A 56,700-nucleotide genomic window follows, 5' to 3' on the forward strand; every position below is an offset into this window, starting at 1 on the left:
AGCGCGCTGTTGAACAACTTCGTGATCGAAGCCGCAGGCTTTACCGGGGTCGAGATCGGCTGGCTGCACACGGTTCGCGAAATTCCGGGTTTTCTGGCGATCGGAGTGATCGCGCTGCTGCTGTTCATCCGAGAACAGGTCTTGGGGCTGGTTTCGCTGGCCATGCTGGGGGCGGCAACGGCCGTAACGGCGTGGTTCCCCTCGTTCAGCGGGATTTTGATTGTGACCATGATCAGCTCGATCGGGTTCCACTATTACGAGACGGTCAACCAGTCGCTTCAGCTTCAGTGGATCAAGAAGGAAAAGGCACCGCAGGTGCTTGGCTGGATCGTTGCGATCGGGTCTGGGGCCTCGCTGGCCTCTTACGGTTTGCTGGTGGTAAGCTGGAAGACCTTCGACCTGTCTTATAACTTCGTCTATCTCACGGCTGGTGGGGTTGCGTTGGCGATCACCCTGTTCTGTTTCTTTGCCTACCCGCAGTTTGAGGCTCCCCATCCACAGGTTAAAAAGATGGTGCTGCGCCGCCGCTATTGGCTTTACTACGCGCTGCAGTTCATGTCCGGCGCGCGCCGCCAGATCTTTGTGGTTTTTGCGGCCTTCATGATGGTCGAAAAGTTCGGTTTCGAAGTGCACGAAGTCACGGCGCTTTTGCTGATCAACTTCGTTGCCAACATGCTTTTTGCCCCGCTTATGGGCAAAGCCGTTGCGAAATGGGGAGAGCGCAATGCGCTGGTCTTCGAATACATCGGGCTGATTTGCGTCTTTCTTGCCTACGGGGGCGTCTATTACTTTGGCTGGGGCGTTATGGTCGCCGCGACGCTTTATGTTCTGGACCACCTGTTCTTTGCACTGGCCTTCGCGCTGAAAACCTATTTTCAGAAGATTGCCGATCCGGGTGACTTTGCCCCGACAGCCGCCGTGGCCTTTACCATCAACCATATCGCAGCGGTCTTCCTGCCGGCGCTTCTTGGCTACCTTTGGGTGCAGTCGCCTGGCGCCGTGTTCCTGTTGGCGGCGGGCATGGCCTCGACCTCGCTTCTGCTGGCGCTTTTGATCCCACGTCATCCAGAGCCCGGTCGCGAAACCAATTGGTCCCGGATCACAAGGCCGCAACTGGGCTAGTCGCCGCGTCAGAACCCCCTATATTGAGGCCATTGGAAAAGGGAGAGTCCGATGTTCTTTGTGCCGCGTAAAAAGCTTGAAATGGTCACTGCCGACGATGCTTTGCCTGGGCGGGAACATGCGATACCCACTGCGTCACAGCACTACGTGCTCAACCGTCCGCTGAAAGGCCCCTTCCCAGAGGGAATGGAGCTTGCCACCTTTGGGATGGGCTGTTTCTGGGGCGTTGAACGCAAATTCTGGACCATTGATGGAGTTTGGGTGACGGCAGTTGGATACGGTGCCGGGTACACTCCGAACCCGACTTATGAAGAGGTCTGCACGGGTCAGACTGGCCACAATGAAATCGTTCAGGTGGTCTATGACCCGAAGCTGGTGTCCTATGAAAGCCTGTTGCAGGCGTTCTGGGAAGGGCATGACCCGACGCAGGGGATGCGGCAGGGTAATGATCGTGGGACCCAGTACAGATCCGGTATCTACACCCATTCAGAGGCGCAGACACAGGCGGCTGAGGCCAGCAAGGCCCTTTTCCAGCACAGGCTTCGCCGCAAGGGCTATGGCATTATCACGACCGAGATCCTGCCCGCCGGACCCTTCTATTACGCCGAGGATTACCATCAGCAATACCTTGCTAAAAATCCCGGCGGTTACTGTGGTATCGGCGGAACGGGCGTGACCTGCCCGATCGGCACCGACGCTTGACGCCACGGCCCCTTCGGACTAGGCGCGTCAGGAAACCCTAGCCCCGAGAGAGCCGATGCCTACATTCACCGCCCTGACCACCCTGACTGGCAAAGATCCTGCAGAGGCCCTGGGCCTTGCGATGGAAAACTTGGTTCCCGAACCCACAGGCGTTGGCGTGTTCGAGGTCGAAGATGGCTCTGGCATCTGGGAAGTGGGCGGCTATTTCACCGAAGAGCCCGATCTGGCGGGGTTGGCACTGCTGGCCGCGCTGCATGGCGCCAAGGACTTCGTCGTCTCTGAGCTGCCAGAGGTGGACTGGGTCGCCAAGGTCAAGCGAGAGCTTGCACCGGTCGAGGCAGGGCGCTTCTTTGTCTATGGCAGTCACGATGCAGACAAGCTGCCCGAAGGCTCAATCGGGCTTCTGATCGAGGCCGCTATGGCATTTGGTACCGGCCACCACGGCACGACACTGGGTTGCCTGAAAGCCTTGGACCTGCTGATCTCGGAAGGGTTTGAGGCGCAGAAAGTGGCCGACATCGGTTGTGGGACGGCCGTGTTGGCCATGGCCGCGGCCAAGGTCTGGCCAGAGCCGGTCTGGGCCAGTGATATCGACGAAGTAGCGGTCGATGTAGCTCTGGCGAATGCAAGGTCCAATGGGCTTGAGGGAAAGGTTAACTGTATCGAGGCAACCGGCTTTGATCACGCTGAACTTGCTACGGCAGCTCCGTTTGATCTGGTATTTGCCAACATCCTCAAGGGGCCGTTGATTGGCCTGTCGCCTGATATGGCGACCCATATTCGCCCGGGCGGATATGCAATTTTGTCCGGCATCCTCAACCATCAGGCGGATGACGTGGTGACTGTTTATGAAGCGAACGGTTTCACTGTGCATAACCGTGCCGAAATAGGGGAATGGACAACTCTCTGTTTGCAAAGGTAGGTCTAAAGTGGCAAAATTGCGGCAGTATTAAGACATATATTTGATTCTGCCCAATTTACTGGAGTCCGCTGATGAACGATCCTCAGCACGATATATTTGTGAAACGCCTAAAGCGTGTGGAGCGCCTGAACCGTCGCGGTGCTGGCTTTGAGGCGGCCGGGACTTTAGGTCGCTCTTACTATAGCAAACGTGCTCGCAAACGGTCCCTTTGGGGGCCAGTTATAGTTGCTGCAGTTGCGTTCGTGGTCCTGAAAGCGATCATGGTTCAGCAGATGGGTGCCTTCGACTATCAAGCCCGTATCGAGAGCCTGCGTACTGGTTCAACGGTCGAGCAGGTCGGGGCCTTTGTCCTGCAGGCCGATCCCGCAACGCTTTGGTTGTCTGAGCAAATCAACAATCTCGCCCTCGCCTCTGTCGCTGACGAATAGAGGCGTCGTCGTAAGTTTTTGAAACACCCGCGTTCCTACGGGATCGCGGGTGTTTGCGTTTTTTGACCTCCGTAGTGCAAAACCTTTGATGCCCCAGGGCGGTTTGGTGCTTGGCGAATGTTCTCTTTTTGTGCTAGTTCTGGAAAAGAGCAAAAAAGACAGGGGCAGGCAATGCGCGTTCTGGGAATTGATCCGGGGCTGCGGAATATGGGCTGGGGCGTCATCGATGTCCGAGACAGCAAGATTTCGCATGTGGCCAATGGTGTATGTCAAACCGGAACCGGGCCTTTGGCTGAACGCCTTCTTAGCCTGCATAAACAATTGACCAATGTTCTGGCCGAATGGGCACCGACGACGGCAGCAGTTGAACAAACTTTCGTGAACAAGGATGGCGTAGGCACCCTGAAACTGGGGCAGGCGCGGGCAATCGCTTTGCTGGTTCCGGCGCAAGCCGGGCTGGAGGTGGGCGAATATGCGCCCAATGCCGTGAAGAAAACGGTTGTTGGGGTCGGCCATGCCGAGAAACAGCAGGTCGATCACATGGTGCGGCTGCAACTGCCCGGCGTGAAGATCGCAAATGCTGACGCGGCGGATGCTCTGGCCATTGCGCTGTGTCACGCGCATCACGCCAGGTCTTCCGGTCGGTTGGCGGCTGCGTTGCAGAGGGCCGCGTCATGATCGGTAAGTTGTCAGGTCGCCTAAGCTATAAGGGTCTGGATCACGTGATGCTGGATGTTGGCGGCGTAGGCTATGTCGTCTATGTCTCTGAAAGAACGCTGGCCTCTTTACCGCCTGTCGGAGAGGCCGCGTCCCTGTTCACCGAACTTCTGGTGCGTGAAGACCTGCTTCAGCTTTTCGGTTTCCCAACGATGCTGGAGAAGGAATGGCACCGGTTGCTGACCTCTGTTCAAGGGATCGGGGCGAAGGCGTCGATGTCCATTCTGGGAACATTGGGTGCCGAAGGCGTCGGCCGTGCGATTGCTTTGGGTGATGCCGCTGCGGTGAAGGCCGCGCCGGGTGTCGGGCCAAAGATCGCGCAGCGCGTTGTGAATGAATTGAAGGACAAGGCGCCCGCCGTCATGGCATTGGGGGCGGCATCGGAGGATGCGACACCAGTGGTTGAACCCGTGACTTCGGCTCCGACTGCCGCTGAAAAGCCCGTTGTGAAAGCTCCGTCAGCCTCGGCTCAGGCAGAGGCGCTGTCAGCCTTGTCAAACCTTGGCTATGGCCCGTCCGAGGCCGCAAGCGCCGTAGCGCAGGCGGCAGGCGAAACACCCGAAGCCGACACAGCCGGGCTGATCCGTGCGGCCCTTAAACTGCTTGCGCCGAAAGGGTAAAAGATGTCCGAACCCGACCCGACATTACGCCCAGACCGCCAGCCCGAAGACACTGACCGCGCCCTGCGCCCGCAGGGGCTGGACGAGTTCATTGGTCAGGCGGATGCGCGCGCGAACCTGCGTGTCTTCATTGAAAGCGCAAAGCAACGCGGCGAAGCGATGGATCACGCCTTGTTCCACGGGCCTCCGGGCCTTGGGAAAACGACCTTGGCGCAAATCATGGCGCGCGAACTTGGGGTGAACTTCCGGATGACCTCTGGCCCGGTGTTGGCCAAGGCCGGGGATCTGGCGGCGATCCTGACAAATCTTGAGGCACGGGATGTCCTGTTCATCGACGAAATTCACCGGCTCAACCCCGTGGTCGAGGAGGTACTTTACCCCGCGATGGAGGATTTCGAGCTTGATCTTGTGATCGGCGAAGGCCCCGCGGCAAGGACGGTTCGGATTGAGCTACAGCCCTTTACGCTGGTCGGTGCCACGACGCGGCTTGGGTTGTTGACGACACCGTTGCGCGATCGTTTCGGTATTCCGACGCGGTTGCAGTTTTACACGGTCGACGAGTTGCACCACATCGTCAGCCGGGGCGCGCGCTTGATGGGGATCCCAGCAGACGATGAAGGCGCGCGCGAGATTGCAAAACGGGCGCGGGGAACGCCCCGGATTGCCGGGCGCCTTTTGCGCCGCGTGGTGGATTTTGCCGTGGTCGAGGGCGACGGCCGGATCACGCAAGCAATCGCTGATAACGCCCTGACGCGACTTGGGGTGGATCACCTTGGGCTAGATGGCGCAGACCGGCGGTACCTTATGATGATCGCCGAGAACTATGCGGGTGGCCCCGTGGGGATCGAAACCATGGCGGCGGCTCTTTCGGAAAGCAGGGATGCTTTGGAAGAGGTGATCGAGCCATACCTGCTGCAACAAGGCCTGATCCAACGGACACCGCGCGGCCGAATGCTGGCGCAGAGGGCCTGGGATCATCTGGGGCTGTCGGCGCCCAAAGCCCCGGGGCAGACTGACCTGTTTGGAAAATAGGTCGATCCTTGGGGCTGGACCTTCTGGCTGAGTTTCGACAAGAACAGGCGCAACAAAGTGGAGCCTGACAATGACGCCCAAAGAGGTTGAAGCCCTGTTTACCCGTAGCGACGGGACCTACCTGTTTTCTCGGTGGGGGCGACCGATTGCACCCGTCGTATTCGGGGTGGAAGACGCCACCTTGCAGGTGGTCAAGGGCGCCTGCGAGGCCGTTGTGGCGCTGGCCGGGCACAAGATGGCGGAAACCGACCCCGAACTGGGGTCCAATCTGATGGTCTTCTTCCTGCGCGACTGGCAAGAGCTTCTGGACACGCCGAACATGGACCAACTGGTGCCTGAGCTGGGTCCGCTGGTTGGGCGGCTTAAGGACAGTGGTGCAAACCAGTATCGCTTCTTTCGCTTCGACGAGGATGGGGCAATCAAGGCGGCCTTTGTGTTTATCCGCATGGATGCGCAGCTGGCCCAAATGGCCGCTGAAGATCTGGCTCTTGGGCAGATGGTGCAAACCATTCTTCTATGGTCGGACGTGGCCTTTGATGCTCAAAGCCCCTTGGCCAAGACGCCTGCAGGGCCACTGGTACTGCGCCCAGAGATCGCCGCGGTGATCCGGGCTGGCTATGACCCTGTGATGCCCGCCGTGGCGCAAGACACCAGCCACGCGCTACGCCTGTTTGCGCGACTGGGGGATTTGGCATGACACATCAGTTTCCTGTTCGCGTTTACTATGAAGACACCGATCTGGCGGGGATCGTTTATTACGCCAATTACCTGAAGTTCATTGAACGCGGGCGCAGCGAATGGGTTCGGTCGATCGGCATCAATCAGGATCGGATGAAGCAAGATGAGGGTCTGATCTTCGTCGTCCGCCGGGTCGAGGCGGACTATTTGATCCCTGCGCGCTATGACGACGAACTGATCGTCGAGACCGAGGTGATCCAGCTTGGCAGCACATTTGTAGAGCTGAACCAGAAGGTTCTTCGTGGATCTGACACTTGTTTTACCGCTGTTGTGAAGATCGTTCTTATCAATAATTCTGGCCGTCCGGCGCGTATTCCGGCGGAACTTCGCCCAAAATTATCTGCCGGTTAGGCATATTTGCCTTCACGTTCGGTTGTATTGGCAATTGAACTTAAAACCCGATACTCTGCGTCGTAATTAAGGCCGTAACAAGCGGCGCAGAAACGAGCAGATTATGGAAACGGAAACCCTTGCGATGGCGCAGGAGATTGATTTCTCCATGCTGGCGCTATTCATGCGTGCCACCCTGACGGTGAAGATCGTGATGCTGATGTTGATCGCGGCATCCTTCTGGAGTTGGGCAATCATCATTCAAAAACACAAAACCTATCGCCGGGCGCGGCGCGAGGCGGATGTGTTTGATCATGCCTTCTGGTCGGGGGAACCGCTGGACGAGTTGTTCGATAAGATCGGGCCAGAACCCAAGGGCGCTTCGCAGCGGATCTTCGCGGCAGGAATGATCGAATGGAAGCGTAGCCATCGACAGGATGGCGGTATGATTGCCGGGGCCGCGACGCGGATCGACAGGAACATGGATGTCGCCATTTCGAAAGAAGGAGAGGCTTTGACCAGCGGTCTGCCGTTCCTTGCGACGGTTGGGTCTACGGCCCCGTTTGTCGGGCTTTTCGGCACGGTCTGGGGCATCATGAATGCCTTCATCGAAATTGCTCAACAACAAAGCACCAATCTGGCCGTTGTAGCGCCCGGGATTGCCGAGGCGCTGTTTGCGACCGCGCTTGGGCTTCTCGCGGCAATTCCGGCCGTTGTTGCCTATAACAAGCTGTCTTCCGACAGTGACCGCATCATCGGCGGCTACGAAGCTTTTGCCGACGAGTTTTCGACCATCATCTCGCGCCAGTTGGACGCCTGAGCGATGGGTGCGGGTGTCATCAAGGGCAAGCAGGGCGGGCGCAGGCGTCGCGGACGGCATCAGACGCAGGCCATGTCCGAGATCAACGTCACTCCTTTTGTCGATGTGATGCTGGTCCTGCTGATCATTTTCATGGTCGCGGCACCGCTGTCTGTGGTGGGTATCCCCATTGAATCGCCTGAAACCGCGGCCACTGCTTTGCCAAGCGAAGAGGAAGAGCCGCTGACGATTACGGTGACCGAAACCGGCGAAGTGGCGATCCAGACCACGCCGACCCCGCTTGATGAACTGATCCCGCGCCTGCAGGCCGTGGCGTCGGAACGATCCAGCCGCAAGGTTTTCCTGCGTGCAGATGGTCGTGTTCCTTACTCGCAAGTAGCCCAGATCATGGGCGCGCTGAACGCAGCAGGCTTCCGCGATATCGGGTTGGTGACCGAAAGCGGGGGTCCGACGCTGGACGGGGCCAACTAGGGGGCGCGCGTGAACACGGGCGTGATCATTTCAGGTCTGGGTCACGGATTGCTGATCCTGTGGCTGCTTTTCGGCGGGTGGTTCTCTCGGCCGGAAGAGGCTGAATTTACGACGACGGAGGTTTCTATCCTGTCCGAGACAGAGTTTCTGGCCCTGACCGCACCTGCGCGCGCACCGTCGATCGTGAACGAGGCGCCGGACGTGCCTGCACCCAACACGGAACTGGCGGCTTTGCCACCGGTCCCGTCCGATGCGCGACCAACGCCAGCGCCGCAACCGGATCAACCGACGCCTCCGAACCCGGAGGACGAGCCGGATGTCTCTCGGTTAACGCCAGCGCCCCCGAAAGAGGTCGCGGATGATCTGCCAGACCTGCCGATCCCGCCCGCGCCCGAAGAAAGCGCGAACCTGATCCCTGATATCGGTGCCCCGCGCCCGGTTGCCCGTGTCGCGCCAACCCCGTCTCCGGCGCCGACACCAGAGCTTGACCGTGCGCCCGAGGTCTCGAAAGCGCCGAAACCGTCAGAAGACGCAGCAGAACAGTTGCCGGAAGACAAAGATGCTGCCCCGGAAGAAGCCGCGCCCGAGATCGTGACCGAGGCCGAGGTGACCCAAAAGCAAGGCACGGCCCCGGCCAGTTCGATCCGGCCGACCGCGCGGCCCGCCCGAGTAGCAGCGCGACCCGAACCAAAACCCGAGCAAAAGCCTGCTCCGGCACCAGAACCCGTATCTCCGCCGCGCGACGCGCTGGCTGATGCATTGGCAGAGGCTCTGTCTGGCAGCGGCGATGCGCCCACCGGCCCACCTTTGACCTTTGGCGAACGGGATGCGTTGCGGGTCGCGGTCAGTCGTTGCTGGAACGTCGGCAGTGCTTCGACCGAGGCGTTGCAGACAACGGTGGTTGTGGGGGTCGAGATGACACCGGACGGCAAGCCTGTGCAGGGGTCGCTGCGGTTGATCTCGCACAGTGGTGGCAGCGAAGCTTCTGCTCGCCAAATGTTCGAATTTGCCCGCCGCGCGATCCTGCGTTGTGGGGCTTCTGGCTTTGATTTGCCGAAAGAGAAATATGGTCGCTGGCGCGACATCGAAATGACATTTAACCCGGAGAAAATGAGGATCAGATGATGCTACGGACAGTTCTCCTTGCACTGGCGCTGGCCAGTCCGTTCACCGTCCCGACTGCGTTTGCGCAGGATGGCCCACTGCGGATCGAAATCGACGAGGGTGTGATCGAACCGCTGCCCTTCGCAGCCCCGACCTTCATCGCGGAAACGCCGCGCGCGGCGGCTTTGGCGGAAGAGATCACGCGGATCGTGGCCGCAGACCTGGCTGGAACAGGTCTGTTCCGCGAAATCCCAATGGCGGCACATATCGGGCGGATCACCAGTTTTGACAGCCCGGTTCAATATGCCGACTGGCGCGCGATCAACGCACAGGCGCTTGTGACGGGTGCGGTGAACACTGATGGCACCAATATCACCGTCAAATTCCGCCTGTTCGATGTGTTTTCCAATGCGCCCTTGGGCGATGGCCTACAGTTTGGCGGCACCACTGCCAGCCTCCGCCGCGTGGCCCATAAGGTGGCAGATCAGGTCTACAGCCGGATCACGGGCGAGGGCGGTTATTTCGACAGCCGCGTGGTCTATGTTGCGGAAAGCGGGCCGAAGAATGCGCGGCAGAAACGCCTTGCGGTCATGGATTACGATGGGGCGAACACCAGCTATCTGACGGATGCAGCCAGCATCGTGTTGGCGCCGCGGTTCTCTCCGGCAGGGGACCGGGTGCTTTATACCAGCTATGAAACCGGCTTCCCCCGAATCTATGCACTGAACCTTAACCAGATGACCCGTCGCGCGTTGGATGACCAGCCCGGCACCATGACCTTTGCACCGCGCTTCGCGCCAGATGGGAACACGGTTGTCTTCTCGCTGTCCCAAGGTGGCAACACTGATATCTATTCGCTGAACCTTGCAAATGGATCGCGTCAGCGCCTGACTTCTGGTGCGTCGATTGATACCGCGCCCAGCTTTTCACCTGACGGTCGGTTTATCGTCTACGAAAGCGACCAATCGGGTAGCCAGCAGCTGTACATCATGCCAGCGGGTGGCGGCGAAGGTCGCCGGATCAGCTTTGGCAAGGGCCGCTATGGCACCCCGGTCTGGTCGCCGCGTGGGGATCAGATCGCATTTACCAAACAGTATCAGGGCCGCTTCCATATTGGCGTGATGCGCACGGATGGATCGGAAGAACGCCTGCTGACGGCCTCGTTCCTGGATGAGGGGCCGACGTGGTCTCCTAACGGACGTGTGATCATGTTCACCCGGGAAACCGCTGGTGCGGGCGGGGCGCCTGCGCTCTACTCTGTCGATATTACCGGGCGCAACCTGCGTCGGGTGTCTACTGTTGGGGCTGGGTCCGATCCCGCCTGGTCGCCGCTATTGCCGTAGGGGCAGAATTTCACAATCGGCGCGGCAATGCTATGATCGCGCCATCGAGCCAAGAATGAGAACAAGGATGTTCCAAATGAAACTTTTCACAAAAAGCCTTTTGCTGGTTGGCGCGCTTGCCGTGTCTGCCTGTACCGACCCGGGCCGCTTTGGCGGTGGTGCCGGTGGTTTTGGCGACGGGGCAGGCGGGCTGAACGGCTCTGTCAACGACCCGCGCTCGCCTGCGTATTTCCAACAGACGGTTGGGGACCGGGTGCTGTTTGCCGTGGACCAACATGCGCTTTCGCCCGAGGCGATGGCCGTTCTGGATGGGCAGGCGCAATGGCTTATGTCCAACCCTGAATACACCGCAATCATCGAAGGTCACGCAGACGAACAAGGCACCCGCGAATACAACGTGGCCCTTGGCGCGCGTCGTGCGAACTCTGTCTTCGAATACCTCGAGTCGCGTGGGGTGGCCTCGAACCGCCTGCGCACCGTTAGCTATGGTAAAGAGCGCCCGATCGAGATCTGCTCGACCGAGGTTTGCTATGCCAAGAACCGCCGTTCGGTCACCGTCGTGACTGCCGGTCTGTCCAGCTAATAGGAGGCCGCCATGCGGGCACTGTCGCTGATCCTTGGTCTGACCTTTTGCGCACCAGCCTTCGCGCAAAGCAACGAACAGACCTTGGCCGATATCCGTCAGGAAATGTCGGTTCTGTATGTCGAGTTGCAGCGCCTCAACCGGGAGCTTTCGACGACCGGTGGGGCGAGCGGCGTGGCGACTCCTGGCTCTGTCCTTCAGCGCGTGACCGCGCTGGAGGAACAATTGAACCGGCTGACGGCGAAGACCGAACAGCTGGATTTTCGTATTAATCAAGTGGTTGCCGATGGCACCAATCGCCTTGGCGACCTGCAATTCCGTGTTTGCGAACTGGATCCCGGCTGTGACATCGCCAACCTGCCTGAAACACCTGTTTTGGGTGGCGGTGACCTGCCGCAGGCGATCCGTCCTGCGATCACAGAGTCGCCGGTGAAAGCCCCCGAACTCGCCGTCAGTGAACGGGCCGATTTCGAGGCAGCCTCGCAAGCGCTGGCCGATGGGGCCAACCGCGCCGCGGCGGAACAGTTCGCGCTATTCGTCGAGAATTATCCCGGCGGCCCGCTGACAAGCGAGGCGCATTTCATGCGCGGGGAGGCGCTGCGCAACATGGGCGACATCACCCCGGCAGCCCGCGCTTACCTGCAAAGCTTTTCAGGTGCGCCCAACGGTCCGATGGCCCCCGAGGCGCTGTATAAGCTGGGTCTTAGCCTTGCCGATCTCGGCCAGATGCAGGAAGCCTGTGTCACTTTGGGTGAGGTCAGCATCCGCTTCCCTTCGGCCCCGGTGGCGGGCAGTGCATCGCAACAACAGACCCAACTTGGCTGCCAGTGACGGCTGAAGACGACCTGCTTCTACACCTCTTCGGGTCGGCGATGATGTTCGACAAGTCGGACCCGTTGGGTCTGGCTGTGTCCGGCGGCGGCGATTCCATGGCCATGCTGCATTTGGCCGCCCTATGGGCCAAAGAGGCAGGCATTGGGCTGCGTGCGGTGACAGTCGACCACGGTTTGCGCTCCGAAGCCGCCGAAGAAGCAAAATTCGTTGCGAAGATTTGCCAAGACCTTGGGGTGCAGCACGACACTTTGACATGGGACCACGAAACTCTTGCAGGCAATCTTCAGGATCAAGCGCGCCGTGCGCGGTACCGGTTGATGTCCGATTGGGCAAAGGAACACGGGATCACTTCGATCGCGCTTGCCCATACTGAAGACGATCAAGCCGAAACCTTCCTGATGCGATTGGCGCGTGAGGCCGGAGTGGATGGCCTGTCCGGCATGCAACAGCGTCGGAAAGCGGATGGCATTACATGGCTGCGCCCGCTGTTAGTGGCATCTGGGGAGGATCTACGATCGTTCCTGACCCGCCGTGGACACTCTTGGCGCGAGGACCCGTCGAACCAAGATACGCGTTTTGAACGCGTTAAAGCTCGGCAAGTCCTGACGGAGTTAGAACCACTCGGCATCACGGCAGGCAAGCTTGCGGGGGTGGCATCGCAATTGTCGATGGCGCGTCAGGCCTTGGATGTGCAAACCCTTAGGGCGGCTACAGATTTCGTCACGGTCGACCGGGGGGATCTGCTGATTTCACGGAAAGGGTTGCTTTTGCTGCCCCCTGAAATCCAGCGGCGCTTGTTGCAAGCCGCCCTTAGGTGGGTTTCTAACGCAGAGTATCCTGTGCGAAGCCAGAAACTGACAGATTTCGAGGTAAAGCTAATCGAAGGTGAACAGGCGACCTTGCGTGGTTGTATTGCCTTCCCAGAAGCAGAGGCCGTGCGGATCACGCGCGAATTAAAAGCCGTTTCCAAGACGGTTTGCGCGTCAGACCAGTTGTGGGATGGGCGCTGGCGCGTGGAGGGTGCCCCCGTGGGCACAGAGCTGCGCGTTTTGGGTGAAGCTGGTCTGCCGCAATGTCCCGATTGGCGTGAAGCTGGCCTGCCAAGACGGTCTTTATTGGCCAGTCCGGCAGTCTGGCAGGGTGACGAATTGGTTGCTGCGCCACTCGCAGGTCTGGAAAATGGATGCAGCGCCAAATTGGCGCGGGGGGATGATAGCTTCTATTCTTTGATTATATCGCATTGAACCTCGGGCAGGTTCCTCTATTTTAATAGGAGGCCCCGTCGACGGGGCCGGAGCTAATTCTTAAGGAGTGTACAGTGGGCAACGCGCGAAATATCGCATTCTGGGTCGTATTGTTCGTATTGATCCTCGCACTGTTCAACATTTTCAGTGGCGATCCGCAGACCAATTCTGGACGCGAGATCACGTATTCTGAACTGGTAGAGCGCGTAGAGGCAGGCGAAGTGTCCGCCGTAACGCTTGATGGCGAAAACGCGATGGTCGTCGGATCCGACGGCTCTGTCGCCACAGCAATCATTCCGCGCCAAGTTGATCTGACCGACCTGCTTCTTGAAAAAGGTGTGCAGGTCAAAGCAGAGCCGCAGGAACAAAGCGGGCTGTTGGCCTATCTGGGCACGCTGCTTCCCTTCATCATCCTGATCGGTATCTGGATCTTCCTGATGAACCGCATGCAGGGCGGTGGCCGTGGCGGTGCGATGGGCTTTGGCAAGTCGCGCGCAAAGCTGCTGACTGAAAAGCATGGCCGTGTGACTTTTGACGATGTCGCGGGCATCGACGAAGCCAAGGAAGAGCTGGAAGAGATCGTCGAATTCCTGCGTAACCCGCAGAAATTTAGCCGTCTGGGCGGTAAGATCCCCAAAGGCGCGCTTCTGGTGGGCCCTCCGGGTACTGGTAAAACGCTTCTGGCCCGCGCCATTGCGGGTGAGGCTGGTGTGCCGTTCTTCACCATCTCGGGTTCCGACTTTGTCGAAATGTTCGTGGGCGTGGGCGCAAGCCGTGTCCGTGACATGTTCGAACAGGCCAAGAAGAACGCGCCTTGTATCGTCTTCATCGACGAGATCGACGCGGTTGGCCGCTCGCGTGGTGCCGGCTATGGCGGTGGTAACGACGAACGCGAACAGACCCTGAACCAGTTGCTGGTCGAGATGGACGGTTTCGAAGCCAACGAAGGCATCATCATCGTCGCCGCGACCAACCGTCCCGACGTTCTTGACCCTGCGCTGCTGCGTCCCGGTCGTTTCGACCGTCAGGTTCAGGTGCCGAACCCCGATATCAAAGGCCGCGAAAAGATTCTGGGCGTTCATGCCCGCAAGGTGCCTTTGGGCCCCGATGTTGACCTGCGCATCATCGCACGCGGCACGCCGGGCTTCTCGGGCGCTGATCTTGCGAACCTTGTGAACGAATCTGCGTTGATGGCCGCACGCGTCGGCCGCCGTTTCGTCACGATGGAAGATTTCGAAAACGCCAAGGACAAGGTCATGATGGGCAGCGAACGCCGCTCTATGGTCATGACCGAGGATGAGAAGAAGCTGACCGCCTACCACGAGGCAGGCCACGCCGTTGTCGGTCTGAATGTCCCGCAGCATGATCCGATCCACAAGGCGACGATCATTCCGCGCGGCCGTGCGCTTGGTCTGGTACTTTCTCTGCCGGAGCGTGACGAACTGTCGGTCAGCTACACCAAGTACAAGTCCAAGATCGCCATGGCGATGGGCGGACGCGTCGCGGAAGAACTGATCTTTGGCCCTGAAAACGTGACCTCTGGTGCAGCATCGGACATCCAACAGGTGACCCGGATCGCACGCGCGATGGTAACGCGCTTCGGCTTTGACCCTGATCTGGGCTATGTCGATTACGCGAATGAGCAGCAGTCTTATCTGGGCAACTACCAGAGCGGGTCAAACCATTCTGGCATCACCCAGAAGACCATCGACGACAAGGTGCGTGAGCTGGTGGACGAAGGCTATGCCACAGCCAAGCGCATCCTGACCGAGAAGGCGGATGATCTGGAGCGTCTGGCCCAAGGCCTGCTGGAGTATGAGACCCTGACCGGCAACGAAATCACCAAAGTTATGGCAGGCGAGCCGCTGAACAAAGGTGACGACGAGGATGACAACCCGCAAGACGGCAACGCGCCTTCGGTCACGGCAATTCCCAAAACCAAGCCGCGGTCCAAACCCGATGGTGGGATGGAGCCAGAGCCGACCGCTTAATAGGTCCAGAAATTGATTTAAAACCCGGAACCAGAAATGGTTTCGGGTTTTTCATTTCCAAAACCCCGTTGTTTCATTTGGTTTTGCTTAGGCCCAAAGGTTCCATTTGGCGGTCTACGGTCTGGTTGATTTCTTTAGGTTCTTTCGGATTTTGGATTGCACGTTGCTTCGGTTCGAAACAGTGTTGTCTGGCTGGGGCATTTGGGGCCCATAAGCGGGGAGGACATAATGGGTTTCAAAACCGACATCGAAATTGCACGCGAAGCAAACAAGAAACCGATCCAGGAGATTGGTGCAAAGCTTGGCATTCCGACAGAGCATCTACTGCCCTACGGCCATGACAAGGCCAAGGTTAGCGCTGACTTCATCAAGTCATTGGATGGCAAGGACGACGGCAAGCTCATACTTGTCACGGCCATCAACCCGACCCCGGCAGGCGAAGGCAAGACCACGACCACTGTTGGTCTTGGCGATGGTTTGAACCGCATTGGAAAGAAAGCTGCGATTTGTATCCGCGAGGCTTCTTTGGGCCCGAATTTCGGGATGAAGGGCGGGGCTGCCGGGGGGGGCTACGCGCAGGTGGTCCCTATGGAAGATATGAACCTGCATTTCACAGGCGATTTCCATGCGATTACCAGTGCGCACAACCTTCTGGCCGCGATGATCGACAACCACATCTACTGGGGCAATGAGCTGGAGATCGACGAACGCCGGGTGACATGGCGGCGCGTTCTCGACATGAATGATCGCGCCCTGCGTGACACTGTGACCTCGCTTGGTGGTGTAGCCAATGGGTTCCCGCGCCAGACTGGGTTCGACATTACCGTTGCGTCCGAGGTTATGGCGATCCTTTGCCTTGCGAAGGACCTGAAAGATCTCGAGACACGCTTGGGGGATATGATTGTCGCCTATCGCCGTGATCGCAGTCCGGTTTATTGCCGCGACCTGAAGGCGGACGGCGCGATGACCGTTTTGCTGAAAGACGCGATGCAGCCCAATCTGGTTCAAACGCTAGAGAACAACCCAGCTTTCGTTCACGGCGGCCCCTTCGCCAATATTGCCCACGGCTGTAACTCGGTCGCGGCAACAACCACGGCTTTGAAACTGGCGGATTACGTGGTGACCGAAGCGGGTTTTGGTGCCGATCTGGGTGCCGAAAAGTTTCTGAACATCAAGTGTCGTAAAGCGGGTCTTTCGCCCTCTGCCGTCGTGGTGGTCGCCACGGTGCGAGCGATGAAGATGAACGGCGGCGTCGCACGTGCCGACCTGAATGAAGAGAACGTTGAGGCAGTTCAGGCCGGATGCCCGAACCTTGGCCGCCATATCGAGAACGTCAAATCCTTTGGGGTTCCCGTAGTCGTTGCGATCAACCACTTTGTCTCTGATACAGATGCCGAAGTCGAAGCAGTTCGTGAATACGTGGCCTCGATGGGGGCAGAGGCCATCCTGTGCCAGCACTGGGCCAAGGGATCGGAAGGGACGGTCGAACTGGCGACCCGCGTGGCCGAGATCGCCGATGCGGATGTTGCGAACTTCGCGCCGCTTTATCCCGACAAGATGCGCCTGTTCGACAAGATTGATACCATCGCGAAACGGATTTACCGCGCGGATGAGGTCTTGGCCGACAAGAAGATCCGGGACCAACTGCGCGACTGGGAAGAGGCCGGTTATGGCAATTTGCCGATCTGTATGGCCAAAACGCAGTATAGTTTTTCGACCGATCCCAACTTGCGCGGGGCACCCGTAGGGCATTCTGTCCCGATACGAGAGGTACGCCTGTCGGCGGGGGCAGGGTTTGTCGTGGTGATCTGCGGGCAAATCATGACGATGCCGGGCCTGCCCAGAAGACCGGCCTCTGAAACCATCAGATTGTCCGACGATGGCCTGACAGAGGGACTGTTCTAAGGCGTCTTCACGAAGCATGCTGGGTTGAATGTTGTCGCGGCGCTTTCTAAGCAAGCCGCGACACGTCATCGTGGATATCGGGTCGTGCCGAAGAAGTTGCTTCAAATGCGCGCAACAACGCAGAAGTTGCAGGGTTTGATCCAGATTTGACCGAACAAATCTGGCGCATTCTGATCGAGTGGTCTATCGCTGGCGGAAAGCGGATTCTTGGGCCTTCTGACGAGAGGAATTGATCATGAGCGCAACCATCATTGACGGAAAAGCCTTTGCAGCCTCGGTCCGCGAGAAAGTCGCCACCCACGTGGCGCGCTTGAAAGAGGTGAATGATATCACCCCCGGCCTTGCTGTTGTTCTGGTCGGTGAAGATCCCGCCAGTCAGGTCTATGTCCGCTCCAAGGGCAAGCAGACCGTCGAGGTCGGCATGAACAGCTATGAACACAAACTGGACGACGACACTTCGGAAGAAGATCTGCTGGCGCTGATCGACAAGTTGAACAACGATCCGGCCGTTCATGGCATTCTGGTGCAATTGCCGCTGCCCGATCACCTGAACGAGGACCTTGTGATCAATGCGATCGATCCCGCGAAGGATGTCGACGGGTTTCATATCTCGAACGTGGGTCTTCTGGGGACAGGGCAGAAATCGATGGTGCCCTGCACTCCGCTTGGATGCCTGATGATGCTGCGCGATCATCATGGCTCGCTTTCTGGCCTGAACGCGGTTGTCGTGGGCCGTTCGAATATCGTGGGAAAACCGATGGCCAACCTGCTGCTGCGCGACAGCTGCACCGTAACCATCGCGCATTCACGCACCAAGGATATCGAGGCTGTGTGCCGTCAGGCTGACATTCTTGTCGCTGCCGTAGGGCGTCCACAGATGGTTACCGGTGACTGGGTCAAGCCCGGTGCGACTGTGATTGATGTGGGCATCAACCGTATTCCGGCCCCCGAAAAGGGCGAGGGAAAGACCCGGCTTGTGGGCGATTGTGATTTCGACAGCTGTGCCGAAGTGGCAGGCGCCATCACGCCTGTTCCGGGCGGTGTGGGTCCGATGACCATCGCTTGCCTGCTGGCCAACACCCTGACAGCCTGTTGCCGCGCCAATGCCCTGCCAGAGCCGGAAGGCCTGACCGCCTGAGATTAGGTTTGAACCTGCGCGTGGTTTTCTGCGCGTTCGGCTCTTGCCGCTTCATACAAACCCGCGACGACGCTTTGGACGTGGTCTGCAAGATCGCGTGCTTCGGTTTCAGGGATACCTGCGGTCTGGATCGGTTCGCCAAACCTAATTGACAATTGCCCCGGCCGAGCGCGAAGGCTGGCCAGTGGCATCACGTGGTGCCCGCCAAAAAAGGCGACCGGTACGATGGGGGCCTCGGCGCGCATTGCAATCAATCCGGCCCCGACCTTAAAGCGCCGTACCCCGTCCTGACCTGAAAGGCGGCCCTCTCCGCCCCAGGCGACCCGTTCGCCACTGCGCACGAGGTCAACCATTCCTTCCATGGTTCGATTTGTCGCGTCGCGATTGCCGCGGGCAACAAAGTCAATTGGCAGCCTGCGGAAGGCGGACCGGGCGAAGGGAAACCAGGTGTAAAGATCCGCGGCAGCAGCTCGGTCAATGTGGTCCCACATCTCTTTGCAGAAGGCCATCAGATCGATAAAAGAGCTTTCGTTGTAGCAAACCACGCAGCCTTGTCCGGCTTTGGGCGTTGGCCCCGACAAATCAACGCCGACCCGGCAGGTTTCCAGAAAGCGTGACGAATAGTCGATCAAGATTTTTCGTGCGTGCGCCTGATCCGTGGCCCGCGCCATGCGCAGGTTCATCAAGGGCGCGCCGGCCAACCAGCGGATTGACGCATAACTGCCGCGCCATGTCTGAACGAGTTTCTGCATTTGATCTCCTTCTGCAGACCTAGTTCAAATCGAAGGCGTGAGCAAATGGACTAACGCGGCATTGGAATGGGGTGGACGGTTTTGCCGGTGACAAACGCCAGTGCCTCGGGGCCCATCAACGACGACAGTGCCGGATGTGTGGATCGGAGACCCCCGGTGTAGGTGCCATAAGCTGGCAGGATCAGGCGTGTGTCATCGACCAGAAACACCGGCTGCGATCGGTTCGCCAGCCGGGCTTTGGGGTGATAGTGGCCAGAGACCTCTCCGACGGCGGCATCCTCGGCGATGTGGCGAAACGTTAGGGGGCCGACCTGTAATTCAGACCGGTGCGTTCCGGCCAGTTCAATCGGGCCCGGGTCGTGGTTGCCCTCGATCCAGATCCAATTGCGCCCTGCCATCAGCCGCGTTAGCCACAGCTTTTCATCATCCGGCAGGCGTTCGGCGGCTTCAAGATCGTCCCAGCTGTCGCCAAGGCAAATCACCTGCCGCGCATTCATGGTTTGAATGTCTTCTTCCAATCGCGTCAGGGTCTCTCGCACTTCGTAAGGTGGCAGCAAACCGCGGCTTTTGCGGGCATAGCGGTCGGCTTTACCGAAATGCAGGTCAGAGACGCAAAGAAGCTGTTGATCGGGCCACCAAAGCGCGCCCGAAGGGCAGGCAAAAAGCTGGGCGCCAGAGAAAGTAAAACGATGGCCGGTCATAGTTATTTGGTGCGGTGTTGTCGGCCCGAAATCAAGCCTTTATCGCAATCCAGCCTCGGCCATCAGCGCCTCTGCTTCTTCCTTCATCAAACGCTCTGTTCCGGCACCCTGAACGGGCACGCGCCCGACCTCTAGCAGAAGGGGGGCGGCAAGCGGAGAGACTTGGTTCAGGGCGCGATGATCAATGCGGTCTTCAACGCGGGCCAGCAGCTCTTCGATTCTGCCGAAATCGACCAGCCCTTTCAGCGCCTCTTCGCGCGTGACCTGCATCATCAGGTGATCAGGATCGTATTTCAGCAGGGTGTCATACAGGATATCAGAGGAAAACGTCGCCTGCCGTCCCGACTTGCGTTTGCCCGGAGAGTTTCGGTCGATCAGCCCCGCGATCAGGGCAGAGGTACGGAAGGTGCGTTTCATCACTGCGTTGCCGTTCAGCCATGTCTCGAACCCGTCGCGCAGGTCGTGCCCGCGCAGCAACATGGTTGGGTCGGTCACAGGGTCCAACCCCCAGATCAGGGTGGCGTAATCGGTCGCCACAAAGCCAAGCGGGTGCAGACCCTCGCGCTCCATCCGGGCGGTCAGAAGCAGCCCAAGGGTCTGCTGTGCGTTCTTGCCCGCAAAGCCGTAGACGCAGGTATAGTGGCGGTCTTGCAGAGGGAAGGTCTCGACCAGCAGGCGGTCGCCTCGCGGCATCTGAGAGATCTCTCGTTGCAAGAGCAGCCAATCTGCCGTGTGGCCGGGCAGGGTGGGCCAGTCGGGTTGGTTCAGCATCTCAAGAATGCGCGCGCTTAGCTGGGTCGAGGTCGCGAACTTGGTGCCCGAAAAGACGGCGACACGCGGTTCCCGGTCTGCGCGGCGGGTGACCTCAACGGTCATTTCGCGCAGGCCCTCATAGCGGACGATCTGCCCGCCGATCAGGAAGGTATCCCCCGGTGTCAGCGAGGCAGCGAAAGCCTCTTCCACCTCGCCCAGAGGTTGGCCACCGCGGCTGTGTTTCAGTCGTACCTTCAGCTTGTCGGTGTCAACAATGGTTCCAAGGTTCATTCGGATTTGCGCAGCTGCTCGCGGATCTCGCAACTGCCATTGCCCGTCGCGTTGGACCAGTCGTTGGTAGCGGTCATAGGCGCGCAGGGCGTATCCACCGGTTGCTGCGAAGTCGAGGCAGGCGTCGAAGTCCGGGCGCGACAGCGCCGCATAGGCACCCGAAGATGTGACCTGAGAGTAAAGCGTATCGGCGTCAAAGGGCCCGGCTGCGGCTGTCCCCAGAATGTGTTGGCACAGGACATCGCGTGGACCGGGTGACCGGGGATCACCGTCCAGCGCGCGTGCCTGAACGGCTTGCAGGGCGGCTTGGCATTCGATGACCTCAAACCGGTTGGCAGGAACTAGAATCGCCTTGGACGGCGCGTTGTAGCGGTGGTTGGCGCGCCCGATCCGCTGAACCAACCGTTTGACGTTCTTGGGTGCGCCCACTTGGATCACTAGGTCTACGTCGCCCCAGTCGATCCCCAGATCTAGTGAACCCGTACAGACAATGCCGCGCAACTGTCCGGCGGCCATCGCGGCTTCGACCTTCAGGCGCTGTTCTTTCGCCAAGGACCCGTGATGGATGCCAATCGGCAAACCCTCTTCGTTGGCCAGCCACAGGTGGTGGAAGAAGATCTCTGCCTGCGCACGGGTGTTGTGGAAGATCAGCGTGGTCTTGTGCTTACGGACAAGGTCAAGAACGTCGGGGATCGCATAGCGACCGCCACCGCCCGCCCAAGGGGGTGGGGTCTGGGTTTCCAGCATCCTGATGTCCGGGTCCGGTCCGGGATCGGCATTCAGGATTTCACATGGGTCCGGTTGGCGGGCAAGATACCCGGCAATGGCCTGTGGGTCTTCAACTGTCGCAGACAGGCCAACACGGCGCAGGCCCGGGCAGAGTGCTTGCAGACGTGACAGCGACAGCATCAACTGATCGCCGCGTTTGCTTTCCGCGAGGGCATGGATTTCGTCCACGATAACGCGCTGCAGCCCGTCGAAAATGCGTGGGGCGTCGGGGTAGGACAGAAGCAGGGCCAGACTTTCAGGTGTCGTCAAAAGAATGTGCGGCGGGTCTGCGCGCTGACGCTTGCGTTGCGTGTAGGGGGTGTCACCCGTCCTGTCTTCGATCCGAATGGGAAGGCCGATCTCTTCGACGGGGGTGCGCAGGTTGCGCCTGATATCAGCAGCCAACGCCTTTAGCGGCGAGATATAGATCGTGTGCAGCCCATCGCTTGGGGCGTCTGCCAGCTCAACCAAAGTTGGGAGGAACCCAGCCAGCGTTTTGCCGCCCCCGGTCGGAGCAATCAGCAACTGGCACGGGCTAAGAGACCGTTCAAGCATGTCTGACTGGTGTGGATGGATGGACCATCCACGCTGGTCAAACCAGTCTTGAAACTTGGGGGGCAGGGCGCTCATGCGTCTAGTCTTAGGCGCAAAAGGCGGCGGGGCAAATGCCCCGCGACGCTTAGTGGGCGATCGCCTCGTCCTTGACGAACATGTTTTCCCAGGCCCGGTCGATCAGGTCGGGGTTCATCTGATATGGGATGCCTTCGAACTCGCAGATGGAAATCATCTGATCGACCAGGAAGATCGGCTGATAGTTCGAATAAACATTGTCGATCGTCGGATACTTCTCACGCAGAAGATAGATCAGCGTGTCTTCGTCCAGCGGCATGCCACGAGCACGCGACACCAGCGCGAAAATCTTCAGATAGTCTTCCTGATTTGGGCCGTCGATCTTGATCTTGAAGAAGATACGACGCAGGGCCGCGTTATCGAAGATCTGGTTCGGGTGGAAGTTGGTCGAGAAGATGACCAGCGTGTCAAACGGCACCTCGAATTTCTCACCCGATTGCAGGGCCAAGATATCGCGGTTTTCTTCCAGCGGAACAATCCAGCGGTTGACCAGCGCCTGCGGCGGTTCTGTTTGGCGACCAAGGTCGTCCACGATGAAAACGCCGCCGGTGGCCTTCAATTGCAGCGGAGCCTGATAGGTCCGCGCGGTCGGGTTATAAACAAGGTCCAGCATCGACAGGGACAATTCACCACCGGTGATCACTGTCGGGCGCTCACACAGCACATAGCGCGAGTCGAACCGGTTCGACGTCCGGCGCAGCGAGGTCGGGTCGTCGACCATCTCTTCGGCTTTGTTGTGAATGATCGGGTCATAAACCGTGATCACCTGACCGGCATATTCAATGGCGCGTGGAACATAGATCTTGTCGCCAAGCGCGTCGCGGATACCGTTCGAGATCGAGGATTTACCGTTACCCGGAGGGCCGTACATCAGGATCGAGCGGCCCGCGGAAACCGCCGGGCCGAGATGCGACAGAAGTTCGTCCGGAAGAACCAGATGGCTCATGGCACCGGTCAGCTGTTCGCGTGTGACATGGATGTTTCGGATCGACTGGCGTTTAACCTGCTCGCGGTAGGTTTCCAAAGGCACGGGCATGGCGCCGTAGTATTCGGACTGAGACAAGGCATCGAGTGCACGCGCGCGGCCGCTGTCAGTAAGCTGATATCCCATCTCGCCGCCAGAGTTGGCGTGCAGGGTACCGGTTGCCTCGACCAATTTTTGGGAGCGCGCCAGATCAACCAGTTCCTGTGCAACAGGGATCGGCAGGCAAATTGCGCGGGCAATGTCGGAGACCTGATCAAGGTTTTTCCGGAAGATGGTCTTCAAAAGGATGTCGCGCATCATAACGATCGGAAGTTGCATTTCTTCCAATCGCTTAGGTGCTGGCGGGGCAACGACGTTCGGTGTTTCAACGTTCATAGAAAGCCTCACAAACTGGGATTTGGCTTAAACTAGCCTTACCCTATGTCGATAATGCGGCACAAAACAGCCTCAAAATCTATTTTGTTGCGGTATTCACGAGGTGAATCAAAAGAGTACTCATCAAGGCGATACCCATAGGAAACTTCTTGCTGAACAAGGATTCCCAGTTTGGTAGCGCGGTCCGGACCGCTTGCATACGGCGGATAAGTCGGTGCGCCACGAAGGTAACGATCAGGCAGGCGCAAAACACACCGAAGGCCCCGATAACATTAGACCAGGCAAAGAACGGGGCCATGGCTGCCGCGAATTTAGCGTCACCCGCGCCCATCGCGTCAATCTGGTTCAAAAGGAACCCTACGACCAGAATCGCGCCCGCAAGAGCCCACCGCCAGCCATAGTCTTCAAGCGGCATCACAAATGGACCGACAACGGCGAAAACGGCCAAAAGCGCCAGAACCGCTTTGTTCGGGATTTTCATGTACTTCAGGTCGCTATAGGCAACCCACAGACAAATCGGGAAAACCAGTGGTAGGAACCACAGTGCAGCTTCAGCAGGGGTCATCATTACAGCGTCACATCTTTCTCAAGGGATTCCAACGCGCGAACGGCAGGTTCGAAATACTGCGGGTGAACCTCAATCGCCTCTTGAAGCAGGCCGCGTCCGGTGTCCACGTCCCCCTGTTTGATCGCCGCAAGAGCCATCGTATGCAGCAGTTGCGCTTCTTCGACCTGCGACATGGGGATCACGGGCAACTGGTACTTGCGCTGCTTCGCACGGGCCAGAACCAGATTGTTCTTTGCAGTGAACATGCCCTGATCATAGGTCAGAGCTTCGGCAAACAGTTTCTCGGCGCCTTGGTTATCCCCACGGCTAAGCTTGGAGTAACCCCAGTTGTTCAGCACGCTGGCTGGACGGGTGGTCAGGCTGATCGCCGTTTCGTAATAGCTGTCCGCACGAGGCCAGTCCTGCTTGCTGTCGGCGATCATCGCTTCCAGCCGATAGCGTTTGAATGTCTCGTGGGTTGGGGGGGTGCTGTTCAAAGCAGCCTCGGCCGCCTTCCACTCTCCTGCGCGGATGCTGGCATCGGCCAGTTCCACCTTATCCTCAGAGGTCGATTGCGGGTGTTCTACAACCTTCTTCCACGCCGACATACCTTCGACTGACCGACCGCCACGCACCAGAGACACGGCCAAGCCGCGTCTGAAGTCGATATTGTCAGGGTCTTTCGCCAATTCACGCTTGAAATAGGCTGCCGCCTCATTCGGGTTGGCGGACCGGATCATGATTTCATTGATGGCGTTACGGTCAGAGTTGATCACATCCTGTACGGCGCGATCCACGTCCTCTTCGGCGGATTTGGTACAGGCCGACACAAGAACCGTGCTGGCCAGACATAGCATTAGAACCGACGATCGGCGCATTTTCAGCGTCCTTTACTGCTCTTCGGTGGGTGGCGTTGAGAGAAGCAGATAGCGCCCCTTGCCCCGCCGAACCAATTCGTATCCATTATTATTGGAGGCATCATAAGCGGGATTTTCTGTCAAAGCGATAGCCCTGTTGAGGTTTTCACGAATCTCGGGCGAGATACCGCCATCAATTGCAAAGGCTGTCTTGAAGAAAATCTTGGCCTCTCCGGGCTCGTTCAACTCCATCAGAACAACGCCCAGATTGTTGTAGGCCGGCGCAAAGGCGTCATCTTCTGCAACGGCCCGCCGCAGGACGTCCTCTGCCTGATAGAGGCGACCCAGCTTCAGGTTGGCCGAACCAATGGCGGAAAGTACATCCATCGTCAGCCCTTGTTCAGAACCCGCACGATAATAGGCGCTGAGGGCAAGCTCGTATTCGCCAGCCGCCATAAGGCGATGCCCGACGATGAGCCCGTCAACAGCTTCGCGAACAATCGGCGTGCCGGGCGGTGGAGGCGGTCCTTCGAACCCTTCGTTCAGTTGGCCCCTAGCCTGACAGCTGGCCAGTAAGGCCAAGCTGGCAAGAAGAACGATGAAACGAGGAGCCATGGGTCAGAATTTTGCGCGCGTCAGGGTGATGTAGATGTCATAGATCGATGGGCCGATCAGGATGATAAGCAGCGGCGGAACCGTGAACATCATAGTGCCAAGGGTCAGCTTGGTGGGTAGAACGTTGGCCTTCTCTTCCGCACGCATGACGCGTTTGTCACGCATTTCGTCCGCATAGACACGCAAGGCTTCAGAGATCGAGGTACCAAAGGTTGCTGACTGTACCAGCACGGTCACAAAAGAGGCAACGTCAGGAACGCCGCAACGTTCGCCCATGTCTTTCAGAACGGTGACCCGGTCCTTACCAGCTTTCACCTCTTGCGAAACGATATCGTATTCCTCAGCAAGAGCGGGATAGCCAGCGCGGACCTCTTTCGCGACGCGAAGGATTGACTGGTCCAGAGACTGACCAGCCTCAACACAGACCAGCATCATGTCCAGACTGTCGGGGAAACCGTTGACGATCTCTTCCTGACGCGTCTGAATCCGACGCTCTACCCAGTAAACGGGGAAGTAGTATCCGGCGAGACCAGGCAGGATGATCCACATCGCCATCCCTGGGACTGAAAGACCACCGGTCGAACTTTTGAAGATAACGACCGCAAGACCTACTGCCATCAGGCCAAGACCAAGGATGAGCTGGGTGAAGTGGTACATCTGCACCGCGTTCTTCGTGCGATAACCCGCACGCATCATACGCATGCGTGTTTCGCCAAGCTCTTCCGCGCTTTTGGGCTCTAGAAACTCTGCGTATTTGTCCAGTTTGCTCTGGCTGCGCAGGCGTTTCCCGCTGATCTCGCTTGTGCTGGATTCGATTTGCGACTTCTTCAGCTTGTCCAGTGGATCGATGCGTTTCCGGATCAGGGCAGGCAGCGTGAAGATGATCAGCAGCAGGCCCAGCCCGCCAATGGCGTAAAGCGGGCCGAATTCGCCAAGGTTTTCAACGAGAAATGCGTTTGCTTTTTGTAGCAGTTCCATGACTGACCTCAGACCTTAATGTTAACCATCATGCGCATGAAAATCACATTCACGATCAGAAAAACGCCGACTGCGATTGCGGCAGGGATGAACGCGGACGTTTCCTTTACCCGATCGTAATAGTCTGGCTTGAGGACGTTGATCATCAGGATGGCAAGAAGAGGGAAGATGGAAAGGAATACACCTGACCATTTCGCTTCGGCCGTAATGGCGCGAACGCGGCGGAACAGTCGGAACCGAGCGCGGATCACGCGGCTAAGCCCCTCAAGAATTTCTGCAAGGTTACCGCCAGATTGCTGCTGGATAGTCACCGCAACTGCCAAAAAGCGCATGTCCTGCATGTCGACGCGCTCTGCCAAATCCTTCAGGCTGTCCGAGATATTACCGCCATATGAGCTTTCGTCAGCAATTACGCCGAACTCTGATCCCAGAGGGTCGGGAATTTCAGTCGCAACGATATTCACAGCCGAGGCAAAAGGGTGCCCCACACGCAGGCTGCGCACCATCAGGTCTACGGCATCAGGAAGCTGCTCTTCAATCAGGCCGAGGCGTTTCTTGGCTGTGCGAGAAATCCAAACATAAACCGCGCCAACACCCATCAGAAGTGAGGTGCCGATGCGGACGGGCAATGTTGCCTGCGTCAGCAGTGTCAGCGCTGCAAATGACACGACTGTCAGTAAAAGCATAATCAGAATCAATGCCTTAGGGGAGAAAGCGATATTTGCTTTCTGGGCCTTGTCGGCGAGCAGCGAGTACAGAGGGATACCCTTCGCATCCAGGTGCTGGCGCATCTCTTTGCGCAGTTGCTCCAGAACTTCCTGCCGTTCGCTGCCTTTTTCCAGCATGGTCATCCGCCGATTCAGGCGGTTGTTCAGGCTGATCGCTCGCCCAAAGACCGTCAGGTAGAGACCCTGAACCAAGGCCAGGACCCCTAGAAAGATCAGGCCATAGATGATGGGTTCCATACTGATTTGCATGGTGTTTACTCCGTTGTGATCGGCTCAAAGATAGATGCGGGAAGGTCATAACCCCACTGTTTGAAGCGATCTGAATATTTGGACCGGATGCCTGTTGCGTTAAAGCGTCCGATGATCTTGCCGTCGGGTTGAACACCCAGACGTTCATAGCGGAACACCTCTTGCATTGAGATGACATCGCCTTCCATACCCGTGATTTCCGTGACCGAAACCATACGACGTGAACCGTCTTGCAGACGGCTGGCCTGCACGATCAGGTTAACCGCGCTTGCAATCTGGCTGCGAACAGCCTTCAGCGGCATTTCGATCCCGGCCATCGAGATCATATTCTCAAGTCGCGAGACACTGTCGCGCGCAGAGTTTGCGTGGATCGTGGTCATGGATCCGTCGTGGCCGGTGTTCATCGCTTGAAGCATATCAATAACTTCTTCGCCACGCGTCTCACCCACGATGATGCGGTCAGGACGCATCCTAAGGGCATTTCGCAGACAGTCGCGCTGCGTGACCGCACCGCGGCCTTCAACGTTGGCCGGTCGGCTTTCCATCCGACCTACGTGGGTCTGTTGCAGCTGAAGTTCCGCAGTATCCTCGATGGTCAGGATACGTTCGGCATTGTCGATGAAGCTGGACAAGGCGTTCAGCGTGGTCGTTTTACCCGAACCCGTACCGCCAGAAACGATGACGTTCAGGCGGCAGGCCACCGCGGCCTGCAAATAGGCAGCCATTTCTTCGGTAAAGGCGCCGAACTTGACCAAATCGTCGATGCCCAGCTTGTCCTTTTTAAACTTACGGATCGAGACAAGGGATCCATCAACCGCAATCGGTGGAACCATCGCGTTGAAACGCGACCCATCGGCAAGACGGGCGTCGACGTAAGGGTTTGATTCATCAACACGACGACCCACGGCCGAAACGATCTTGTCGATGATGCGAAGAAGGTGCCGCTCGTCTTTGAAGGTGATGTCGGTCAGCTCTAGGCGACCAAACCGTTCCACAAAGATCTGCTGCGGACCGTTGACCAGAATATCGTTGACGCTTTCGTCTTGCAGCAAAGTCTCAAGCGGGCCAAGACCCATAACTTCGTCGAACAATTCCTTGTTCAGCGTCTGACGCTCTTCCTTGTTCAGGACGACATTCATCCCTTCAAGGTTTTCCGCAACAATCGCTTGGATTTCCGCGCGCAGGTCCGATTCCGTCGCGTGTTCCAGCGCCGAAAGGTTCAGGTTATCCAGAAGCTCTTTGTGAAGCTCCAGTTTGATGTCGCCAAGGCGTTCCTTACGCTTACGGTCTTTGTCAGCCACCTTTGCCTGAGCAGGCTGAACGGACGGTTTACGTGCAGCGACAGACGGTTTTGAGTTACCAACCGGTGCGGTTTTCGGTGCCTCTGGGGCCGTCGCGGCCGCGCCACCTTCTGGTTTCTTATATCGAGAAAACATTCGAAAACCTCTTTTCTAAAAATCTATCTGCCTGTCTCTTCTTCGACCGAAAGAGAGTAGAGGGATCCGGCCAGACGCTGAATCTCTTTGCGGAGAGGGTTCTTCTTGGCATTTTCCGCTAGTGGAAGCCCATGATCACCGGTTTGAACAACCTGCTCCCCCCCATCAGGCAACATCAACTCTATATCAATATCAAGGCTTTCTGCCATGCGCTTGGCGCGTGCTTTGCCGCTGAAGTCAGAGAACTTTGGCGCCCTGTTAAGCGCAAAGCGCAGCTTTTCGAACGGAAGGTCTTCTGATTTAAGCATACGTGTAAGGCGCAGGGTGTTCTGCGCGGCGCGCATATCAAGCTCGATCAAGGTGAAATAAAGCGTCGCGTCTGTCAGAACCGTCTCGGTCCACTGCACCAGCGTGGTGGGCATGTCGATGACCACGAAGTCAAAGTTTGCCCGCGCGATGGTAAGAATTTTATGGATGTCATCGGGGGACACATAGTCCAGTGGCATAATGTCTGACGGTGACGTCAGGACAAAAAGCTGGTCGTTGAAAGGCAAAAGCGCTTGCTGGAAAACATCCGTGTCCATGCCTGCGACGTCCGACAGCATGTCGTGAACAACTTCGCGGCGTGGAAGATCAAGGTATGTGGACGCCGACCCATACTGGAAATCAAAATCAAGCAGACAAACCTTCGGGCCGTCCTTTTTCAGAACGGTTGCGAGCTCCCATGCAAGGTTTACCGCAAATGTAGAAGCGCCAACACCGCCCGCGACACCTTGAACCGCAAAGACGACGCCGTCGCGGTCGCCAACGGGCTTCTCGGGGTCATTATCCAGAGTAAGGGGCATTTTCGGGGCTGCTTCTTCCGCTGCGATAGCAGCGCGCAAACGCTCGATCGCTTGACCCAATGCGCCGTCGGGAAGCGGGTAGGGCACGAAGTCATCGGCGCCAAGGCGCAGCAGTTGGTTTAGCGCGACAGGGCTAACCTCTTCCGCGATCAGGATGACGCGAATGCCCTTTGACCGAGCGGTTTTAGTAAGTTGACCAATCGCGGGAAGATTGGGTTCGTCCTGTTCGTCTACAGCGATGGCGATGAATTCAAGCTGGTTGGCTTCGGGCTGCGACAAAAAGACCTCGGCGTCTTCGAAGGTCAGATCGCCCCAATTTTCACCCAGCTCGTTTTCCATATCTTCGATCAAAAGATCGAAATGCTGCACATCGCGGGCAACCGTGCATGCTGTAATTGCGGCTGGTTCAGTTTCCGACGCGGCGTTGCTCGACATTATTTTGTGTTCCTTTACGGTGGTTTGGCTCCGTTGTGTGTCGCCCCCGCCTTGTGTTTGTCGGGCCGAAAACATCCCAACGCGACTCGTACGCACCTGAAGTCATTCAATCGTAAGATTGTAAGGCAAAATTGGCGACATTACGGCCTAAATTGTAAAAATTGTTTGGAGAAAAGGAAAGAACCCCGCCTCAATTAAGGCGGGGTTCTTAAAAGTTTTTATTGTCCGCCAGTGGCGCCTGGGGCTGCTTCTGCCGAGCTGCCCACGTAGGTGTTGTAGATTCTGGCTGCATATTTGCCGTCTAGGATCTGCGGGCGCCCTTTCAGGAAGCCAGACACCTCAGTCACGGTGCGGCGGTTGCGACGCTCGCGGGCCTCTGTCATGACCAGCGGGCGGGTCTCACCGAACGAAGCGACGGCTTCAAGACGTGAGCGGCTGATACCCTGGCTGACCAGGAAGTTCACCGCAGCACGTGCGCGCCGCAATCCCAACGACTGGTTGTATGCGGAGGAACCTACAAGATCCGTGTGACCATAGACGCGGAACTTCACGTATGGATACTGCTTGATCCAAGCGGCTTGTTGAACCAGTGCGCTGCGCGCTTCCGCATCAAGGTTGGATTTGTCGAACTCGAAATTGATCGTATTCGGCGCTTCCGCTGCAAATTTGCGGGTCAGGTTGATGGCCGCGTCCAGTTCTCCGGTATGAACAAGTGTGTTGTTCAGTGTGGAGTTTCCGAAATCGCCCTTATCAAGGCTTCCACCGGCTTCCACCAGTAGATCTTGTGGTGAACAGGCGCTAAGGCCCAGTGTTGCCGCTGCGGCGATGAGAATAAGTCCTTTACGCATGTCTATTACTCCATCACGTAGCCATAGGAGCCGCTGAAGTCTTGTCGAGCGACTTCGCTGACGGCAGGGCTTGTTGCACCGGGATCAGACGAGAGCTTGCCATTGATGAAAAGCTCATATTCTGACGGGGGCAAAACGCCATCGGTCGGAAGGGCAAGAAACTCTCCGCGTGTTGGCGACACCAAGTGGGCAGTAATCAGAACCACAAGTTCCGACTGTCTGCGCTGATAGCTGGCGCTACGGAACAGCGAACCAAGGATAGGTACATCGCCAAGCCAAGGAACTTGCGACTTGTCAGCCTCGAAGTCATCCGCCAGCAGGCCGGCAATCGCAAAGCTCTCACCATCATGAAGCTCAACCGTGGTTGTAGAGCGGCGAACGGTGAAGGCGCCTTCAATCGTAGGCTCGCTCACTTCGGCAGTAAGCTTCAGGTTGATGTTCTTTCCGACCACGTTTGGCGTGAAGTTCAGAAGGATACCGTATTTCTTGAACTCAATGTTGTTTTCGCCATCGGTTCTGACTTGAATCGGAACCTCACCACCCGCAAGGAATTCGGCTTCCTGCCCGGACAGGGCAATAAGGTTCGGCTCTGCAAGGCTGCGAATGAAGTCTTTTTCTTCAAGCGCTTCCAGAAGGACGTTGAATTCAACGGACCCAAGATCGAAGCCGAAGTTAAAGACACCGGTTGAATTAGCCAGGTTGGCGGTCCCAAGAGCACCAGAACCAGAAACTGCACCGGTAGTGCCACCGTTTACGCCAATGACGTTGCCATCAGAGTCCGAGATGTTCAGGCTTGAAGACAGCGCCTTCGTAACTTCCTTTTCCATCTCAGCGAAACGTACTTTCAGCATGACCTGCTGGCTTCCGCCAACGTACATCAGGTTGGTCACGCGGCCTGGCGCATAGCGTGACGCCAGTTCGATCGCACGAGCGATTGTTCCAGACGAGGACACAATCCCCGACAGAATGATACCGTCATTTGCCGACCGAACCTGAACTGGTTCACCCGGAAGAACTTCACGCAGACGTTCTTTCAGTTCGCTCAAATCCGGAATGACCTGGATCTCTACATTCGAGATCAGGTTACCTTCAGGCCCAAGCAGGGTCAGGGTCGTGCGACCCGGCGCCTTGCCAAGAACATAGATTGTCCGGTCCGAAAGCGTCGAGATATCCGCGATTGCCGCATTGGCAATCGAGAGCTCTCCAAAGATGCTTTCGCTTTCTACAACCACCGCCCGGTTCATGGGGATGGTCAGTTTGTTCGCTGTCCCTTCAGACAAAATCCGCAGAGTTTCTGCGGTTGCTGTTTGGGGGACGGTGAATAGTACGGCACACCCTAGAAGGGCCGCCTTAAAGATATTCTTAATTTTCATGTGATCCTGCCTTTCCGATCACGCCTCTCTCCGGGGGCTGGTTGTCCCAATGGAAGGATCATGCGGTAAACCTGAAATTTTTTCAATAATCAATGCATTGGGGGGTATGATTGATGTGGATATGTCACAGGGGACTCGACAAAAAAGAAAGCGGCCGCCAAAGACGACCGCTTTTCAAAGTGTTAGCTGAAGTGAACTTCACTCTTCGTCGGGGCACTTTACCTGCACAATGACGGTTTCCGTTCCACGACGCTGAGAGACAGTGCAAACTTTCTTCTGCTCAACCGGCACCACAACCGGAGCTTGAATGCCAAGAAGTTCATTCTGGCTGATTTCAATGTCCGTAGAAACTGTGTCGTCGCTGGCGCCAACCAAAGCCAGGGTTAAACGTCCGGTCGCTTGCGCTTGAGCTAGTGCCGCAACTTCCTGAGGGGTCGCCTCTACGGTTACGGTGCGAGCGATCAATGGGTTGTTCCGATCAAGGTCTGCGATCTGGTCAACAGCAATCAGGGGAACATTTGCCTGAATTAGCTTGGTGCCACGTTCACCGCCGATTGTGCCAGTCCAGTAAACATCAACGCGGTCACCAGGGCGCAGGAAACCTGACACACCTGAGCTTACGTCAACATTAATGGCGAAGGCGCGGTTGCCTTTCTTCAGCCGTGAGGTAATGCCTGCATCGTCACCGGGGTTGCTGATCTTCGCGCGCAGCAAGGGCTCATGTTTTTCCATCGCTCGCAGGGCGGTCCGGAATTCGTCTTCACCTTCAGGGAATAGAGACTCGATTGTGTTGAAAGAGCCTTCGGGCAGATATTGCAAAGGCCAGCGGATCAACTCAACGTCTTGTTTCTTGATCTGCTCACCATAACGCAACGGACGTTTGGTAATATAGACATCCGCCAGCGGGATCTGCTGTTCGAGTTGTTTCTGCCGTTCGGCGCGCTCACTTGCCAGTGCCGACTGATACTGACCAATATACCCTTGGGCCATGTATACGGCGAAGCCTGCCAACCCCACGCCAATTAATAAAACCAAACCAAAAACGAGGCGCATTAATTTTCCTTCCAGTTCGAGTCGACACCCCTGATACAGCGGCGCGTCGCGCAATCTTAATGGATCGTACCGTCCATTTGCCAGCGCAAACTATAGTACAACCTTAGCCCAATTGTATGGGGGCAATCCGAAAGGATAGAAAAAATGTCGTGACGCGCGAAATCTTGCTGACGGGATTAGTTGTCGCCGACCGTGGTTGAGGACACCTTGGCGCTTAGCTTCCCTCCGAGGCTTAGATTGCCTGTTTGAAGAAGCGCGATCAGCCCAAAACACATCAGGATGATTGCCGACGAGAGGACAACGAAATCGACCGAAATTGCGCCGGTTTCATCACCAAGAAATTTCTTAAACATTTGGGTCATACCTTTATCTTTAATGTTACGGGGAGGCTGCCTGCAGGGTACCCGTAATGAAATTCTAAAATCTTAAGTCGTCTGAATTGGATAAAGGCTATCGAACCCCGGCGGAAAAGTCGACAAAAAAGGGACCTAAATGCGTCAAAAATACGGCGAATGTGGTGTGGTTTTGCAATCAGTTACTTGGGAAGAAAAACCAAAAAGGCTGCGCCCAAATCGGACGCAGCCTTTATTCAGAAGTTGGCTTTTAGGCCAGAGGCTTATTAGCCGCCGGTGGTGCCAACGGTGATCGAGGTGCTCAGAGCGCCGGAGATCTTGGTGCCCAGTGCGTTAACGCCGGTACGAACGGTGGCGATAACGGCGATGCCCAGGCCAACGATGGCTGCGGTCAGAACAACCCAGTCAACGGTCACGGCGCCGGATTCGTCTTGGCTAAAGTGCTTAATGGTATCGAACAGTTTCATTTCGCATCCCTCCATAGGATAATACACAGTTTTCGACCTTCACAGAGACGCGATCTAACTTTCGCTTGATACGCTTCCCCTTGTTACTGCCCTGATAACACTCTTGGATTGGGGCGAGAGTAGGGCGGGGTCGCGGCAATAATAATTTTTTAGTATCGAATGCTTCTCAGTAAAGATTTTGTAAAATTGGCATAATTTTTCAAAGAAGACAACGAATTCCGTTATTGTTTCGTTAACGTGTCCAAACGCGCTAAGAATTGAAATCTTTGCTTGATAAACCCAATTCGATGGATGATTCTTCTACTTAAGCAGGTTCCCGAAAAGTGAGAGAGACAACTAGTGCGATATCTGGCAAATGTGATTCTCTTTGTTATGAGTTTTGGGTTGACCCCGTCTGTCGCGCAAGAATCCGCGCTGGATGAAGCGTTGCCTCAGGTAAATTATCCCGGCTCCGAAGCCAAAAGAGTCAAGCCGCCCACACCCGGGGCGAAGAAGCGGATCATGGTTCAGATCACTGAGCGGTATCCCGCATTTCCACCGCCGCCAGTAGACTATGTCCAACCGACCTCGGTTAACCCGGATGATTTCCGTCAGGTAGAGCCAAATGCGCCCAAGCCTGTCGAAGGGACGCGCTATGGCTGGTATTGGCGCTTCATCTCGCCCGAGATCGCTGCATCGCGGCCCGGGCGGATGCAAGAGGCAATTGCAGCGCTTTACGCTGCGCCTGAGGGGCAGGAAATCTCTGGCCCCCGACTGCAGACCATTCAGAATTACGTGAACGCCTACGGATCGGACATCTTACGGGCCACGGTCGGGACGCGGGTCTCTCCGGCTTTGGTAATGGCGGTGATTTCGGTCGAAAGCGCAGGGGTTCCAACTGCGGTTAGCCACAAGGGGGCCCAAGGGTTGATGCAATTGATGCCGGCAACAGCGCGGCGATTCGGGGTTAAAGATGCGCGTAACCCTGCCGAGAATATCCGGGGTGGCGTCGCCTATTTGGATTTCCTGATGGAATTGTTCGATCGTGACCCGATCCTCGTCCTTGCTGCATATAATGCAGGCGAAGGCGCTGTTCAGCGCTCAGGCGGGGTGCCCAGATATGCAGAGACGCGCGACTATGTTCCCAAAGTTCTAGCGGCGTGGGACGTTGCCCGGGGTCTTTGCCTGACCCGACCGGAATTGGCGACCGACGGTTGCGTTTTCCGACGCTGACCTAGACGCCAACCTTCGGTCCCGGACAAATCAGCGGATCGGTATTTTTCAAAACTGCGACCAAAGGCGGTTTCTCGGGGGCGCTGATGAACTGTGCGCTGACACCGTCTTCTGTCTGAAAGAAGTTCCAGCACTGAGGGTCTGTTGGGCGGGTTTCATAAAGAAAGCAGATGGCAGGGCCCTCTGCATACCAATGACCCATCTGGCATTCGCCGTCCAGAAACGTCCAGATGACGCGCCGCCCCGGCAGGTATTGCTCGGCCCCGTAAGTTTGACCGTTTTCCAAGAAGTATAATGTGCGACCTTCAGAGTACGTTTGAAACGCCTCGGCCGACATTGGTTCATCGGCGGTGGCCGTGGTCGCGAGGCTGGCAAAAACGATGAAAAAAAGCGCGCGCATGTGATCTCCTGAAGCTCAACCCTGCCAAGGGCAAGCCGCTTTGTCCATGTGGCAAGGCCGCAGAGCTTTCATCTGGGCGAAATAGTGATTAAGTGGGGCCGGTTACCGGAGGCAGCATGGCATTTTTCAGTAAACTTAAGGAACGGCTTTTCAAATCTTCGTCCAAATTGGAGGAAGGGTTAGAAGCGATTGTCGAAGATGGCGGCGTGGAAGAAGCCGCAGATGCGCAGCCAGAGCTCAGTGTTGAGCCTGAAACGGCCGCTCCGACGCCGACACCCGAGCCTGTGCCTGTCGCTCAGCCCCCCGAGCCTGAACATGAGCCGGTTGAAAAGGTCGAACCCGAGCCGACTTTCGAGCCTAAACCGGCCCGCGAAGAACCCAAGGTCGAACCGGTTACAGAGAAACCCGATCCAAAGGCTGAAGCGCCTAAGCAGGTTGAGCCTGCGAAGCCGGGGTTTGTCGGCCGCCTTATGGGGCGGGGTACAAAGAATGTCGTTCGCCGAGAGTTGGACGACGATATGCTGGAAAGCTTGGAAGAGCTTTTGATCACCGCGGACATGGGCGTTGACACGGCCCTGCGCGTGACAGCCAACATGGCAGAGGGCCGGTTTGGCAAACGCTTGTCAGTGGATGAGATCAAGGCGCTTCTGGCACAGGAAATTCAACGGATCATGGAGCCGGTGGCCAAGCCGATGCCCCTTTATGCCAAGAAACCTCAGGTGGTTCTTGTGGTTGGCGTGAATGGGGCCGGTAAAACGACAACAATTGGCAAGCTGGCCAGCCAGTTTCGTGCGGCGGGAAAATCTGTTGTCATCGCGGCGGGCGACACCTTTCGGGCCGCAGCTGTCGAGCAACTGCAGGTCTGGGGCGAACGCGCCGGCGTGCCGGTACTGACCGCGCCAGAAGGGTCGGACCCGGCCTCGTTGGCCTTTGATGCAATGACCAAGGCAGAGGCAGACGGTGCAGACCTTTTGATGATCGACACAGCGGGGCGGTTGCAGAACCGCGCCGATCTGATGGAAGAACTTGCCAAAATTGTCCGCGTGATCCGTAAGAAAGACCCGGATGCGCCGCATAATACTTTGTTGGTTCTGGATGCGACCACGGGGCAGAATGCGCTGAACCAGGTCGAGACCTTCCAGAAACTGGCAGATGTGTCTGGTCTGGTGATGACCAAGCTGGACGGCACGGCCCGCGGTGGTGTTCTGGTGGCGTTGGCGGACAAGTTTGGCCTGCCGATCCACGCGATTGGTGTCGGAGAACAGATCGACGATCTGGCGCCATTTGACCCTGAAGATTTTGCCAAGGCATTGGCCGGGGTGGCCGAGTGAACGACTGGCTTGTCTCTATCGAGGGGACAGAGGCCGGGCACCAGGTCGCGTTGGGGTTGGCGTTGCTGGCCGCGTTACTGCATGCCGTGTTCGGAGCGCTGCAAAAGGGGCGCCATGATCCTTGGATGTCACGTGGCGCGATCGACCTGAGCTATGGCCTGATGGCCGCGCCCTTTGCCCTGTTTGTGGTGCCATGGCCCGAGCCGCACATGTGGCCGATCTTTGCCGGCGCTTACCTGATCCATGTCGGGTACAAGCTGGCGCAGGGTTACACTTATACCAAGGGGGCCTATACGGTTGTGTATCCCGTGGTTCGGGGCACCGGGCCGCTGTTCGCGGTGATCGGCGCCTACCTGCTATTTGGCGAGACCTTTACCGGGGTCCAGTGGATCGGTGTCGGTGTTTTGCTGGCGGGAATTTTTGGTCTGGCAGTCTACAACCTGATCTTCCAGGACGTTGGCCGAGAAACGTTAAAGGCGGCCTTGGCTTTGGCTGTCTTAACGGGTTTTTTTGTTGCACTGTATACCACTTACGACGCCTATGGCATTCGCGCGACTGCGAACCCGATCACCTTCTTGGCGTGGTTCTTTTTTATCGATGGGTTGTTCTTTACGCCTTGGATTGCGTTGGTGCGGTATCGGCGGATGGTGAACCCGCCGGAGCTTGGGCCGTTGGCGGTGCGGGGCGTGATAGGTGGGTTTGTGGCGTTTGCGAGTTTCGGCTCGATCATGATGGCGACGCGGCTGGACAAGGTGGGCGAGGCAGCGGTGCTGCGCGAGACTTCGACCGTGTTTGCGGCGCTGATTGGTTGGCTTGTTCTGGGCGAGAAAGTCGGGCCGCGGCGCTTGACATTGATGGCACTGATCGCGCTTGGTGCGGTGATCGTGGAAATGGGGGGCTGAATGGCCGAGAAAGAGATTAATCCGGGTCTGAAGATGGCCTTGGAACTGGGGCCGATTGGCGTGTTCTTCGCGGCCTATCTGTTGGTACGCGACAAGGTGTTTCAGATCGGCGGGACCGAGTATGAAGGGTTCATTCTGGTCACGGCAGGTTTCGTGCCGCTGATCCTTGTGACCACGGGCATACTGTGGAAGCTGACCGGAAAAATCGCAAAAATGCAGGTGGTTACGGCGGTTCTGGTCACGGTGTTCGGCGGGCTGACGGTTTGGCTGAACGATGATCGCTTCTTCAAGATGAAGCCCACGATGATCTATGCGCTGTTTGCCGGCGTGCTTGGGTTTGGTCTGCTGCGAGGTCAGTCATATTTGCAATATGTGATGGAAGGCATGATGCCGCTTCAGCCGGAAGGCTGGATGAAGCTGACCCGTCGGATGGCTGCGTTTTTCGTGGGGCTGGCCGTGGCAAATGAGGTCGTTTGGCGCACGATGTCGACCGATGCCTGGGTGAACTTCAAGACCTTCGGGCTGACCTTTGCGGTCTTTGCCTTCTTCCTGACCCAAGGGTCATTGTTCCAGAAATACGGGACCGAAGAAGAGGACAGCTGAGGCGCTGCCTTGTCAAATTGCGCGGCCCTGACGGGCCGCAAGAGATGTTTGAAGCGGGGCCCTTTGCGGGGCCCCGCTGGCGTTTGGGGCACCGGAATCGCCAATATGACCTGCATATGACCTGCATATGACCTGCATATGAGTCTTTTGAGCGGGTTCAGACCGGCAGATTTTGGCAAAACGGGTCTGGGATGTGCTCGCCCCGTTTCTCGGCAAAGAGCATTCGGCCGCGCTGTAATCCGGGGCGTGCGCCAAGCGTTTTCAACCAGCGCGCCATGTTCGGCTTGTCATCGAGCGTCTGCTGCTGCCCTTCCCAGAGAGAGGCCCAGCCCCATGTCGCGAAATCGGCGATGGAGACGAAGTCACCCGCCAGAAACTGGGTCTTTGCAAGTTGCTGGTCGAGCACCTTGTAAAGGCGCGCGGTCTCGTTCCGGTAGCGGTCCATGGCGTAGGGGATCTGAACCGGCGGGGTGCGTTTCGGCAGGTGTTTGAGGAAGTGGTGGGCTTGCCCGACCATCGGCCCGACACCGCCCATCTGCCACATCAGCCATTGGTCGACCATGATCCTGTCACGTTCGGTCGTGCCGTAGAACTGGCCGGTCTTGCGCGCGAGGTATTGCAGGATCGCGCCGCTTTCGAAAATGGAGATCGGGGCGCCGTCCGGCCCGTCCGGATCGACGATCGCGGGGATCCGGTTGTTGGGTGAAACCTTCAGGAATTCAGGGTCGTGCTGTTCGCCTGCATTGATGTTGACCAGATGGGTCTTGAACGGCAGGCCCATCTCTTCCAGCGCGATAGAGATTTTCCAGCCGTTCGGTGTTGGCCAGTAATAAAGATCAATCATAAGCAGGCTCCTTCAGCGCGGTTCAGGATGGGGCATTTCCGGTCAGGGGCAAGGGGGAATTGGTACCGGGTCGTTCAAGGTCCTGCGACCTGCTGCCGCCCAAGGCCGGGCAGATCTGTGTGCGTGCCCTTGGAATGCGGGGCTGGCACCTTGACCCTTGCCAAGTCGAGCGGTAGGAAGTGCGCATCGTGGCGATTTGTTCACCGGATTGCGGGCCACGTTAAACATGCTGCTAAAGAGGTCGAGGACAAGCCATTGCCCCCGACGCTTTCCGCGGTGGGGGCTTTTTGTTTGCGGGGTCGAGATGACTGAGAATTGGAATACACGAACGAAGCTGGTGCACGGGGGCATTCGCCGCAGCCAGTATAATGAAGTTGCCGAGGCGATCTTTCTGACACAGGGCTTTGTCTATAATACGGCCGAGCAGGCCGAGGCGCGGTTTTTGGAAACCGGGCCGGACGAATTCATCTATGCCCGTTACGGCAACCCGACGGTGGCCATGTTCGAAGAGCGGATCGCGCTTTTGGAGGGGGCCGAAGATGCCTTTGCCACCGCGTCCGGTATGGCGGCGGTGAACGGGGCGGTGACCTCTATGTTGAAGGCGGGCGACCACGTGGTGTCGGCCAAGGCGCTGTTCGGGTCGTGTTTGTATATTCTTGAGGAAATCCTGACCCGCTATGGCGTCGAGGTGACCTTTGTTGACGGGACCGATCTGGATCAGTGGAAGGCCGCGATCCGCGAGGATACCAAGGCTGTGTTCTTCGAGACCGTGTCGAACCCGACGCTGGAAGTGATTGACCTGAAGGCCGTGGCCGATCTGGCCCATGCCGTTGGCGCGCTGGTTGTGGTGGACAATGTCTTTGCGACCCCGGTCTATTCCAAGGCGCTGGAAAATGGCGCGGATGTCATCGTCTATTCGACCACCAAGCACATCGACGGGCAGGGGCGCTGTCTGGGTGGGGTGATCCTTGGGTCGAAAGAATTCATCCGCGGCACGGTTGAGCCCTACATGAAGCATACCGGCGGCTCGATGAGCCCGTTCAACGCTTGGGTCATGCTAAAGGGTCTGGAAACGATTGACCTGCGGGTGCGGGCGCAATCGGCCAGCGCGCAGGCGATTGCCGAAGCGTTGGTGGGCCACGACAAGCTGGCGCGCGTGATCTATCCGGGGCTTGAAGGCCACGCACAGCATGCGATCGCGATCGAGCAGATGGGGCAGGGCGGAACCGTTCTGTCGCTGGACCTGAAGGGCGGGCAAGAGGCCGCGTTCCGGTTCCTGAACGCGTTGCAGATCGCGGTGATCTCGAACAACCTTGGTGATGCGAAATCCATCGTGACCCATCCGGCCACCACGACTCATCAGCGTTTGCCGGAAGAGCAGAAGGTGCACCTTGGGATTACCCCGGGTCTGGTCCGTTTCAGCGTGGGAATCGAGGACACGGGTGACCTGATTGCCGATGTGAAACAGGCTTTGGACGCGGTTTAACCCTTCAAAACCCGCCGAAAACCGGGTTTTTGGCGGGTTTTATTGGACAAAGCCCTGCGCAGTCCCACATAGAAGGCGGTAGACACACGAGGGTGAAGCCTTTGGTAGAGATGAACGCAGAGTTTGATGCGGCAGCAAGCCGGGACGAGGCCGAAAAGGCGCTCGCCATTTTGCGCAGCTGGATCGCCGGTGCTGGTGACGAGGACCTAAAGTCGCTCGACCCTGCCGTGTTGCGTGCGCTGCTGGGCCAGGCTTACCCGGAGTTCAACCGCGAGTATCCTGCCGAGTTCACCGTGGATGCGGAATACAAGGCCAGCCTGCCGGATCTGCAGAACGGGCCGTCGAGCCTGATCAAAGGCTCCAAGCGGCATATCGAACATGTTGGGATTTCCAACTTCCGCCTGCCGCTGCGCTATCACACCCGTGACAATGGCGATCTGACGCTGGAGACCTCGGTTACTGGCACGGTCAGCCTTGAGGCGGGCAAGAAGGGCATCAACATGTCCCGGATCATGCGCAGCTTCTACGAACACGCGGACCGGACCTTTAGCTTCGAGGTGATCGAGGCGGCCCTGGATGATTACAAGGCCGATCTGGAAAGCTTTGATGCGCGGATTCAGATGGCCTTCAGCTTCCCGATGAAGGTGGACAGCCTGCGTTCGGGCCTGCAGGGCTATCAGTATTATGACATCGCTCTGGAACTGGTCGAACGCGACGGGCTACGCCAGAAAATCATGCATCTGGACTTTGTCTATTCGTCCACCTGCCCGTGCTCGCTGGAACTGTCCGAACATGCGCGCGAGACCCGCAATCAGTTGGCGACCCCGCATTCGCAGCGCTCTGTTGCGCGGATCTCGATCGAGATGGAGCCGGGGCAGAAATGCCTGTGGTTCGAAGACGTGATCGACCTGTGCCGCAGGGCCGTTCCGACAGAGACTCAAGTGATGGTAAAGCGCGAAGACGAGCAGGCCTTTGCCGAGCTGAACGCGGCCAACCCCATTTTCGTGGAAGATGCAGCGCGCCTGTTCTGTGAGCAGCTGCTGGAAGACAAACGCGTGGGCGATTTCCGCGTGGTGGCCAGCCATCAGGAAAGCCTGCACAGCCATGATGCGGTGTCGGTTCTGATCCATGGCGATACCTTCGATCAGGCCAGCTTTGACCCGCATCTTTTTGCCACGCTGATCCACAGGGGCTGACGCCTCAAGCGGCATCGCCGCTTGACAGTCGCAGGGCGCAAGGCCAAGCCTTCCCTCATGTTGGATTTTCGTCCCGTTGGATATGTTATCGGCCTTGTCGTGGTCGCGCTTGGGGCTTCGATGCTGTTGCCGATGGCGCTGGACCTTGCGCAGGGCAATGGCCATTGGGGCATTTTCGCGGAATCCGCGATCCTGACGATGGTGTGCGGGGCCGTTCTGGCCTTGGCGTGCAGCAATGGCGTGCAGGCAGGGCTGTCGATTCAGCAGACCTTCCTTCTGACAACGGGTGTTTGGTTCGTGCTGCCGATGTTCGGCTGCCTTCCCTTCATTCTGGGGGCGACGGACGCCAGCCTTGCTGACGGGTTCTTCGAGGCGATGTCGGGCCTGACCACCACCGGGTCCACCGTGTTTTCAGGGCTGGATGACCTGCCGCAGGGGATCTTGCTGTGGCGAAGCATGCTGCAGTGGTTCGGTGGCGTCGGGATCATTGTTGTGGCGATGGTATTCCTGCCGGAGTTGCGCGTTGGTGGTATGCAGATCTTCCGCTCGGAAAGCTTTGATACCGATGGCAAGGTTCTGCCGCAGGCCGCGCAGATCGCGCAGCGGATTTCGGTTGTTTATGTGCTGCTGACGCTGGCTTGTTTCCTGTCCTATTCCGCTGTGGGGCTGAGCACGCTGGACGCGATGCACCATTCCCTGACCACGATTGCGACAGGCGGGTTTTCCAGCCATGACGCGTCTTTCGGGGCGTTTAAGGGAACGCCGGAATATGTCGCCGTGATCTTCATGATCCTCGCGTGCCTGCCGTTCATCCGCTATGTTCAGATGCTGGCCGGGCAGCATTCGCCCCTGTTTCGCGATACGCAGGTTCGAACCTTCCTGTGGATCTTGGCGGCGATTGTCGCTCTTATGACCTTCCGGCAGGTTGTGGTTCTGGGCGACGGGGTCGAGCCTGCTTTTCGAGAGGTGATCTTCAACGTCACGTCGATCATGTCGGGCACAGGCTATGCCAGCACCGACTATCAGCTTTGGGGCGCTTTCAGCGTCGCGATCTTTTTCTTCATCGGCTTCATTGGTGGCTGCGCGGGATCGACGACCTGTTCGATCAAAGTGTTCCGGTTCCAGCTTCTGTTTACCTCTATCAGATCAATGATCCGCACGATCCACTCGCCTTCCGGCGTGTTCACCCCGCGCTATGAGGGCCGCCCTGTCCCGGAAGAGGTCATGTCCTCGGTCATGGCGTTCTTTGGGCTGTTCGTGGTGTCGGTGGGTGTTCTGGCGGTGCTTCTGGGTATGACGGGCCTGGACTTTGTCACCGCCGTGTCCGGGGCAGCGACAGCGATGGCCAACGTGGGCCCCGGTCTGGGCCAGATCATCGGTCCGGCGGGCAACTTTGGCGAGCTGAACGACACTGCCAAGTGGTTGCTGTCCGCAGGAATGCTGATCGGGCGGCTGGAGCTGATGTCGGTCTACGCGATCCTGACGCTGAACTTCTGGCGCGCGTAATCTGGCGCCGTCGATGAAGTATTAACGCGCCAGAATGGTCGGCATATCTGCTGCGCATATCCTTAAAATGAGGGAAGGGCGCCCCGGAAGGCGGAGTACCTGCGCGTGTCTTCCCGTAGATTTGACGTCTATGCTGTCAGGAATGGCGAGCGCATTGCGTGACCAAAAGGAATTGTAGCGTCGCAGCAAGGTGTAATGCTGCGCGCATATGTTTGTCTAAAATCTATGCGGTGAAATTCAGGGTGCGGCCCATTCCTGATCGAAATACAGGCCGCCGAAGGCTTAAAGCGCCTTCAGGTCACCGGCAAGCTGGCGGCCATCGCGGCCTTCGGTCAGTTCATAGCTTAGTTTCTGATTGTCTTGCAGACCGGTCATACCGGACCGTTCGACTGCAGAAATATGCACAAAAACGTCCTTTCCGCCATCATCAGGGGCGATGAAGCCGTAACCTTTAGTCGTATTAAACCACTTCACGGTGCCTGTGGGCATCGCGCTTCTCCTTCAAAGTCTCTCCGCCCGCAGTATGCGGCGGCTTGGTCACTTTCAGGTTTTCAGGAGGTCAATCTTCCCCGTAATTGGGAAATGGCGTCCTGAAAATCCGTCGTCACACCCTGAACATTTGGGGCGAATCAAAATTTAAGCAAGGGAGAAGTCTTACGAGCGGCAATGCCTTGCGATACTGTGCCAAAAAATCAGGAGCGGTTGATGAAAATTTACGGGATAAAAACCTGCGATACCTGCCGCAAGGCGCGTAAGGCCTTGCCAGAGGCGGAATTTGTGGATGTGCGTGAGGACGGCCTGCCTGCGGAAACGCTGCAAAACTTTTGGAATTCGCTGGGTGAACCCCTGTTAAATAAGCGCTCTACGACTTGGAAAACCCTGTCCGAAGAGGCGCGATCAGGTGATCCCTTGGCGCTGATTTCGGCGAACCCGACCCTGATGAAGCGCCCCGTGATCGAAGCAAATGGGCAACTTTATCTGGGCTGGACTGCGGCTGTTCAGGCAAAATTGCTTGGAACCGGCGCCTGAGATGCCTAGGTAGCGGGTGTATCGAGCAAGGAGAGTTTCATGCGCAACGCCGCTTTGGTTCTGGGCATCATCGCCGGTGTGATCGGCCTGATGGTTGGATTTTTCGCTTACGGTTATACTGAATTCGTCAACTGGTTTGGCGAAGTCGACAATATCGCCGAGCAGGTGGACAACCCCGACAAGATCCGTGCCGTTTCGCTGATCGCGCCGATCCTTGCGATTGCGGGGGGTGCGATGGCGCGCTCTCAGAACATCGCGGCCGGCGCGCTGTTGGTGGCCTCGGCGGCGGGGATGCTGTGGGGCTTTGGCTTTGGGGTCTTTACGATGTTCCCAATCGCCATGGCAGGCTTGGGCGGCATTCTAGCCTTCGCCGCCCAAAAGCCGGACGCGCATTAACGGTTCGACAGGAAGCGGTCCACCGACAGGGGGCCCGCGCCTTTGATCACGAGGGTGATCAGAACAACCATCCAGAACAAACGCTGGTCCAGGATCAGCGAATCAGGGGTCTTGTCGAACCAGGCGCCCAGAGTTTCTGCGTGTTCTATGCCGCCATGGCCGAACAGGTCCGTCAGGCTTTGGACAACAACGAAGCCGATCATGCCAAGGGCTGCCAGACGGGTGGCAAAGCCGATGACGATCAGCAGGGGTAGGATGAACTCGGCATAGGTGCCAGCCAGCACGACCAATGTGTGGAAAGTGCCCAGTTGCGAGGGGTCATAGCCTGCGGCCTCCATCGCTTTGGGAAAGATTTGCGCATAGGCCCCGAGGGAGGGTGAAAACAGCCCGGCAAACCCGTCGCCAAGTTTGGTCAGGCCAGATTTCCAGAAATAGACCAGAAGCGTGGCCGCAAAGGTGAACCGCGCCAGAAGCGGTAGCAGGGTGGGACCAAAGGCGGCCTCTAGTCGGTCGAAGATAGAATCGTGCAGGCGGATCAGGGCGGTCATTGGGGTCCCTCGCTAATGTGAACAATGGCACTGGTTTGCAGCAGTAGTTGCAGGTTGGCGGTCAGATCGAATTCGGGGGCCGCGGCCTCGGCCGCGGTGATGGCTTCGCCCAAGGTCTCGCCCGCCTGAAGCGCGGCGATGAACAGGGCGCCGCCTGCGGGCAGTAGATCGACGCGCGGGTCGAACTCTGGCCGGGTGATCAGCGCGTCTTCGGGCTTCACTACAGGTTTGGGCGCCTTGAGGTCCATGTTGGCGCGCCAGATCGCGACGATCGGGTGGTCCGAGGTGACGACGCGCAGCGACGGTGCCAGCGACAGGCGCAGGGTCATCAGCCGGTCAGGCGTCATGGTGGCCATGGCGGAAGGGTCGGCGGGCGTGGCGTCAGCAGCGTGGTAAGAGCTGCGCAGCGCCAATTCCAGACGGGCAATATCGGGCAGATAGGGCAGGTGGCCGACCGGCGGGAAGCCCGCCAGAAATGCGGGCATCTCGGCCCCGAAGTGCATCATCAGGGGCGAGGTCGGCGGATAGCTGCGAACATATAGCCCCCCCATCGCATCAAAGAATTCGTCACCTAGCAGTTTGCGCAGAACCGGGAAGCCCGTGCGCAGCGCCTCCAGCAAGCTGGAGACGACATTGTTGCGATAGACGTCAAAGCGCTTGGTCGCGGGGGTGCCGTCCGGGTTGGTCAGCCCTGAGGGCACCGCCTGCTGAGGGTCCAGAAGCGCGGTGGTGAAATCGGTCTGGCCCACGCTCATGCGGGCACCTTGTCCAGAATGGCGGCGGCGCGGGCGGACTCTGCTTCCAGCTCTGTCCAGTCGGGGACATCGTTGTCCCATTCGATCAGCGTGGGCAGGGGGCCGGATTTGGCGATGGTATAGTCATAAAGCGCCCAGACCGGATCGACGACGGGCTTGCCGTGGCTGTCGATCAGCAGGGGCGCGCCGGTTTCATCGGCATCTTCGTCATGGCCGCCAAGGTGGATTTCCCCAACCTTATCCAGCGGGAAGGCGTCGATATAGGCGCGGGCGTCCAGCTGTTGGTTGGTGGCCGATACGAAGACGTTGTTGACGTCCAGCAGCAGGCCACAGCCGGTGCGGCGGGCGATCTCGGCCAGAAAGTCGGTCTCTTCCATCTCGGTCTCGGCGAAGGCCAGATAGGTCGAGGGGTTTTCCAGCAGCATCTGGCGACCCAGAACCTCTTGCACCTGATCAATGTGATCGCAGACGCGGGTCAGTGTTCCCTGAGTATAGGGCAGCGGCAGCAGGTCGTTCAGAAAGTGGGTGTCATGCGTGGACCAAGCCAGATGTTCGGAAAAGCGGGCAGGCTGTAGCCAGCCGACAAGCTGTTTCAGCCGGTCCAGATGTTCTGGGTCCAAGGGGGCCTCGCCGCCGATGGACAGGCCGACACCATGGACGGAAAAGGCAAAGCGTTCGGCCAGGTGACGCAGTTGCGCCAGCGGGCGGCCGCCCATTCCCATGTAATTCTCGGCGTGGATTTCCAGCCAGTCGACGGCACCCGCATCCTTCATGATCGCGCTGAAATGCTGCGGTTTGTAGCCTACGCCGGGGCGATTGGGCAGCTGTTCAAAGCGGTGGGGAAGAGCGTCAAGCATCGCAAGGCCTTTGGCTGAAAGAGGGTGCCCCCCGGCGCGTATCGCCGAGAGGCGAGGGGGTCTTATGCGGGCAGGTCGCGGTCCAGTGCTTCCAGCGAGCCCATGCGGCCGTCCGGCAGCTCCATGGTTTCGCAGGTGCCGGCCGGAACCAGGGTCCATGCGTTGCCCTGATAGTCTACGGTCGAGGAACCGGCGCATGTGGTGCCCGGGCCCGCGGCGCAATCGTTTTCGCCTGCCAGCGAAACGCCAAAGCACTTTTCGTTCTTTTCTTCCATGGCGACGGCGGTCGTGGCGTGTGCGGTGAAGGCTGCGGCAACGGCGCCAGCGACGGCGAGGGTTTTTACGGTGTTGGACATTGGGTGTTCCCTTTTTGAAAAATCTCAAAGCGTCGCCTTGTTGCGACACCAAGAAGATTGTCCGCCCCGGCACGGCTTTTCCATTCACAGGCCCGTGGGTCACAGCCGCGTGACTGCTGGTGAGATGGCGCGAGCGTTTCGTGAGAGGTTTTGCAAGAAACCCGCGGAAAAAATCACAACGGCGTTAGCAAAAACGCGGATCGCGTGAGGTCGCGTTTCAACGGGCTGGGGGGCTGTAACAAATATTCGGACCGAAACGGCCCGTTCTTAGGGCTTGTTACAGGTTTCGTGATCGGTTTCAGAAAGAGAACGCCGTTCAGCAGGGCTAAAAGAAACGGCCAGAGACCCTGTTTGGGGCTCTGGCCGCGTCTATTGATTTCAAAACCGCTTACAGAAGGTCGGGCGGGGTCGCCGATTTCGACAGTTCCGCGACGATTTCGTCCAGCGACACGACGCTGGTCTGTTTTTCGCCAAGGCGGCGGACGGTCACGGTGCGCTCTTCGACCTCTTTCATGCCGATGGCCAAGATCACCGGTACTTTCCCAAGCGAGTGCTCGCGGACCTTGTAGTTGATCTTTTCGTTGCGGGTGTCGGCCTCGGCGCGGACGCCTGCGGCTTTCAGCGCGTCGACAACTTCGGCCACGAACGGGTCGGCGTCCGAGATGATCGAGGCCACAACAACCTGACGAGGGGCCAGCCAGAAGGGCAGCTTGCCGGCGTGTTCCTCGATCAGGATGCCGATGAAACGCTCGAACGAGCCAAGGCAGGCACGGTGCAGCATGAACGGGCGATGTTTCGCGCCATCTGCGCCGATGAAGGTCGCATCCAGACGTTCCGGCAGGTTGGGGTCAACCTGAAGGGTGCCGCACTGCCAGTCCCGGCCGATCGCGTCGGTCAGGGTGAACTCCAGTTTCGGACCATAGAAAGCACCTTCGCCTTCGAGGATCTCAAAGTCGTACCCGGCGGCCTTACAGGCGTCGCCCAAGGCTTTTTCCACGAAGTCCCAGCTTTCGTCGCTGCCGATCCGCTTTTCGGGGCGGGTCGACAGTTTGATGGTCCAGTCGTGGAAGCCAAGGTCGGCATAGACCTTGGACAGGAAGGCAATGAACTTCGCAGTTTCCGAGGTGATCTGGTCTTCAGCGCAGAAGATGTGGCCATCGTCCTGCGTAAAGCCGCGCACCCGCATCACGCCATGCAGCGCGCCCGAGGGTTCATAACGGGCACAAGAGCCGAACTCGGCCATGCGCAGCGGCAGGTCGCGATAGGACTTCAGGCCCTGATTGAACACCTGCACGTGGCAAGGGCAGTTCATCGGCTTCAATGCGTTGATCGCCTTTTCGCGGGCGTGCTCTTCGTCGACTTCAACGATGAACATGTTTTCCTGGTACTTGTCCCAGTGGCCCGAGGCCTCCCACAGTTTGCGGTCGACGACCTGCGGGGTGTTCACCTCGACATAGCCGTCCTTGTCCTGCATGCGGCGCATGTAGTCCTGAAGGGTGGTGTAGATGCGCCAGCCATTGGGATGCCAGAAGACCTGACCGGGGGCCTCTTCCTGCATGTGGAACAAGTCCATCTCTTTGCCCAGCTTGCGGTGGTCGCGCTTGGCGGCCTCTTCCAGCATGTGCAGGTGCTTCTTCAGGCCTTCTTTGTTCTGGAAGGCCACGCCATAGATGCGCTGTAACATCGCGCGGTCGCTGTCGCCACGCCAATAGGCGCCCGCGATGGACATCAGTTTGAACGCGTCGCCTGGCACCTGACCGGTGTGTTGCAGGTGGGGGCCACGGCAAAGGTCCTGCCAGTGGCCGTGCCAGTACATGCGCAGCGGCTCGTCGCCCGGAATGGCGTCGATCAGTTCGACCTTGTAGGGCTCGTTATTCGCCTCATAGAATTTCACCGCACGGTCGCGTTCCCAGACTTCGGTGGTTACGGGCTCGCGTTTGTTGATGATCTCTTTCATCTTCTTTTCGATGAGGGCGAGGTCTTCGGGTGTGAACGGCTCTTCGCGGTCAAAGTCATAGTACCAGCCGTTTTCGATAACCGGACCAATGGTGACCTTGGTGGCAGGCCAGATTTCCTGCACGGCGCGCGCCATGATGTGGGCGCAGTCGTGACGGATCAGTTCCAGCGCCTGGGCGTCATCCTTCATGGTGTGGATGGCGATCTCGGCATCTTCATTGATCGGCCACTGCAGGTCCCAGTGGGCGCCGTTCACAGTTGCAGAGATGGCCTTTTTGGCCAGAGAGTTGGAAATGCCAGCGGCGATTTCGGCAGCAGTGATGCCTGCGTCGAACTCGCGCGAATTGCCATCGGGAAAAGTCAGGGAAATCTGGGCCATCGGCCTTAGCTCCTCGTCAGTTTGGCGCCCACGGAACGCCCGGTTGCGGGTTATGTGTTGGTCCGCGTTGTGACGAGGTTTTGGGCGTCTGTCAACGGGTGACGTGCCCCGCCTGAGCCGGTCCCGGCGCAGGCAGCCCCCGGCCCCCTTCGATGGGGGGCTGGGGGCTGTTTTTGTCAGGTCAGTCCAGTTCGGCCAGACGATCCAGTGCGGCTTGCAGCTTGTCGGCTTCGCCTTGTCGCGCGGCAAGGTTGGCGCGGGCTTCTTCGACCACTTCTTCCGGAGCCGAGGCCACGAATTTGGGGTTGTTCAGACGTCCGTTCAGACCGCCGATTTCCTTGGCAAGTTTGCCCAGAGTTTTCTCAAGGCGCGCTTTTTCCTCTGCGATGTCAATGACATCTGCCAGTGGCAGGCCAAAGGTGCCGCCTTCGGCCGCGACGGTGACGCAGCCTTTGGGGAAGGCGTCTACTGCGCTCAAGCTTTCGATCCGTGCAAGGCGTTTGATCAGCGTCTCGTTGTTGTCCCACGCAGCCTGCGCATCGCCCGACAGACCAGTGTGCAGCATGTCCAGACGCGCGCCTGCGGGTACGTGCATTTGCGCACGGGCAGAGCGGATGTCTTCGATCAGGCCGATCACCCAGTTCATCTCGGTATCGGCTTTTTCGTCAATCAGATCAGCGGCCTTGTAGGTCGGCCAGTCGGTGTGAACCAGCGGCTTTTCGCGGGTACCCGAGGTCTCCCACAGCTCTTCAGTGATGAAGGGCATGATCGGGTGAAGCATGATGAAACACTGGTCCAGAACCCATGCCATGACGGCTTGGGTTTCGGCCTTGGCTTCGGCGTCGCCGCCCATCAGCAGGGGTTTCGAGAACTCGACATACCAGTCGCAGACCTTGCCCCAGACAAAGGCGTAAAGCGCATTGGCCGCGTCGTTGAAACGGAAGGTTTCCAGCGCCGCATCGACGGTTTCGCGGGTGCGGGCGACCTCGCCGATGATCCACTTATTCAGCGTATGTTTTGCGTGCAGATCCTGTACAGAAGCTGTGCGTACAACATCGGCCTCGAATACACCGTTCATCTCGGCGAAACGGGCGGCGTTCCACAGTTTGGTGCCGAAGTTCCGGTAGCCTTTGATCCGCTCCATGTCCAGCTTCAGCACGCCCCCAAGGGCGGCCATCGCGGCGGAAGAGAAGCGCAGCGCGTCGGCGCCGTATTCGTCGATGATGTCCAGCGGGTCCATGACGTTGCCGGTGGATTTCGACATCTTCTTGCCCTTGGCGTCGCGGACGAGGCCGTGCAGGTAAACCGTGTCGAAGGGTATTTCGTCGACAACAGCCAGCTGCATCATCATCATCCGGGCAACCCAGAAGAACAGGATGTCCTGACCGGTAACCAGCGTCGAGGTCGGGAAGTATTTCGAGGTCTCCTCGGTCCATTCGGGCCAGCCAAGCGTGCCGATCGGCCAGAGGCCGGACGAGAACCACGTGTCCAGAACGTCAGAGTCGCGCCAGACCGGGTAGACCAGCTTGGTCGGATCCTCGGTCACCTCGTATTCGGCAAGGCTGGCGGCAAGCGCGTGAACGGCGGCGTTGCGGTCTTCAACCTCGACCACTTTGGCGTGGTTCAGCGGCGTGGGCAGGCCGGCCTCGTCATCGACGAAGCGAGACTTCACATCTTCGAAGCTGGCACCACAGTGGCGTTTTTCGTCGCCCAGAAGCAGGTTCTGATCCATCAGCAGGCGGCCCATTTCGACAAAGTCGAGCTGGCCGTCGCCTTCGTCATCAACGAAGTCGTTGCCGGACAGGTCCAGACCGTACCAGACCGGAATCTGGTGTCCCCACCACAGCTGTCGCGAGATGCACCAAGGCTCGATGTTTTCCAGCCAGTGGTAGTAAACTTTCTCTCCGCTTTCGGGCAGGATTTTCACGTCGCCATTGCGGACAGCGTCCAGCGCGGGGCCAACAACCTTTTCGGCGTCGACGAACCACTGGTCGGTCAGCATCGGTTCGATAACCACTTTCGAACGGTCGCCGAAGGGCTGCATGATCGGCTTGTTCTCGACCATGGGGACGGTGACTTCGATCTCGTTGCCGTCGTCGTCCTTCTGGGTCTCGGTCGTCATGACGGCGAGGCCTTCGTCGGTGATCTGTTCAACGACCAGTTTACGCGCCTCGAACCGGTCCAGACCGCGCAGGTCATCAGGAACAAGGTTGATCACATCAACTTCGTTCTCGGTGAAGTCGGCGCCCTTTGCATGGGCTTGGGCCTTGGCAGCTTCCTTGGCGTAGTCTTCGCCATCGGCGCGCATGTGGCCCTTCATGTCCATCAGGCGGTACATCGGAATGCCACCGCGCTTGGCGACTTGGTAGTCGTTGAAGTCATGCGCACCGGTGATCTTCACAGCACCCGAGCCGAAGTCGGGATCGGGGTATTCATCGGTGATGATTGGGATCTGGCGGCGGTGCTCTTTCGGGCCAACCGGGATTTCGCACAGCTTGCCGACGATGGGCGCATAGCGTTCATCGGATGGGTGTACCGCAACCGCGCCATCGCCCAGCATGGTCTCGGGGCGGGTGGTGGCGATCGAGATATAGTCGCGCTCTTCTTCCAGCGTGACGTTGCCGTCTTCGTCTTTCTCGACATAGGTGTAGGTCGCGCCGCCCGCGAGCGGGTATTTGAAGTGCCACATGTGGCCCGCGACCTCGATGTTTTCGACCTCTAGGTCGGAAATCGCGGTTTCAAAATGCGGGTCCCAGTTGACCAGTCGCTTGCCGCGATAGATCAGGCCCTTTTCATACATGTCGACGAAGACCTTGATGACCGCGTCGTGGAAGTTGGGAGAGTTCTCGTGCCCAACCCGCGTGTCACCCTGTGCACCGGCCATGGTAAAGGCGGTGCGGTCCCAGTCGCAGGAGGCGCCAAGGCGCTTGAGCTGCTGAACGATGGTGCCGCCCGATTGCTCTTTCCATTCCCAGATCTTGGCAAGGAAATCCTCGCGCGAGAAATCAGTGCGTTTCTTGCCTTGTTCGTTCAGCTGGCGTTCGACAACCATTTGGGTCGCGATGCCGGCGTGGTCGGTGCCTGGCTGCCACAGGGTGTCGAAGCCCTGCATGCGTTTCCAGCGCATCAGGATGTCCTGCAGCGTGTTGTTGAACGCGTGACCCATGTGCAGGACGCCGGTGACGTTGGGCGGCGGGATCATGATGCAATATGTGCTGGCGCCGTCCTTGGCGTTGGCACCGGCACGGAAAGCATTTGCTGCTTCCCACTTGGCATAGATCCGCGGCTCGGCGGTGTTTGCGTCGAATGTCTTTTCCATCGGCATCGGGGTGGTCCCACATCGTCTGATCTAGAGTTGCTTCCCGTGTAACGAATGGCTGCGGGAAGGGAAAGACTGTGCGCGATATTCCCTTTCGGGCTGGACACCAAATCGTGGCCATTTAGGCTTTGCAGGGAATTAAGGAGATAACGCATGACGGAATTCGGCAAGGCACAGGGTGTGAACCGGGTCGAGGATGATCGGTTCCTTCGGGGCAAGGGGCGTTACGTGGACGATATTGCGCCCGAAGGGGCGGGGTTTGCGGTGTTTCTACGCTCCCCAGTCGCGCATGCGGTGATTTCAGAGTTGAACGTTGATGATGCGCGGCAGGCGCCCGGCGTGCAGCTGGTACTGACGGCAGAGGATATGCAGCGCGAAGGGATGCGCCCGCGGATGAACGCCACCGTTGCCCCGTGTGAGGATGGCAGCAAGGGCGCGGCGCCCACCCGGCCAATTCTGGCGACTGGCAAAGTGCGCTTTGTTGGCGAGCCTGTAGCGATGGTGGTCGCGGATACCCGAGAGGCCGCCTTGGACGCGATTGAGATGATCGTGTTCGAGTTCGACGACCTGCCCGCCAAGGTGGATCTTGGAGCGGGTGGGGAAACCATCCATGAAGAGGCCCCGGACAATCTGGCCTTCAACTATGGTCTGGGCGATGAAGCAGCGACCGACGCGGCGCTGGCAAACGCGGACCATGTGGTGAAGCTGCGGCTGTATGATAACCGCGTAGTCTCTAACCCGATGGAGCCGCGCGGTTGCTACGCCGAGATGGCCGAGGGCCGCCTGCACGTCGGTTACAACGGGCAGGGTGTCTGGGGGCTGAAATCGGAACTGGCCAAGGTGCTGGGCATGGAGGCCGAGGATATTCGCGTGACCACCCCCGATGTGGGTGGAGGGTTCGGCACGAAGGGGATGTCCTACCCAGAGTATTTCGCCGTCGGACAGGCCGCGCGGTTGTTGAACGCGCCGGTGCGCTGGATGGCTGACCGGTCAGAGACCATGCTGACCGACAATGCCGGTCGTGATCTGTATTCCGATGCGGTTATCGGGTTCGACAAGGACCTGAAGGTCGTCGCCTACCGGGTCGATGTGGCGTCGAACCTCGGGGCCTATAACTCTGGCTTTGCGCAGATGATCCAGTCTTACCTGTTCAGCCGGGTTCTGACCGGGGCCTATGACATCCAGACGGCCTATCTGAACACCAAGGGGTATTTCACCAACACTACTCAGGTGGATGCCTATCGCGGGGCGGGCCGGCCCGAGGCGATGTTCACGCTTGAGACGCTGATGCACCATGCGGCCCGACAGTTGGGTGTGGATGTGACAGAGCTGCGCCGCCGCAATTTCATCGCGCCGGACAAGTTTCCCTATAAGACCATCAGCGGCGAGGTTTATGACGTGGGCGAGTTTGCCCGCGTGCAGGACCGGGCACTGGCGCTAGCCGATGTGGGGGGCTTCGCCGCCCGCAAGGCTGAAAGTACGGCAAAGGGCAAATTGCGGGGGCTGGGGACGGCCTTTTACGTGGAATCGGTGCTGGGCGATCCGAACGAGACGGCAAAGGTTGAGTTTGCCGATGATGGCATGGTGAACCTTTACGTTGGTACCCAGTCGAACGGGCAGGGGCACGAGACGGCCTATACCCAGTTCCTGTCGTCGCAATCCGGTATCCCCAAGGACCGAATTCGCATCGTGCAGGGTGACAGTGACCTGATCGCCAAGGGGGGCGGAACGGGCGGTTCGCGCTCTGTCACTGTTCAGAACACGGCTATTTTGGCGACCGTGAAAGAGATGATCGCGACGCTGACCCCCTTTGTGGCGGGCCAGCTTGGGGTGGACGAGGCTTTGGTCACGTTTGAGGACGGGCAATTCCGGTCCGAGTCTTCGAACAAGTCGCCCACCCTGATGGAAGTGGCCGAAATGGCGCGCGACGACGACCGCGCCGAGCTTTTGGTGCATGAGGTATCTACCCGTCTGGCCGGGCGATCCTTCCCCAATGGTGGTCACATCTGCGAGGTCGAAGTCGACCCCGAAACCGGTTCGGTCGAGGTTGCCAGCTATGCGGTTGCCGATGATTTCGGCAACCTGATGAACAAGGCGCTGGTCGAGGGGCAGGTGCATGGCGGCGTTGTTCAGGGCATTGGCCAGATGCTGACAGAACATGTGGTCTATGACGAAGATGGGCAGCTGCTCTCGGGAACGTTTATGGACTATGCCTTGCCGCGTGCCTCGGACGCCCCCATTTTTAAATTTGTAACCGAACCTGTGCCAGGATCGGGCAACCCGCTGGGCATGAAGGGCTGTGGCGAGGCCGGAACGGTCGGCGCCATGGGCGCGGTGGCCAACGCGGTACAGGACGCTTTGGGCGGCGATCGGTTCCTTGATCCGCCCTACACGCCGCACCGTGTGTGGCAATATTTGCAAGAGGAGAGACGTGAAGCTTCGTGAACGGTTCGTAGGCTGGTTAAGGGCAAGAGGTCTTGCCCGGGCCACTCATGCGCATCCGATGCGGGGCCCCGTCACCCATGTGGTGATCCTTGACGGGACCATGTCGACCCTTGATCCGGGCTTCGAGACGCACGCAGGCACGCTTTACAAGCTGCTGTGCGATCTACCGGGGTCCGAGAATATCTCTGTCTATTATGCGGCGGGTATTCAGCTGCCTGACTGGATGGCGGCTGGGGATGTCTTGCGGGGCAAGGGGATCAACCAGCAGATCCGACAGGCTTATGGTTATCTGTCTTCACGGTATCATCCGGGGGACCGGATCTTCCTGTTCGGCTATTCGCGGGGCGCCTATGCGGTGCGCTCGCTATCCGGGGTGATTGACCGGGTGGGGCTATTGCGCGCCGAACATGCGATAGAGCGGAATGTGCGGCAGGCTTACCGGCATTATCGGGCGGTCGAACTGTCGGACTCGGGCCGGGAGTTCGCGCAGGCCTTTTGCCATCCACGGACAGAGGTCGAGATGATTGGCATCTGGGACACGGTCAAGGCGCTGGGGCTGCGGCTGCCTGTGGTGTCGATGTTCCGCGACCCTGCGCATTCCTTTCACAATGATCAGCTGTCGGACGTGGTGAAACACGGGTTTCACGCGCTGGCGCTGGATGAACGCCGGGTGGTCTATGCCCCGGTGATGTGGCGCTGCCCCGAGGGGTTCACCGGCCATGTCGAACAGATGTGGTTTTGCGGGGCGCATGGCGACGTCGGTGGTCAGTTAAGCGGGTTCGAAGCTGCCCGGCCCTTGGCCAATATCTCGCTGGTCTGGATGCTGGAGAAGGCGCAAGAGGTGGGTTTGGCCCTGCCCTCGGGCTGGTGCGACCGGTTTCCCTGCGATGTATCGGCCCCGTCCAAGGGCATGAACCATGGCTGGGGGAAGCTGTTCGTGTATCGCAGGTCCCGGATCGTGGGCTTCGATGCGTCCGAGGCGATTCACCCCACGGCCCGCGATCACCCGCTGGTTAAACACTGGGAGAGGGCTTCGGCCACAATCCCTCAGACAGAAGCACTGGCAGATACCCCCTAGGGCAGGTCCATGACCAGAC

56 protein-coding genes and 1 riboswitch (2 of these 57 cut by a window edge) are annotated in these 56,700 nt (G+C 58.3%); of the genes, 30 read left to right on the plus strand and 26 right to left on the minus strand.

The features are described from left to right. The 19 genes from CLM58_RS08535 to folD all read left to right on the plus strand — a co-directional run. Nucleotides 1–1,122: the 3' portion of an MFS transporter gene (locus tag CLM58_RS08535; protein ID WP_095595614.1), read on the plus strand. It extends 111 nt beyond the left edge of the window; only the last 1,122 of its 1,233 coding nucleotides appear in the window; its start codon lies off the left edge, out of view; the stop codon is at nt 1,120–1,122. Nucleotides 1,123–1,173: 51 nt separating this feature from the next. Further along, the gene (gene msrA / locus CLM58_RS08540; protein WP_095595507.1) at nt 1,174–1,824 is read left to right on the plus strand and encodes a peptide-methionine (S)-S-oxide reductase MsrA; all 651 of its coding nucleotides are present in this window, start codon (nt 1,174–1,176) and stop codon (nt 1,822–1,824) included. A 55-nt stretch (nt 1,825–1,879) separates the two neighbouring features. Continuing rightward, nucleotides 1,880–2,746, plus strand: a complete 867-nt coding sequence (locus CLM58_RS08545) for a 50S ribosomal protein L11 methyltransferase (RefSeq protein ID WP_095595508.1) — start codon at nt 1,880–1,882, stop codon at nt 2,744–2,746. Nucleotides 2,747–2,817: 71 nt separating this feature from the next. Continuing rightward, nucleotides 2,818–3,174: a hypothetical protein gene (locus CLM58_RS08550; RefSeq protein WP_095595509.1), complete on the plus strand. Its 357-nt coding sequence runs from the start codon at nt 2,818–2,820 to the stop codon at nt 3,172–3,174. 171 nt (nt 3,175–3,345) lie between these two features. Continuing rightward, nucleotides 3,346–3,852 carry a crossover junction endodeoxyribonuclease RuvC gene (ruvC, locus tag CLM58_RS08555; protein ID WP_095595615.1) on the plus strand — a complete coding sequence of 169 codons (507 nt, stop codon included), beginning with the start codon at nt 3,346–3,348 and terminating at the stop codon, nt 3,850–3,852. Further along, nucleotides 3,849–4,511 (plus strand): Holliday junction branch migration protein RuvA, encoded by a 663-nt coding sequence (gene ruvA, locus CLM58_RS08560; protein WP_095595510.1) that lies wholly within the window; start codon nt 3,849–3,851, stop codon nt 4,509–4,511. Before ruvC ends, ruvA begins: the two co-directional genes overlap by 4 nt. A gap of 3 nt (nt 4,512–4,514) precedes the next feature. Next, entirely contained in the window at nt 4,515–5,543 is a 1,029-nt protein-coding gene (ruvB, locus tag CLM58_RS08565; RefSeq protein WP_095595511.1) for a Holliday junction branch migration DNA helicase RuvB, read from the plus strand. A 70-nt stretch (nt 5,544–5,613) separates the two neighbouring features. Next, entirely contained in the window at nt 5,614–6,240 is a 627-nt protein-coding gene (locus tag CLM58_RS08570; protein ID WP_095595512.1) for a hypothetical protein, read from the plus strand. After that, nucleotides 6,237–6,632, plus strand: coding sequence for a tol-pal system-associated acyl-CoA thioesterase (gene ybgC, locus CLM58_RS08575; RefSeq protein ID WP_095595513.1), 396 nt, complete (start codon nt 6,237–6,239; stop codon nt 6,630–6,632). Before CLM58_RS08570 ends, ybgC begins: the two co-directional genes overlap by 4 nt. Before the next feature lie 103 nt (nt 6,633–6,735). Next, a complete protein-coding gene (gene tolQ, locus CLM58_RS08580; protein WP_095595514.1) occupies nt 6,736–7,431 on the plus strand; it encodes a protein TolQ in 696 nt (231 codons plus the stop codon). A gap of 3 nt (nt 7,432–7,434) precedes the next feature. Beyond that, nucleotides 7,435–7,902 carry an ExbD/TolR family protein gene (locus CLM58_RS08585; protein WP_095595515.1) on the plus strand — a complete coding sequence of 156 codons (468 nt, stop codon included), beginning with the start codon at nt 7,435–7,437 and terminating at the stop codon, nt 7,900–7,902. Between the two features lie 9 nt (nt 7,903–7,911). After that, on the plus strand, nt 7,912–9,027 hold the full coding sequence (locus CLM58_RS08590) for an energy transducer TonB (protein ID WP_095595516.1): 1,116 nt from the start codon (nt 7,912–7,914) through the stop codon (nt 9,025–9,027). Continuing rightward, nucleotides 9,024–10,349, plus strand: coding sequence for a Tol-Pal system beta propeller repeat protein TolB (gene tolB / locus CLM58_RS08595; protein ID WP_095595517.1), 1,326 nt, complete (start codon nt 9,024–9,026; stop codon nt 10,347–10,349). Before CLM58_RS08590 ends, tolB begins: the two co-directional genes overlap by 4 nt. A gap of 76 nt (nt 10,350–10,425) precedes the next feature. Then, nucleotides 10,426–10,932, plus strand: coding sequence for a peptidoglycan-associated lipoprotein Pal (pal, locus tag CLM58_RS08600; RefSeq protein WP_095595616.1), 507 nt, complete (start codon nt 10,426–10,428; stop codon nt 10,930–10,932). A 12-nt stretch (nt 10,933–10,944) separates the two neighbouring features. Continuing rightward, the gene (gene ybgF / locus CLM58_RS08605) at nt 10,945–11,763 is read left to right on the plus strand and encodes a tol-pal system protein YbgF (protein WP_095595518.1); all 819 of its coding nucleotides are present in this window, start codon (nt 10,945–10,947) and stop codon (nt 11,761–11,763) included. After that, nucleotides 11,760–13,010: a tRNA lysidine(34) synthetase TilS gene (tilS, locus tag CLM58_RS08610; RefSeq protein WP_229666218.1), complete on the plus strand. Its 1,251-nt coding sequence runs from the start codon at nt 11,760–11,762 to the stop codon at nt 13,008–13,010. Before ybgF ends, tilS begins: the two co-directional genes overlap by 4 nt. 74 nt (nt 13,011–13,084) lie before the next feature. After that, entirely contained in the window at nt 13,085–15,001 is a 1,917-nt protein-coding gene (ftsH, locus tag CLM58_RS08615; RefSeq protein ID WP_095595519.1) for an ATP-dependent zinc metalloprotease FtsH, read from the plus strand. A 228-nt stretch (nt 15,002–15,229) separates the two neighbouring features. Continuing rightward, the gene (locus tag CLM58_RS08620) at nt 15,230–16,906 is read left to right on the plus strand and encodes a formate--tetrahydrofolate ligase (protein WP_095595520.1); all 1,677 of its coding nucleotides are present in this window, start codon (nt 15,230–15,232) and stop codon (nt 16,904–16,906) included. 235 nt (nt 16,907–17,141) lie between these two features. Further along, on the plus strand, nt 17,142–18,044 hold the full coding sequence (gene folD / locus CLM58_RS08625) for a bifunctional methylenetetrahydrofolate dehydrogenase/methenyltetrahydrofolate cyclohydrolase FolD (protein ID WP_095595521.1): 903 nt from the start codon (nt 17,142–17,144) through the stop codon (nt 18,042–18,044). A 2-nt stretch (nt 18,045–18,046) separates the two neighbouring features. On the opposite strand, the gene CLM58_RS08630 is transcribed toward folD, so the two are convergent. From CLM58_RS08630 to CLM58_RS08705, 16 genes are all read right to left on the minus strand, one after another. After that, complete coding sequence (locus CLM58_RS08630; protein WP_095595522.1) at nt 18,047–18,796, minus strand: lysophospholipid acyltransferase family protein; 750 nt, start codon at nt 18,794–18,796, stop codon at nt 18,047–18,049. 50 nt (nt 18,797–18,846) lie between these two features. Further along, nucleotides 18,847–19,497, minus strand: coding sequence for a ligase-associated DNA damage response endonuclease PdeM (gene pdeM, locus CLM58_RS08635; protein WP_095595523.1), 651 nt, complete (start codon nt 19,495–19,497; stop codon nt 18,847–18,849). 39 nt (nt 19,498–19,536) lie between these two features. Next, on the minus strand, nt 19,537–21,939 hold the full coding sequence (locus CLM58_RS08640) for a ligase-associated DNA damage response DEXH box helicase (RefSeq protein ID WP_095595524.1): 2,403 nt from the start codon (nt 21,937–21,939) through the stop codon (nt 19,537–19,539). Nucleotides 21,940–21,988: 49 nt separating this feature from the next. Continuing rightward, nucleotides 21,989–23,299: an ATPase gene (locus tag CLM58_RS08645; RefSeq protein ID WP_095595525.1), complete on the minus strand. Its 1,311-nt coding sequence runs from the start codon at nt 23,297–23,299 to the stop codon at nt 21,989–21,991. Between the two features lie 79 nt (nt 23,300–23,378). Continuing rightward, entirely contained in the window at nt 23,379–23,864 is a 486-nt protein-coding gene (locus tag CLM58_RS08650; RefSeq protein WP_095595618.1) for a prepilin peptidase, read from the minus strand. Nucleotides 23,865–23,866: 2 nt separating this feature from the next. Continuing rightward, nucleotides 23,867–24,724, minus strand: coding sequence for a tetratricopeptide repeat protein (locus CLM58_RS08655; RefSeq protein WP_095595526.1), 858 nt, complete (start codon nt 24,722–24,724; stop codon nt 23,867–23,869). A gap of 12 nt (nt 24,725–24,736) precedes the next feature. Continuing rightward, nucleotides 24,737–25,318, minus strand: coding sequence for a tetratricopeptide repeat protein (locus tag CLM58_RS08660; protein ID WP_095595527.1), 582 nt, complete (start codon nt 25,316–25,318; stop codon nt 24,737–24,739). A gap of 3 nt (nt 25,319–25,321) precedes the next feature. Further along, nucleotides 25,322–26,296, minus strand: a complete 975-nt coding sequence (locus tag CLM58_RS08665) for a type II secretion system F family protein (RefSeq protein WP_095595528.1) — start codon at nt 26,294–26,296, stop codon at nt 25,322–25,324. Between the two features lie 8 nt (nt 26,297–26,304). Then, complete coding sequence (locus tag CLM58_RS08670) at nt 26,305–27,273, minus strand: type II secretion system F family protein (protein WP_095595529.1); 969 nt, start codon at nt 27,271–27,273, stop codon at nt 26,305–26,307. 5 nt (nt 27,274–27,278) lie between these two features. Next, nucleotides 27,279–28,709, minus strand: a complete 1,431-nt coding sequence (locus CLM58_RS08675; RefSeq protein ID WP_095595530.1) for a CpaF family protein — start codon at nt 28,707–28,709, stop codon at nt 27,279–27,281. A gap of 23 nt (nt 28,710–28,732) precedes the next feature. Further along, nucleotides 28,733–29,989 carry an AAA family ATPase gene (locus CLM58_RS08680; protein ID WP_095595619.1) on the minus strand — a complete coding sequence of 419 codons (1,257 nt, stop codon included), beginning with the start codon at nt 29,987–29,989 and terminating at the stop codon, nt 28,733–28,735. Nucleotides 29,990–30,207: 218 nt separating this feature from the next. Then, nucleotides 30,208–30,837, minus strand: coding sequence for an OmpA family protein (locus CLM58_RS08685; RefSeq protein ID WP_095595531.1), 630 nt, complete (start codon nt 30,835–30,837; stop codon nt 30,208–30,210). A 5-nt stretch (nt 30,838–30,842) separates the two neighbouring features. Then, nucleotides 30,843–32,210 (minus strand): type II and III secretion system protein family protein, encoded by a 1,368-nt coding sequence (locus CLM58_RS08690; protein ID WP_095595532.1) that lies wholly within the window; start codon nt 32,208–32,210, stop codon nt 30,843–30,845. A gap of 198 nt (nt 32,211–32,408) precedes the next feature. Then, nucleotides 32,409–33,317 carry a Flp pilus assembly protein CpaB gene (gene cpaB, locus CLM58_RS08695; protein ID WP_308422257.1) on the minus strand — a complete coding sequence of 303 codons (909 nt, stop codon included), beginning with the start codon at nt 33,315–33,317 and terminating at the stop codon, nt 32,409–32,411. Nucleotides 33,318–33,439: 122 nt separating this feature from the next. Beyond that, nucleotides 33,440–33,625, minus strand: a complete 186-nt coding sequence (locus tag CLM58_RS08700; RefSeq protein ID WP_095595534.1) for a hypothetical protein — start codon at nt 33,623–33,625, stop codon at nt 33,440–33,442. Nucleotides 33,626–33,882: 257 nt separating this feature from the next. Then, on the minus strand, nt 33,883–34,083 hold the full coding sequence (locus CLM58_RS08705; RefSeq protein WP_095595620.1) for a hypothetical protein: 201 nt from the start codon (nt 34,081–34,083) through the stop codon (nt 33,883–33,885). 501 nt (nt 34,084–34,584) lie between these two features. Between CLM58_RS08705 and CLM58_RS08710 the strand changes: the two genes are divergently transcribed. Next, nucleotides 34,585–35,295: a lytic transglycosylase domain-containing protein gene (locus CLM58_RS08710; RefSeq protein WP_229666217.1), complete on the plus strand. Its 711-nt coding sequence runs from the start codon at nt 34,585–34,587 to the stop codon at nt 35,293–35,295. A gap of 1 nt (nt 35,296) precedes the next feature. Here the strand turns inward: CLM58_RS08710 and CLM58_RS08715 are convergent, their stop codons facing one another. Further along, nucleotides 35,297–35,695, minus strand: a complete 399-nt coding sequence (locus CLM58_RS08715; RefSeq protein ID WP_095595536.1) for a hypothetical protein — start codon at nt 35,693–35,695, stop codon at nt 35,297–35,299. Nucleotides 35,696–35,811: 116 nt separating this feature from the next. Between CLM58_RS08715 and ftsY the strand changes: the two genes are divergently transcribed. The 3 genes from ftsY to CLM58_RS08730 are packed head-to-tail and all read left to right on the plus strand — an operon-like array spanning nt 35,812 to nt 38,531. Next, nucleotides 35,812–37,026, plus strand: a complete 1,215-nt coding sequence (gene ftsY / locus CLM58_RS08720; RefSeq protein ID WP_095595537.1) for a signal recognition particle-docking protein FtsY — start codon at nt 35,812–35,814, stop codon at nt 37,024–37,026. Further along, a complete protein-coding gene (locus tag CLM58_RS08725) occupies nt 37,023–37,928 on the plus strand; it encodes an EamA family transporter (RefSeq protein ID WP_095595538.1) in 906 nt (301 codons plus the stop codon). The genes ftsY and CLM58_RS08725 overlap by 4 nt, the downstream gene beginning before the upstream one ends. After that, the gene (locus CLM58_RS08730; protein WP_095595539.1) at nt 37,929–38,531 is read left to right on the plus strand and encodes an inner membrane-spanning protein YciB; all 603 of its coding nucleotides are present in this window, start codon (nt 37,929–37,931) and stop codon (nt 38,529–38,531) included. 157 nt (nt 38,532–38,688) lie between these two features. Here the strand turns inward: CLM58_RS08730 and CLM58_RS08735 are convergent, their stop codons facing one another. Beyond that, nucleotides 38,689–39,375, minus strand: a complete 687-nt coding sequence (locus CLM58_RS08735; RefSeq protein WP_095595540.1) for a glutathione S-transferase family protein — start codon at nt 39,373–39,375, stop codon at nt 38,689–38,691. 178 nt (nt 39,376–39,553) lie between these two features. Continuing rightward, nucleotides 39,554–39,632, plus strand: a riboswitch (SAM riboswitch). A 47-nt stretch (nt 39,633–39,679) separates the two neighbouring features. Between CLM58_RS08735 and metZ the strand changes: the two genes are divergently transcribed. The 3 genes from metZ (at nt 39,680) to CLM58_RS08750 (ending at nt 43,563) form a co-directional block, all read left to right on the plus strand. Further along, on the plus strand, nt 39,680–40,861 hold the full coding sequence (metZ, locus tag CLM58_RS08740; protein ID WP_095595541.1) for an O-succinylhomoserine sulfhydrylase: 1,182 nt from the start codon (nt 39,680–39,682) through the stop codon (nt 40,859–40,861). Between the two features lie 110 nt (nt 40,862–40,971). Beyond that, nucleotides 40,972–42,057: a GTP cyclohydrolase FolE2 gene (gene folE2 / locus CLM58_RS08745; RefSeq protein ID WP_095595542.1), complete on the plus strand. Its 1,086-nt coding sequence runs from the start codon at nt 40,972–40,974 to the stop codon at nt 42,055–42,057. 57 nt (nt 42,058–42,114) lie between these two features. After that, complete coding sequence (locus tag CLM58_RS08750; RefSeq protein WP_095595543.1) at nt 42,115–43,563, plus strand: TrkH family potassium uptake protein; 1,449 nt, start codon at nt 42,115–42,117, stop codon at nt 43,561–43,563. A gap of 282 nt (nt 43,564–43,845) precedes the next feature. Here CLM58_RS08750 and CLM58_RS08755 read toward each other — a convergent pair whose 3' ends face one another. Continuing rightward, nucleotides 43,846–44,052, minus strand: a complete 207-nt coding sequence (locus CLM58_RS08755; protein ID WP_095595544.1) for a cold-shock protein — start codon at nt 44,050–44,052, stop codon at nt 43,846–43,848. A 216-nt stretch (nt 44,053–44,268) separates the two neighbouring features. On the opposite strand from CLM58_RS08755, the gene CLM58_RS08760 reads away from it, so the two are divergent. Together CLM58_RS08760 and CLM58_RS08765 are read left to right on the plus strand one after the other, a co-directional pair. Continuing rightward, a complete protein-coding gene (locus tag CLM58_RS08760) occupies nt 44,269–44,592 on the plus strand; it encodes an ArsC/Spx/MgsR family protein (RefSeq protein ID WP_095595621.1) in 324 nt (107 codons plus the stop codon). A 39-nt stretch (nt 44,593–44,631) separates the two neighbouring features. Next, the gene (locus CLM58_RS08765) at nt 44,632–44,988 is read left to right on the plus strand and encodes a hypothetical protein (RefSeq protein WP_095595545.1); all 357 of its coding nucleotides are present in this window, start codon (nt 44,632–44,634) and stop codon (nt 44,986–44,988) included. On the opposite strand, the gene CLM58_RS08770 is transcribed toward CLM58_RS08765, so the two are convergent. The 6 genes from CLM58_RS08770 to CLM58_RS08795 all read right to left on the minus strand — a co-directional run bounded on the left by CLM58_RS08770 (nt 44,985) and on the right by CLM58_RS08795 (nt 53,164). Then, the gene (locus CLM58_RS08770; RefSeq protein WP_095595546.1) at nt 44,985–45,536 is read right to left on the minus strand and encodes a DoxX family protein; all 552 of its coding nucleotides are present in this window, start codon (nt 45,534–45,536) and stop codon (nt 44,985–44,987) included. The genes CLM58_RS08765 and CLM58_RS08770 overlap by 4 nt on opposite strands. Beyond that, nucleotides 45,533–46,291 (minus strand): HvfC/BufC N-terminal domain-containing protein, encoded by a 759-nt coding sequence (locus CLM58_RS08775; RefSeq protein WP_095595547.1) that lies wholly within the window; start codon nt 46,289–46,291, stop codon nt 45,533–45,535. The genes CLM58_RS08770 and CLM58_RS08775 overlap by 4 nt, the downstream gene beginning before the upstream one ends. After that, a complete protein-coding gene (bufB, locus tag CLM58_RS08780; protein WP_095595548.1) occupies nt 46,288–47,148 on the minus strand; it encodes an MNIO family bufferin maturase in 861 nt (286 codons plus the stop codon). Before bufB ends, CLM58_RS08775 begins: the two co-directional genes overlap by 4 nt. Before the next feature lie 62 nt (nt 47,149–47,210). Further along, nucleotides 47,211–47,504, minus strand: a complete 294-nt coding sequence (locus CLM58_RS08785; protein ID WP_095595549.1) for a BufA1 family periplasmic bufferin-type metallophore — start codon at nt 47,502–47,504, stop codon at nt 47,211–47,213. Nucleotides 47,505–47,892: 388 nt separating this feature from the next. Next, entirely contained in the window at nt 47,893–49,839 is a 1,947-nt protein-coding gene (gene thrS / locus CLM58_RS08790) for a threonine--tRNA ligase (protein WP_095595550.1), read from the minus strand. Between the two features lie 181 nt (nt 49,840–50,020). Continuing rightward, entirely contained in the window at nt 50,021–53,164 is a 3,144-nt protein-coding gene (locus CLM58_RS08795; RefSeq protein WP_095595551.1) for a valine--tRNA ligase, read from the minus strand. Between the two features lie 147 nt (nt 53,165–53,311). On the opposite strand from CLM58_RS08795, the gene CLM58_RS08800 reads away from it, so the two are divergent. Both CLM58_RS08800 and CLM58_RS08805 read left to right on the plus strand, forming a co-directional pair. Beyond that, the gene (locus CLM58_RS08800; protein WP_095595552.1) at nt 53,312–55,603 is read left to right on the plus strand and encodes a xanthine dehydrogenase family protein molybdopterin-binding subunit; all 2,292 of its coding nucleotides are present in this window, start codon (nt 53,312–53,314) and stop codon (nt 55,601–55,603) included. Continuing rightward, nucleotides 55,590–56,681: a DUF2235 domain-containing protein gene (locus tag CLM58_RS08805; protein ID WP_229666216.1), complete on the plus strand. Its 1,092-nt coding sequence runs from the start codon at nt 55,590–55,592 to the stop codon at nt 56,679–56,681. The genes CLM58_RS08800 and CLM58_RS08805 overlap by 14 nt, the downstream gene beginning before the upstream one ends. On the opposite strand, the gene CLM58_RS08810 is transcribed toward CLM58_RS08805, so the two are convergent. Next, on the minus strand, nt 56,678–56,700 hold the final stretch of the coding sequence (locus tag CLM58_RS08810) for a PaaI family thioesterase (RefSeq protein ID WP_095595554.1). 457 nt of this gene lie beyond the right edge of the window; 23 of the gene's 480 nt are visible here — the last part of the coding sequence; its start codon lies beyond the right edge, outside the window — the gene reads right to left on this strand; it ends in the stop codon at nt 56,678–56,680. The two genes, CLM58_RS08805 and CLM58_RS08810, sit on opposite strands and share 4 nt — an antisense overlap.

The organism is Actibacterium pelagium (genome assembly GCF_002285415.1).
Taxonomy (GTDB): Bacteria; Pseudomonadota; Alphaproteobacteria; order Rhodobacterales; family Rhodobacteraceae; genus Actibacterium_B; species Actibacterium_B pelagium.

Coding starts and splice junctions, on each gene's coding strand:
- msrA (WP_095595507.1), top strand. CDS start 1,174: ATGTTCTTTGTGCCGCGTAAAAAGCTTGAAATGGTCACTGCCGACGAT.
- CLM58_RS08545 (WP_095595508.1), top strand. CDS start 1,880: ATGCCTACATTCACCGCCCTGACCACCCTGACTGGCAAAGATCCTGCA.
- CLM58_RS08550 (WP_095595509.1), top strand. CDS start 2,818: ATGAACGATCCTCAGCACGATATATTTGTGAAACGCCTAAAGCGTGTG.
- ruvC (WP_095595615.1), top strand. CDS start 3,346: ATGCGCGTTCTGGGAATTGATCCGGGGCTGCGGAATATGGGCTGGGGC.
- ruvA (WP_095595510.1), top strand. CDS start 3,849: ATGATCGGTAAGTTGTCAGGTCGCCTAAGCTATAAGGGTCTGGATCAC.
- ruvB (WP_095595511.1), top strand. CDS start 4,515: ATGTCCGAACCCGACCCGACATTACGCCCAGACCGCCAGCCCGAAGAC.
- CLM58_RS08570 (WP_095595512.1), top strand. CDS start 5,614: ATGACGCCCAAAGAGGTTGAAGCCCTGTTTACCCGTAGCGACGGGACC.
- ybgC (WP_095595513.1), top strand. CDS start 6,237: ATGACACATCAGTTTCCTGTTCGCGTTTACTATGAAGACACCGATCTG.
- tolQ (WP_095595514.1), top strand. CDS start 6,736: ATGGAAACGGAAACCCTTGCGATGGCGCAGGAGATTGATTTCTCCATG.
- CLM58_RS08585 (WP_095595515.1), top strand. CDS start 7,435: ATGGGTGCGGGTGTCATCAAGGGCAAGCAGGGCGGGCGCAGGCGTCGC.
- tolB (WP_095595517.1), top strand. CDS start 9,024: ATGATGCTACGGACAGTTCTCCTTGCACTGGCGCTGGCCAGTCCGTTC.
- pal (WP_095595616.1), top strand. CDS start 10,426: ATGAAACTTTTCACAAAAAGCCTTTTGCTGGTTGGCGCGCTTGCCGTG.
- ybgF (WP_095595518.1), top strand. CDS start 10,945: ATGCGGGCACTGTCGCTGATCCTTGGTCTGACCTTTTGCGCACCAGCC.
- CLM58_RS08620 (WP_095595520.1), top strand. CDS start 15,230: ATGGGTTTCAAAACCGACATCGAAATTGCACGCGAAGCAAACAAGAAA.
- folD (WP_095595521.1), top strand. CDS start 17,142: ATGAGCGCAACCATCATTGACGGAAAAGCCTTTGCAGCCTCGGTCCGC.
- CLM58_RS08630 (WP_095595522.1), bottom strand. CDS start 18,796: ATGCAGAAACTCGTTCAGACATGGCGCGGCAGTTATGCGTCAATCCGC.
- pdeM (WP_095595523.1), bottom strand. CDS start 19,497: ATGACCGGCCATCGTTTTACTTTCTCTGGCGCCCAGCTTTTTGCCTGC.
- CLM58_RS08640 (WP_095595524.1), bottom strand. CDS start 21,939: ATGAGCGCCCTGCCCCCCAAGTTTCAAGACTGGTTTGACCAGCGTGGA.
- CLM58_RS08645 (WP_095595525.1), bottom strand. CDS start 23,299: ATGAACGTTGAAACACCGAACGTCGTTGCCCCGCCAGCACCTAAGCGA.
- CLM58_RS08650 (WP_095595618.1), bottom strand. CDS start 23,864: ATGACCCCTGCTGAAGCTGCACTGTGGTTCCTACCACTGGTTTTCCCG.
- CLM58_RS08655 (WP_095595526.1), bottom strand. CDS start 24,724: ATGCGCCGATCGTCGGTTCTAATGCTATGTCTGGCCAGCACGGTTCTT.
- CLM58_RS08660 (WP_095595527.1), bottom strand. CDS start 25,318: ATGGCTCCTCGTTTCATCGTTCTTCTTGCCAGCTTGGCCTTACTGGCC.
- CLM58_RS08665 (WP_095595528.1), bottom strand. CDS start 26,296: ATGGAACTGCTACAAAAAGCAAACGCATTTCTCGTTGAAAACCTTGGC.
- CLM58_RS08670 (WP_095595529.1), bottom strand. CDS start 27,273: ATGCAAATCAGTATGGAACCCATCATCTATGGCCTGATCTTTCTAGGG.
- CLM58_RS08675 (WP_095595530.1), bottom strand. CDS start 28,709: ATGTTTTCTCGATATAAGAAACCAGAAGGTGGCGCGGCCGCGACGGCC.
- CLM58_RS08680 (WP_095595619.1), bottom strand. CDS start 29,989: ATGTCGAGCAACGCCGCGTCGGAAACTGAACCAGCCGCAATTACAGCA.
- CLM58_RS08685 (WP_095595531.1), bottom strand. CDS start 30,837: ATGCGTAAAGGACTTATTCTCATCGCCGCAGCGGCAACACTGGGCCTT.
- CLM58_RS08690 (WP_095595532.1), bottom strand. CDS start 32,210: ATGAAAATTAAGAATATCTTTAAGGCGGCCCTTCTAGGGTGTGCCGTA.
- CLM58_RS08700 (WP_095595534.1), bottom strand. CDS start 33,625: ATGACCCAAATGTTTAAGAAATTTCTTGGTGATGAAACCGGCGCAATT.
- CLM58_RS08705 (WP_095595620.1), bottom strand. CDS start 34,083: ATGAAACTGTTCGATACCATTAAGCACTTTAGCCAAGACGAATCCGGC.
- CLM58_RS08710 (WP_229666217.1), top strand. CDS start 34,585: ATGGTTCAGATCACTGAGCGGTATCCCGCATTTCCACCGCCGCCAGTA.
- CLM58_RS08715 (WP_095595536.1), bottom strand. CDS start 35,695: ATGCGCGCGCTTTTTTTCATCGTTTTTGCCAGCCTCGCGACCACGGCC.
- ftsY (WP_095595537.1), top strand. CDS start 35,812: ATGGCATTTTTCAGTAAACTTAAGGAACGGCTTTTCAAATCTTCGTCC.
- CLM58_RS08730 (WP_095595539.1), top strand. CDS start 37,929: ATGGCCGAGAAAGAGATTAATCCGGGTCTGAAGATGGCCTTGGAACTG.
- CLM58_RS08735 (WP_095595540.1), bottom strand. CDS start 39,375: ATGATTGATCTTTATTACTGGCCAACACCGAACGGCTGGAAAATCTCT.
- metZ (WP_095595541.1), top strand. CDS start 39,680: ATGACTGAGAATTGGAATACACGAACGAAGCTGGTGCACGGGGGCATT.
- folE2 (WP_095595542.1), top strand. CDS start 40,972: ATGAACGCAGAGTTTGATGCGGCAGCAAGCCGGGACGAGGCCGAAAAG.
- CLM58_RS08750 (WP_095595543.1), top strand. CDS start 42,115: ATGTTGGATTTTCGTCCCGTTGGATATGTTATCGGCCTTGTCGTGGTC.
- CLM58_RS08755 (WP_095595544.1), bottom strand. CDS start 44,052: ATGCCCACAGGCACCGTGAAGTGGTTTAATACGACTAAAGGTTACGGC.
- CLM58_RS08760 (WP_095595621.1), top strand. CDS start 44,269: ATGAAAATTTACGGGATAAAAACCTGCGATACCTGCCGCAAGGCGCGT.
- CLM58_RS08765 (WP_095595545.1), top strand. CDS start 44,632: ATGCGCAACGCCGCTTTGGTTCTGGGCATCATCGCCGGTGTGATCGGC.
- CLM58_RS08770 (WP_095595546.1), bottom strand. CDS start 45,536: ATGACCGCCCTGATCCGCCTGCACGATTCTATCTTCGACCGACTAGAG.
- CLM58_RS08775 (WP_095595547.1), bottom strand. CDS start 46,291: ATGAGCGTGGGCCAGACCGATTTCACCACCGCGCTTCTGGACCCTCAG.
- bufB (WP_095595548.1), bottom strand. CDS start 47,148: ATGCTTGACGCTCTTCCCCACCGCTTTGAACAGCTGCCCAATCGCCCC.
- CLM58_RS08785 (WP_095595549.1), bottom strand. CDS start 47,504: ATGTCCAACACCGTAAAAACCCTCGCCGTCGCTGGCGCCGTTGCCGCA.
- thrS (WP_095595550.1), bottom strand. CDS start 49,839: ATGGCCCAGATTTCCCTGACTTTTCCCGATGGCAATTCGCGCGAGTTC.
- CLM58_RS08795 (WP_095595551.1), bottom strand. CDS start 53,164: ATGCCGATGGAAAAGACATTCGACGCAAACACCGCCGAGCCGCGGATC.
- CLM58_RS08800 (WP_095595552.1), top strand. CDS start 53,312: ATGACGGAATTCGGCAAGGCACAGGGTGTGAACCGGGTCGAGGATGAT.